At 52.2% G+C, this 57,671-nt stretch carries 51 protein-coding genes (2 of these 51 only partly in view); 32 read left to right on the top strand and 19 right to left on the bottom strand.

Annotated elements, in window-relative coordinates:
• The 4 genes in view from scpB to IPG22_14750 are tightly spaced (at most 45 nt apart) and all read left to right on the top strand, a layout consistent with a single transcriptional unit that may run on beyond the window.
• On the top strand, positions 1-330 hold the 3' portion of the coding sequence (gene scpB, locus IPG22_14765; GenBank protein ID MBK6589550.1) for an SMC-Scp complex subunit ScpB. The gene continues 234 nt to the left of window position 1, outside the view; 330 of the gene's 564 nt are visible here — the last part of the coding sequence; the start codon falls outside the window, past its left edge; it ends in the stop codon at positions 328-330.
• A gap of 5 nt (positions 331-335) precedes the next feature.
• Positions 336-884, top strand: a complete 549-nt coding sequence (locus IPG22_14760) for a hypothetical protein (GenBank protein MBK6589549.1) — start codon at positions 336-338, stop codon at positions 882-884.
• 13 nt (positions 885-897) lie between these two features.
• Entirely contained in the window at positions 898-1,500 is a 603-nt protein-coding gene (locus IPG22_14755; protein ID MBK6589548.1) for a hypothetical protein, read from the top strand.
• Between the two features lie 45 nt (positions 1,501-1,545).
• Positions 1,546-2,295 carry an rRNA pseudouridine synthase gene (locus IPG22_14750; GenBank protein ID MBK6589547.1) on the top strand — a complete coding sequence of 250 codons (750 nt, stop codon included), beginning with the start codon at positions 1,546-1,548 and terminating at the stop codon, positions 2,293-2,295.
• On the opposite strand, the gene IPG22_14745 is transcribed toward IPG22_14750, so the two are convergent.
• Together IPG22_14745 and IPG22_14740 are read right to left on the bottom strand one after the other, a co-directional pair.
• Positions 2,296-2,730 carry a CoA-binding protein gene (locus IPG22_14745; protein MBK6589546.1) on the bottom strand — a complete coding sequence of 145 codons (435 nt, stop codon included), beginning with the start codon at positions 2,728-2,730 and terminating at the stop codon, positions 2,296-2,298.
• Entirely contained in the window at positions 2,727-3,800 is a 1,074-nt protein-coding gene (locus tag IPG22_14740; protein ID MBK6589545.1) for a hypothetical protein, read from the bottom strand. The genes IPG22_14745 and IPG22_14740 overlap by 4 nt, the downstream gene beginning before the upstream one ends.
• 163 nt (positions 3,801-3,963) lie before the next feature.
• Here IPG22_14740 and IPG22_14735 point away from each other — a divergent pair, with 163 nt between their 5' ends.
• From IPG22_14735 to IPG22_14680, 12 genes are all read left to right on the top strand, one after another.
• Positions 3,964-5,109, top strand: a complete 1,146-nt coding sequence (locus IPG22_14735; protein ID MBK6589544.1) for an acyl-CoA dehydrogenase family protein — start codon at positions 3,964-3,966, stop codon at positions 5,107-5,109.
• A 262-nt stretch (positions 5,110-5,371) separates the two neighbouring features.
• Positions 5,372-5,899 carry a DUF664 domain-containing protein gene (locus IPG22_14730; protein MBK6589543.1) on the top strand — a complete coding sequence of 176 codons (528 nt, stop codon included), beginning with the start codon at positions 5,372-5,374 and terminating at the stop codon, positions 5,897-5,899.
• Between the two features lie 147 nt (positions 5,900-6,046).
• Positions 6,047-6,991 carry a methylmalonyl Co-A mutase-associated GTPase MeaB gene (meaB, locus tag IPG22_14725; GenBank protein MBK6589542.1) on the top strand — a complete coding sequence of 315 codons (945 nt, stop codon included), beginning with the start codon at positions 6,047-6,049 and terminating at the stop codon, positions 6,989-6,991.
• 220 nt (positions 6,992-7,211) lie between these two features.
• On the top strand, positions 7,212-7,610 hold the full coding sequence (gene mce, locus IPG22_14720; GenBank protein ID MBK6589541.1) for a methylmalonyl-CoA epimerase: 399 nt from the start codon (positions 7,212-7,214) through the stop codon (positions 7,608-7,610).
• 87 nt (positions 7,611-7,697) lie between these two features.
• Positions 7,698-9,119: a peptidylprolyl isomerase gene (locus IPG22_14715; GenBank protein MBK6589540.1), complete on the top strand. Its 1,422-nt coding sequence runs from the start codon at positions 7,698-7,700 to the stop codon at positions 9,117-9,119.
• A gap of 70 nt (positions 9,120-9,189) precedes the next feature.
• On the top strand, positions 9,190-10,062 hold the full coding sequence (locus tag IPG22_14710; GenBank protein MBK6589539.1) for an S-methyl-5'-thioadenosine phosphorylase: 873 nt from the start codon (positions 9,190-9,192) through the stop codon (positions 10,060-10,062).
• Between the two features lie 58 nt (positions 10,063-10,120).
• On the top strand, positions 10,121-10,585 hold the full coding sequence (bamD, locus tag IPG22_14705; GenBank protein MBK6589538.1) for an outer membrane protein assembly factor BamD: 465 nt from the start codon (positions 10,121-10,123) through the stop codon (positions 10,583-10,585).
• Positions 10,582-10,959: a VOC family protein gene (locus tag IPG22_14700; protein MBK6589537.1), complete on the top strand. Its 378-nt coding sequence runs from the start codon at positions 10,582-10,584 to the stop codon at positions 10,957-10,959. The genes bamD and IPG22_14700 overlap by 4 nt, the downstream gene beginning before the upstream one ends.
• Positions 10,960-10,997: 38 nt before the next feature.
• Positions 10,998-11,924: a bifunctional hydroxymethylpyrimidine kinase/phosphomethylpyrimidine kinase gene (locus IPG22_14695; GenBank protein MBK6589536.1), complete on the top strand. Its 927-nt coding sequence runs from the start codon at positions 10,998-11,000 to the stop codon at positions 11,922-11,924.
• Between the two features lie 26 nt (positions 11,925-11,950).
• Positions 11,951-12,709, top strand: coding sequence for a hypothetical protein (locus tag IPG22_14690; protein ID MBK6589535.1), 759 nt, complete (start codon positions 11,951-11,953; stop codon positions 12,707-12,709).
• A gap of 76 nt (positions 12,710-12,785) precedes the next feature.
• Positions 12,786-13,547 (top strand): enoyl-ACP reductase, encoded by a 762-nt coding sequence (locus tag IPG22_14685; protein MBK6589534.1) that lies wholly within the window; start codon positions 12,786-12,788, stop codon positions 13,545-13,547.
• On the top strand, positions 13,547-14,353 hold the full coding sequence (locus tag IPG22_14680) for a TIGR00730 family Rossman fold protein (GenBank protein MBK6589533.1): 807 nt from the start codon (positions 13,547-13,549) through the stop codon (positions 14,351-14,353). The genes IPG22_14685 and IPG22_14680 overlap by 1 nt, the downstream gene beginning before the upstream one ends.
• A gap of 64 nt (positions 14,354-14,417) precedes the next feature.
• Here the strand turns inward: IPG22_14680 and IPG22_14675 are convergent, their stop codons facing one another.
• The gene (locus IPG22_14675) at positions 14,418-14,723 is read right to left on the bottom strand and encodes a divalent-cation tolerance protein CutA (protein MBK6589532.1); all 306 of its coding nucleotides are present in this window, start codon (positions 14,721-14,723) and stop codon (positions 14,418-14,420) included.
• A gap of 44 nt (positions 14,724-14,767) precedes the next feature.
• A complete protein-coding gene (locus tag IPG22_14670; protein MBK6589531.1) occupies positions 14,768-16,648 on the bottom strand; it encodes a 4Fe-4S binding protein in 1,881 nt (626 codons plus the stop codon).
• 160 nt (positions 16,649-16,808) lie between these two features.
• Here IPG22_14670 and IPG22_14665 point away from each other — a divergent pair, with 160 nt between their 5' ends.
• Positions 16,809-19,028: a dockerin type I repeat-containing protein gene (locus IPG22_14665; GenBank protein ID MBK6589530.1), complete on the top strand. Its 2,220-nt coding sequence runs from the start codon at positions 16,809-16,811 to the stop codon at positions 19,026-19,028.
• Between the two features lie 72 nt (positions 19,029-19,100).
• On the opposite strand, the gene IPG22_14660 is transcribed toward IPG22_14665, so the two are convergent.
• The 5 genes from IPG22_14660 to IPG22_14640 form a co-directional block, all read right to left on the bottom strand.
• Positions 19,101-20,084, bottom strand: coding sequence for a M48 family metallopeptidase (locus IPG22_14660; GenBank protein MBK6589529.1), 984 nt, complete (start codon positions 20,082-20,084; stop codon positions 19,101-19,103).
• Between the two features lie 89 nt (positions 20,085-20,173).
• The gene (locus tag IPG22_14655) at positions 20,174-20,608 is read right to left on the bottom strand and encodes a hypothetical protein (GenBank protein ID MBK6589528.1); all 435 of its coding nucleotides are present in this window, start codon (positions 20,606-20,608) and stop codon (positions 20,174-20,176) included.
• 4 nt (positions 20,609-20,612) lie between these two features.
• Positions 20,613-21,800, bottom strand: a complete 1,188-nt coding sequence (locus IPG22_14650; GenBank protein MBK6589527.1) for a class I SAM-dependent RNA methyltransferase — start codon at positions 21,798-21,800, stop codon at positions 20,613-20,615.
• A gap of 262 nt (positions 21,801-22,062) precedes the next feature.
• On the bottom strand, positions 22,063-22,719 hold the full coding sequence (locus IPG22_14645; protein ID MBK6589526.1) for a hypothetical protein: 657 nt from the start codon (positions 22,717-22,719) through the stop codon (positions 22,063-22,065).
• A gap of 34 nt (positions 22,720-22,753) precedes the next feature.
• The gene (locus tag IPG22_14640; protein MBK6589525.1) at positions 22,754-23,431 is read right to left on the bottom strand and encodes a hypothetical protein; all 678 of its coding nucleotides are present in this window, start codon (positions 23,429-23,431) and stop codon (positions 22,754-22,756) included.
• Between the two features lie 195 nt (positions 23,432-23,626).
• Between IPG22_14640 and IPG22_14635 the strand changes: the two genes are divergently transcribed.
• From IPG22_14635 to IPG22_14610, 6 genes are all read left to right on the top strand, one after another.
• On the top strand, positions 23,627-23,866 hold the full coding sequence (locus IPG22_14635; GenBank protein MBK6589524.1) for a hypothetical protein: 240 nt from the start codon (positions 23,627-23,629) through the stop codon (positions 23,864-23,866).
• Positions 23,867-23,871: 5 nt separating this feature from the next.
• Positions 23,872-24,309 carry a PIN domain-containing protein gene (locus IPG22_14630; protein MBK6589523.1) on the top strand — a complete coding sequence of 146 codons (438 nt, stop codon included), beginning with the start codon at positions 23,872-23,874 and terminating at the stop codon, positions 24,307-24,309.
• A 54-nt stretch (positions 24,310-24,363) separates the two neighbouring features.
• Positions 24,364-25,956, top strand: coding sequence for a methylmalonyl-CoA mutase family protein (locus IPG22_14625; GenBank protein MBK6589522.1), 1,593 nt, complete (start codon positions 24,364-24,366; stop codon positions 25,954-25,956).
• A gap of 945 nt (positions 25,957-26,901) precedes the next feature.
• The gene (locus IPG22_14620) at positions 26,902-27,969 is read left to right on the top strand and encodes a type IV pilus twitching motility protein PilT (protein ID MBK6589521.1); all 1,068 of its coding nucleotides are present in this window, start codon (positions 26,902-26,904) and stop codon (positions 27,967-27,969) included.
• A 291-nt stretch (positions 27,970-28,260) separates the two neighbouring features.
• Entirely contained in the window at positions 28,261-28,410 is a 150-nt protein-coding gene (locus IPG22_14615; protein MBK6589520.1) for a lmo0937 family membrane protein, read from the top strand.
• Between the two features lie 199 nt (positions 28,411-28,609).
• The gene (locus tag IPG22_14610) at positions 28,610-30,937 is read left to right on the top strand and encodes a hypothetical protein (GenBank protein MBK6589519.1); all 2,328 of its coding nucleotides are present in this window, start codon (positions 28,610-28,612) and stop codon (positions 30,935-30,937) included.
• A 143-nt stretch (positions 30,938-31,080) separates the two neighbouring features.
• Here IPG22_14610 and IPG22_14605 read toward each other — a convergent pair whose 3' ends face one another.
• Positions 31,081-32,475 (bottom strand): insulinase family protein, encoded by a 1,395-nt coding sequence (locus IPG22_14605; protein ID MBK6589518.1) that lies wholly within the window; start codon positions 32,473-32,475, stop codon positions 31,081-31,083.
• A 20-nt stretch (positions 32,476-32,495) separates the two neighbouring features.
• Positions 32,496-33,905: an insulinase family protein gene (locus IPG22_14600; protein MBK6589517.1), complete on the bottom strand. Its 1,410-nt coding sequence runs from the start codon at positions 33,903-33,905 to the stop codon at positions 32,496-32,498.
• Between the two features lie 227 nt (positions 33,906-34,132).
• Here IPG22_14600 and IPG22_14595 point away from each other — a divergent pair, with 227 nt between their 5' ends.
• Complete coding sequence (locus tag IPG22_14595) at positions 34,133-34,864, top strand: Crp/Fnr family transcriptional regulator (protein MBK6589516.1); 732 nt, start codon at positions 34,133-34,135, stop codon at positions 34,862-34,864.
• 88 nt (positions 34,865-34,952) lie between these two features.
• The gene (locus tag IPG22_14590) at positions 34,953-35,387 is read left to right on the top strand and encodes a YtxH domain-containing protein (protein MBK6589515.1); all 435 of its coding nucleotides are present in this window, start codon (positions 34,953-34,955) and stop codon (positions 35,385-35,387) included.
• A gap of 83 nt (positions 35,388-35,470) precedes the next feature.
• Here the strand turns inward: IPG22_14590 and IPG22_14585 are convergent, their stop codons facing one another.
• The 3 genes from IPG22_14585 to IPG22_14575 are packed head-to-tail and all read right to left on the bottom strand — an operon-like array spanning position 35,471 to position 41,767.
• Positions 35,471-37,186 carry a TolC family protein gene (locus IPG22_14585; protein ID MBK6589514.1) on the bottom strand — a complete coding sequence of 572 codons (1,716 nt, stop codon included), beginning with the start codon at positions 37,184-37,186 and terminating at the stop codon, positions 35,471-35,473.
• A 5-nt stretch (positions 37,187-37,191) separates the two neighbouring features.
• Positions 37,192-40,437, bottom strand: coding sequence for an efflux RND transporter permease subunit (locus IPG22_14580; protein MBK6589513.1), 3,246 nt, complete (start codon positions 40,435-40,437; stop codon positions 37,192-37,194).
• 34 nt (positions 40,438-40,471) lie between these two features.
• The gene (locus tag IPG22_14575) at positions 40,472-41,767 is read right to left on the bottom strand and encodes an efflux RND transporter periplasmic adaptor subunit (protein MBK6589512.1); all 1,296 of its coding nucleotides are present in this window, start codon (positions 41,765-41,767) and stop codon (positions 40,472-40,474) included.
• 193 nt (positions 41,768-41,960) lie between these two features.
• Here IPG22_14575 and IPG22_14570 point away from each other — a divergent pair, with 193 nt between their 5' ends.
• Positions 41,961-42,281, top strand: a complete 321-nt coding sequence (locus IPG22_14570; protein MBK6589511.1) for a rhodanese — start codon at positions 41,961-41,963, stop codon at positions 42,279-42,281.
• A gap of 1 nt (position 42,282) precedes the next feature.
• Here the strand turns inward: IPG22_14570 and IPG22_14565 are convergent, their stop codons facing one another.
• The 3 genes from IPG22_14565 to IPG22_14555 are packed head-to-tail and all read right to left on the bottom strand — an operon-like array spanning position 42,283 to position 49,347.
• Positions 42,283-44,094: a hypothetical protein gene (locus IPG22_14565; GenBank protein MBK6589510.1), complete on the bottom strand. Its 1,812-nt coding sequence runs from the start codon at positions 44,092-44,094 to the stop codon at positions 42,283-42,285.
• A gap of 58 nt (positions 44,095-44,152) precedes the next feature.
• Positions 44,153-47,965 carry a TonB-dependent receptor gene (locus tag IPG22_14560; GenBank protein ID MBK6589509.1) on the bottom strand — a complete coding sequence of 1,271 codons (3,813 nt, stop codon included), beginning with the start codon at positions 47,963-47,965 and terminating at the stop codon, positions 44,153-44,155.
• A 29-nt stretch (positions 47,966-47,994) separates the two neighbouring features.
• Entirely contained in the window at positions 47,995-49,347 is a 1,353-nt protein-coding gene (locus IPG22_14555) for a dicarboxylate/amino acid:cation symporter (protein ID MBK6589508.1), read from the bottom strand.
• 245 nt (positions 49,348-49,592) lie between these two features.
• Between IPG22_14555 and IPG22_14550 the strand changes: the two genes are divergently transcribed.
• Together IPG22_14550 and IPG22_14545 are read left to right on the top strand one after the other, a co-directional pair.
• The gene (locus IPG22_14550) at positions 49,593-51,344 is read left to right on the top strand and encodes a HAMP domain-containing histidine kinase (protein ID MBK6589507.1); all 1,752 of its coding nucleotides are present in this window, start codon (positions 49,593-49,595) and stop codon (positions 51,342-51,344) included.
• Positions 51,310-51,999 carry a response regulator transcription factor gene (locus tag IPG22_14545; GenBank protein ID MBK6589506.1) on the top strand — a complete coding sequence of 230 codons (690 nt, stop codon included), beginning with the start codon at positions 51,310-51,312 and terminating at the stop codon, positions 51,997-51,999. Before IPG22_14550 ends, IPG22_14545 begins: the two co-directional genes overlap by 35 nt.
• A 3-nt stretch (positions 52,000-52,002) precedes the next feature.
• On the opposite strand, the gene IPG22_14540 is transcribed toward IPG22_14545, so the two are convergent.
• On the bottom strand, positions 52,003-52,299 hold the full coding sequence (locus tag IPG22_14540; protein ID MBK6589505.1) for a (2Fe-2S)-binding protein: 297 nt from the start codon (positions 52,297-52,299) through the stop codon (positions 52,003-52,005).
• A gap of 6 nt (positions 52,300-52,305) precedes the next feature.
• Complete coding sequence (locus IPG22_14535) at positions 52,306-53,217, bottom strand: LysR family transcriptional regulator (GenBank protein ID MBK6589504.1); 912 nt, start codon at positions 53,215-53,217, stop codon at positions 52,306-52,308.
• 146 nt (positions 53,218-53,363) lie between these two features.
• Here IPG22_14535 and IPG22_14530 point away from each other — a divergent pair, with 146 nt between their 5' ends.
• The 4 genes from IPG22_14530 to IPG22_14515 all read left to right on the top strand — a co-directional run.
• A complete protein-coding gene (locus IPG22_14530) occupies positions 53,364-53,699 on the top strand; it encodes a hypothetical protein (GenBank protein MBK6589503.1) in 336 nt (111 codons plus the stop codon).
• Positions 53,700-54,217: 518 nt separating this feature from the next.
• Complete coding sequence (locus IPG22_14525; protein MBK6589502.1) at positions 54,218-54,439, top strand: NrdH-redoxin; 222 nt, start codon at positions 54,218-54,220, stop codon at positions 54,437-54,439.
• Positions 54,440-54,614: 175 nt separating this feature from the next.
• The gene (locus IPG22_14520; protein MBK6589501.1) at positions 54,615-57,050 is read left to right on the top strand and encodes a protein kinase; all 2,436 of its coding nucleotides are present in this window, start codon (positions 54,615-54,617) and stop codon (positions 57,048-57,050) included.
• 104 nt (positions 57,051-57,154) lie between these two features.
• A protein-coding gene (locus IPG22_14515) for a DUF418 domain-containing protein (GenBank protein ID MBK6589500.1) crosses the window boundary here: on the top strand, positions 57,155-57,671 show its start. The gene runs 713 nt beyond the window's last position; only the first 517 of its 1,230 coding nucleotides appear in the window; it begins with the start codon at positions 57,155-57,157; its stop codon lies beyond the right edge, outside the window.

Raw genomic sequence — 57,671 nt, 5'->3', positions numbered from 1 at the left:
GCGACACGGACGGAATTTCACGAGGAAGTTCGCCAATTCCTGCGCACCCGTCCTTCGGCAAAACTCTCGCTCGCCTCGCTCGAAACGCTCGCCGTCATCGCCTACAAACAGCCCGTGACAGTTCCCGAGATCCTCGAGATCCGCGGCGTCCAGTCAGCATCGGCAATAAAAACCCTCCTCGACAAACGCCTCATCATCGCCAAAGGCCGCAAAGAAGCCGTCGGCCGCCCAATGATGTACGGAACTTCGAAAGAGTTTCTGATGCAGTTCGGATTGAAAGATCTGTCGGAATTGCCGAGCATCGAGGATTTTGAGGATTTGGTGCAATAGGCATAATGTCAGCATCTGAAGCTAGCGAGCAAATTCATTTACGCCAGATTCCGGTGCGGAAGTGGATACTTGGTGGTTTAGTTATAGTGGTAAACTTACTCAATACTACTCTGCTCGTTACGAACCTTTTGCAAACCGGCGCTAATCCAGAGGATCTTAAAAGCATATTTCACTTTATAGTTCTAATGGTTCTGATCTGTGCGTCTATTTGGTTCCATGACAGTATCAAGGCTGTTATCTATCCGGACGTTAACGAAGTGATCATCAACCCTAATGCCCGATTCGTTGACCTTACGCGCTACCAAATCTATGGGAGAAGAACGGATCGATACTTCTTTCACCAAATCGAAAAAATCAAATCTCAGAAGCCTAAACGACGGTTCAAGACGAAATATTTTGCCGAGGTAATCTTGATTAACAGAACAAAGATCTATGTAGCGATACCGATCGGCGACGACAAGCTTGAGGTCACAAGGCTCATTAAGAAACTGAACAAGATCATTCGGTCACCTTCTTCCGTTGCGGGGCCTATGCAAGACTGGAATCTAGGCTAATATTAAATTAACCATGAAACTTCAAATAATAGGCGAAGGCTCCTTCGGAACTTTTCTTCACGAACTGCTCGGCCCGATCTTCGAGATCGACAAATCGGCGGACAGCGTTATTCTCGCTGTTCCTATTTCGGCCTATGACAGCCTCGCGTCCGGCCATCGCGACCGGCATTTGATCAATGTTTGCAGTGTTCAGAAGCCGAGCACCGAGGCAGTTCTGCGATACACGCCGAACGTTACGTCGATCCATCCGCTTTTCGGAGCGAGGACTCCGGCGGAGAAGCGAAATTCAATCCTTACATATGGGGTAGCGAAAGACAGTGCGTTTGCCGACGCAGAACGCGAATTTCTCGATACATTTTCGCAAGTCTCGACCATCAAACGCACCGATCCTAGCGGGGCGGCGTTCACGCCTGATTCACACGATCAACTGATGGCAAAAACGCACGTCGCCGCCGTCGTCGCGGCTCGTCAGATGAAGGTTTTCGTCGACCGTGCTAGCGACATCCCTGACGAGTACATCCCGAACAGCTTTCGCCTGATGCGCGATTTTGTAAACACGCTCGACGACATGCCGCACGGGACGATGGAAAGCATTCTCGCGAACCCGTATTTTTAGACGATTCGCTGAATCACTGCAAATGCTGTACAATCGCAGGTTCGCATGCAGGAAAGATTACAAAAATTAATAGCTCAGGCCGGTATCGCGTCGCGGCGGGCTTCTGAAGAACTTATAAAAGCGGGTGATGTGTCGGTCAATGGCGAGATCGTGACCGAGCTAGGAACCAAAGCCGACCCGGAAAAAGACCACATCAAGGTCCGCGGCAAGCTCATCAACTCCAAGCTCCAAAACCGCGAGAACGTTTACATTCTCGTCAACAAACCCAAAGGCTATCTCTCAAGCGCCGCTGACCCCGAAGGCCGCAAGCTCGTCGTCGACCTCGTCAAAGGCTACGGCCGCCTGCATCCCGTTGGCCGCCTCGATTACAACACGGACGGCCTGATCATCCTGACAAATGACGGCGAATTCACCAATCATGTCGCGAATTCGAAGACGATCCCAAAGGTTTACGAGGTTAAGGTCAAAGGTCTGCCCACGCCCGTCGCTATCAACAAACTCCGCCGCGGCGTGCTGTTAGAGGACGGTTTCAAAACCGCTCCCGCCGAGATCAAAGATCTAAAACCAACCGAAAAAAACGGATGGTACGAGGTCATCCTTTACGAAGGCCACAATCAGCAGATCCGCAAAATGTTCGACTCCGTCGGCCACTCAGTAGTAAAACTTAAACGCGTCGCCATCGGAACCGTTCGCGATCCATACTTAAAACCAGGCATGAGCCGATCTTTGACCAAGGAAGAATACGATATCCTGATGGGCAAGGTAGCTCCGAAGAAGCCCGCGTTTCGTAGATAATCACCGCATCAACGCCCGATGCTCCACCATCAAGCATAGATCTTGCACGACCTTGATCCCGGCTTCAGCAAACCGCTCCGCGACCTCGTCGTTGCGAATGCCGAGCTGGAACCACACTGATTTGGGTTTCTTCGCAAGGATCTCCATTGTGTGTTTCGAGATATCCTCCGACCGACGAAAAACGTTCAGCATATCGATATCGCCCGGCACCTGCGTCAGGTCGCGGTAAACCGTTTTGCCGAGGATCTCGGTCACATCCGGATAATAGACCGGCACCGGAATGATCTCGTAACCCGCGTCAGCCATGTATTTTGCGACATAATGAGCGGGCTGCCCGGCGTGCGACTCGGGCTTGATGCCGAGCACGGCAATAGTTTTTGTTTTCCGAAGGAGATCCGTTATCTCCCCATCGGACGTCAGAATATTGGAATTCATCGTTTAGCCCGCCTCAGCCGCTCCAACCATTGTTGATAATCCGCAGCCAGTTCGGCTACATACTGTAGTACCGTCGCCGATTCTGAAGACTCAATTTTTCGAAAATGGACACCGGTCTCTCGCACCAGATTATTGTAGGAGCTCATAACGCTAACATTTTCGTTCGTTAGCTTCTCAAGCATACCGTCAATCTTGGCAACTGTGGCCAGGATGTCGATAGAGTCCAGCTCTTCTAGCCCGCGTAAAATCGGAAGCAACCGCTCAAGAGCCATTCGTTCCCCTTCCTGCTGGAATCCGAGCAACGCAGATGGCCCCGCGTTTCCCTCGTGCGTTCCATCGGCAAAAATCACCGTACGGACCACTAAAGTCACCCCACCATACATACCATCGAGAGATTCCAGAGCTATTTCAAAATCGTGCGCGCCATTGGGCTCCAAGAGAACCCTGCCTTGTTTGCCAAGTGGAAAGGGATAAAGTAACGCATATCCAGCCTGATGAACGTAACACGAGACTGCAATAACCGGCTTTTTGGACACATTTGTGAGGTGAATCGAAATTTCTCCAAATTTTGGAATCGTTGAGTCAACCGTTGTACGGATTGCATTGGTCCAATTTTCAACGGACAGAGATCCAGCGGGGAGCAGTCCCACTTTGCGGACTCTCGCCGTAATCGGCTCATAACCGTAATCCCTCAGCTCTTTAACCTCGATAGTTTCACCAATCGCCAAGACGTGATCGCATATCTCTTGTTCGTCGGTCTCTGAAGTTTTCGGCTTCATAAGTACCTTGAAATGGATTTTTTCGCCTACTAGGATTGCACGAAAACTAACAGCTTCAGCCATGGGCTTTCCTGGTGAAGGCTGCCATCCCTGAATTCGAGTAACTCTCGGAGACCAGAACCCTGTCGGCTGATCCTTTCGAAGCGGAAATTTGATAATAGGATCTGAGTCTGCCACCTTGATTTCCATGATCAACCCGCTTACCGGTTCCGAACCTTGAGATCTTACGCCGAGGAAAGTCGCTGCCATCAGAATCAGAAAAACGATGGATCTGAACAAAACTGTGGGCATTTTACTCTCCTATAATCTGAAATTTCTGCCGTAAGGTTACGCCGATTTGGATTTCTTATCAAGCTTTTGATGCCGCCCGTTTCAAAGACGTTTCAAACCGCATCAAAAATTTGCGTCCAAATCCCCGATTATGCGAACATAATTGATTGTTATACACACATTTATGAACTTTGAATTATCCGAAGAGCAATTACAAATAAAATACAGCATCCGCGAATTTGCCGAGAGTGAGATAAAGCCGCATGTGATGGAATGGGACGAGGCTCAGCACTTTCCTGAGGAATTGCGGCCGAAGCTGGCTGAGCTTGGGCTGATGGGGATTCTTTTTCCTGAAGAATACGGCGGTGCCGGGATGGGATATGTCGAATACGCGACGATCATCGAGGAACTCGGCCGCGTCTGCGGCAGCGTTGGGTTATCGGTCGCTGCTCATAATTCGCTTTGCTCGAATCACATCTACATGTTCGCGAACGAAGCTCAGAAACAGAAATACCTCGTCCCGCTTGTCACCGGCGAGAGCTTTGGAGCTTGGGGTTTGACGGAATCTCAGGCGGGCTCGGACGCGTCGGGAACGCGAACCTATGCCGTCAAGCAGGACAGTGGCTGGAAGGTCAACGGCTCGAAGAATTTCATCACCCACGCCCTCGCCTGCAACACGCTTGTTGCCGTCGCGGTGACCGACAAAGAGAAAGGAAATCGCGGCATTTCGGCGTTCATATTTGATAAATCGATGGACGGTTTCAAGGGCGATAAGAAGGAGAACAAGGTCGGAATGCGTGCTTCTGAGACGGCGTCGGTCGTGTTTGAGGATTGCTTCGTACCCGAAGAAAACCTGCTCGGCGTCGAGGGCGAGGGGTTTCTGCAGGCGATGCAGATCCTTGACGGCGGCCGCATTTCGATCGCGGCTCTGTCGGTCGGCATCGCTCAGGGTGCGTACGAGGCGGCGGTCAAATACGCCAAGGAACGCCAGCAGTTCGGCAAACCGATCGCGGATTTTCAGGCGATCCAGTTCAAACTCGCGGATATGGCAACCCAGATCGAATGTGCACGTCTGCTGACGCTGCAAGCCGCCGCGACCAAAGACGCGAAAAAGCCGGTCACGCAAAAGTCCGCAATGGCAAAGCTTTACGCCTCAGAAACCGCCGTCCGCGTCGCCGAAGAAGGCGTCCAGATCCACGGCGGCTACGGCTACACAAAAGATTACCCAGCAGAAAAATTCTGGCGCGACTCAAAACTCTGCACCATCGGCGAAGGCACCAGCGAGATCCAGCGGATCGTGATCGCAAAAAATCTCTTGAGATCGCTTTGATTATTCAGACAGGGATGAAGAGGGTAAACAGGATTCAGAAAGTTGCAAACCCTGTCTATCTTCTTCATCTGTTTAACTGTGACACCAACTTATTCAATTATGGAATATTCAGGATGAATAGGATTTAGAACATCTCCTATCCTGTTTATCCTGTCCATCCCTGTTAAAAATAAAACGATTTTTACATGTTTCATGTTGCATTTATGACACAACCTGCTATCATGTCTATCTACATCAAATTCAATTAAGGAGATCTATAACTATGAGTTCAAGTGCAGCAGCGGGTCCGGGACGTCTGGCGACCGCTTTTTTGGCAGAGTTGGATAATGAGGCAAAAACGACACGGGCGTGTCTCGAGCGGGTGCCGCTCGACAAATATCACTGGCAGCCGCATGAAAAATCGATGTCAATGGGCCGCCTGGCCGTCCATTGTGCCGAGATGTTCGGCTGGACCAAGGAAACATTGACGCAGGACGAACTGGATTTTGCGACCGCCGATATGACGCCGTTCGAACCCAAAACTACAGAGGAACTTCTCGCATTCTTCGACAAACACATCGAAAAAGCGAAAGAGATCCTCGGCAGCACGTCCGACGAAACGATGTTCACCGACTGGACCATGCGAAACGGAGAACAGGTCTACATGACCATGCCAAAGGTCGCGGTCATGCGAACCTTCGTCCTCAACCACATCATCCACCACCGCGGCCAACTCTCGGTCTATCTGCGGCTCAACGACATCCCCGTGCCGTCGATCTACGGGCCTTCGGCGGATGAAGGTGCGATGTAAGATCAAGGCAGAGGTTAAAAAAGGGGCGGGCCGTTCAACGGGCTCGTCTTTTTATTTTTGCCGAAAAAGTGCGAAGATTTAGCTCTATTGCGAATGGAAAAATGACCGCCTGCGGCTCATTAAATTTGTCGAAAAGAAGAACGATTAATGCCGGATACAGAATTTCTTGAACGCTTATTTGCCGGTCACCCGCGAACCGTCGCCCGTGCGATCACCAAGGTCGAGGGCGGTACGGACGACGCTGCCGAATTGATGAAAGCCGTCTTTCCACACACCGGAAAGGCGACGGTCATTGGCATTACGGGCTCGCCTGGAGCGGGCAAGTCTTCGCTTGTCGATAAACTGGCTCAGCATTACAAAGACGCGGGAAACCGCGTTGGTATCATCTGCGTCGATCCGTCGAGTCCGTTTTCGGGCGGTGCGATCCTCGGCGACCGTATTCGGATGGCTACGTTGGGCATGCAGGAAGGCGTTTTTATTCGGTCGATGGCAACACGTGGGAATCTTGGCGGACTTTCACGTGCAACGGTCGATGCCGTGGCAATTCTAGATGCAGCGGGTTTTGATAAGGTCATTGTCGAAACCGTCGGCGTCGGCCAGGACGAGGTCGAAATCGTGAAAACGGCTGACGTTTCAGTTGTCGTGCTCGTGCCCGGAATGGGCGATGACATCCAGGCGATCAAGGCAGGGATAATGGAGATCGGCGACGTTTTCGTTATCAACAAAGCCGACCGCGAAGGCGTCCTCCGCACCCAAAAAGAACTCGATGCCCTCCTTTCCCTCGCCCATCGCCCGGATATGTGGATGCCGCCGATCATAAAGACCGTCGCGACCGAAAACAAAGGCCTCGAAGATCTGAGTGCTGCGATCCAGATTTATTTCGAGTTCCAATCCACGAACGAACACGCCGCCGAACGCCGCACCGCTATCGCCAAATGGCGACTGAACGAACTCGTCCGCGAACGTCTGCTGTTCGACTTAATGTCTCAAACAGGCGCCCGCGAGATGATCGATGACCTCGCTAAACAGGTCGCCTCGAAAGAGACCGATCCGTATTCGGCCGTGAACAAGATCCTTGACAAATCCAAATAATTGTGCCACACTTGCAACGTTTTTGCGTTGCCGCAATTTGGTATTTGACATGTGAAATTATTTTTCTAAAAACTTGCGGCAATACTGTTTAGTGCGGCCGTAAGTATCATTCTTATCAATATTTACCTGTCCACAGATGTTTGTGGACAAGCCGCGGACAGCTCGCGGACAGCTCGCGGACATGTAGTGGACAACAAAAAGAAGTTATAGGTGTAAATAAATGAAAATCAATCACTTAGGCATCGCAACAAAAGGAATCGACGAAGCTCTCAGGTTTTGGAGCGACGCTCTCGGACTCGAAAACGTGCACACGGAGATCGTCGAGGATCAAAAGGTGAGGGTTGCGATGCTGCCGATCGGCGAGAGCCGCATCGAGTTGCTTGAACCGACATCCGAGGATTCGCCGATCAGCAAGTTTTTGGAGAAACGGGGCGGCGGCATTCACCACATCGCGGTCGAGGTCGATGACATCGAAGTTTCTCTGGCGAAACTGAGATCGGAGGGCATGCGGCTGATCGACGAAACTCCTCGGATCGGAGCAGAGGGCTGCCTCGTGGCATTCGTTCACCCTTCGTCGGCAAATGGAGTTCTGCTAGAACTGGTTCAAACGATCGAATAATACCTTGTTAATTAGTGAATATCGCGTTTAGTTTGTTATCATAGCCGTTTGCTATTTAGAGATTTCGTGTAAGTGAGGACTTGGGCATTGAGCAATTTAACTAAAGGAATTATTTTGATCGTCGCAATTTTGGCGGTCGGTGCGGGGCTAGTCGTTTGGAAGAACAAGGTTGGCGGCCATGTGTCGGCCGGATCTTTTAATTCGATCACCAAAGCTGAGATCGAGATGCTGCTCGCTGACGTAGCGAAAAGTAATCCGGCGATCCTTAAGCGTCTGAACGAAGATCCCGAGATGAAGAAAACTCAGCTCGAGAATCTCAAGCAATTGCTCGCTTTCGCCAGTCAGGCAAAGAAAGAAGGCCTTGCCGAGGACGCAAACAGCAAACAGGAGCTCGACAACATCAGATCTGAGATCCTTGCGGTGAATTACGACCGTGAGGTCAACAAGGACAAAGGCCCGATGCCCGCATTCGGATTTATCTCCGAAGATCAGGTCAAGGCATATTGGGACGATCAGGCTCCCGTTGCCGGCCGCACGCACGAACAGGAATTTAACGATTTTCTCAATGCAAAGATCGAGGTTCTGAAAAAGGGCAATCCTGAAATGAACCGCGAGATCACCGAGGAAGAAAAGACCCAGGCTCGTGATGTATTCGCTAAAATGCGTATCTACAAGGCCGAGTATGAAAAGAAAGCTGAAGCGGGTGAACTTCCGAAGGAATTCGTCGATAAGGCAAATCTTCAGGTTAAATTACAGCAGGCTCAATTCCTGGCTCGTCTCTACTCCGAAAAGATCGCTGACCAGATGAAGGTCACTGATGAAGAAATAGCGAAATACATTACCGATCATCCAGAGATCGACCCTGTCCAAAAACGAGCTAAGGCTCAGGGCCTTTTGGATCGGGCAAAAGCGGGCGAAGACTTTGCCTCTCTTGCAAATGAATTTACCGAAGATCCAGGCAATAAAGGCCCCGACGGCAAAGGCCAGGGCGGAATTTACAAAGACACGCCGAAAGGTCGCATGGTCGCTCCTTTTGAAGCCGCCGCTTTAGCACTCGAGGCAGGACAGGTTTCCCCGGAACTCGTCGAGACCGATTTCGGATTTCACATCATCAAGCTGGAGCGTAAGCTCGGAAAATCCGGCGATTCGAAAGAAGAAACCTACGACGTACGTCACATCCTGATCTCGACCGCAGTGAAAGACCCGACAAATCCAATGGGACGTGACACTCCGGTCAAGGAATTCGCGAAAGCGAAGCTTGAGGAAGAAAAAGAAAAGAAATTGCTCGAAGAGATCGTAGCGTCGAACAACATTCAGGTGCCGGCCGATTTTGACGTTCCGCAACCGACGGCTGAACAGCTTCAGCAAATGCAGCAGCAGCGTCAGCAGCAAATGCAAATGCCGCCAGGAGCAGACGGACCGGAAGGCGGCCCGGCAGGCGGACCTCCGAAACCAGGCAAACCGGAACCGAAAAAACCGGAGCCAAAGCCGGAGCCGAAGAACAAATAATGCAGAATAAGAGGGGCGATTTTAACGATCGTCCTTCTTAATTTGAGAGAACTGTAAACTGGAAACATAAATGGAAAACGTAAACATTGGAATTATCGGCGGCAGCGGACTGTACCAGATGCCGGAGCTTGAGAATGTACGTGAGATCGAGATGGACACGCCGTTTGGTAAACCGTCTGACGCGTTCATAGTAGGCGAATTGGACGGCGTGACCGTCGCGTTCCTTCCGCGTCATGCTCGCGGTCACAAATTTACGCCCAGCGAACTGCCGTATCGAGCGAACATCTACGCGATGAAGATGCTCGGGGTTGATTACATCCTTTCCGTTTCGGCAGTCGGCAGCCTGCAGGAACAGTACGCTCCGACTGACTTTGTGATCCCCGACCAGTTTTTTGATCGCACGCGGGCACGTGCTCACGAATCGACTTTCTTTGGCGAAGGCATCGTTGGCCACGTCACGTTCGCTCATCCGGTTTGTAACGAGCTTGGCGATATTCTCGAAGCCTCGTGCAACAGCGTTGGCGTCAAAACGCACCGCGGCGGAACATACATCTGTATGGAAGGCCCCGCGTTCTCGACCAAGGCCGAATCCAACGTCTATCGCCAGTGGGGAATGGACGTCATAGGAATGACCAACCTGCAGGAGGCGAAGCTCGCCCGCGAAGCTGAGATCGCTTACGCCACCATGGCTCTCGTCACCGATTACGACTGCTGGTATGACGGTCACGACGACGTTACGGTCGACATGGTCATCGCATACTTAAACAAGAATGTGCGAAACGCCCAGCTAGTACTCAAAGATGCCGTGAAACGTGTCGCCACTAAAACGACCCCGAATCAGTACGAAGGAGCAACTAAGAACGCCATCTTCACCGCCCCGGAACACTGGCCGGCTGAAACAGCGAAAAAGCTCGAGGCGATCATTGGTAAATACGGAAAATAAGTGGTGTTGCCGCCGCGGAGGGAAACTATTAGGCCGCTGCGAACATCTGTATTTAGTTATGAAAGAAAAGTTTTTAGCACTTATTTTCACTTTTACCGCCCTTGCGGCTTTTACTGTCTCGGCCTCTGCACAACGTAATGTAACGCCCGCGATCGACCGTGATCCGCTACTCGAGGCTGACGCCAAACACAATCTGGACGTCGCCCGTCAGGCCTTCACACCGCTCAAGAAAGCATACAAACAGGTTCTGCTGCGGTTTGAGGAAACTTACGCTGCTTATCCCGAGTTCTCACAGATAGACGAATTCCTCTACATCGCCGGCATGAGCAGTTACTATCTGTCGCAGAACAAAGGTAAACAAAAGATCGATCCAAAGTCGGAGAAAGAAAAAGAGAAATTTGCCTCGGAAAAACTTATCGCCGACGCCAGAGCCTATCTCGGAACGGTTGTCGAAAAATATCCGCAGAGCAAATTTGCTGAGGATGCTAAAAAGACGCTGGCATCGCTCCCCGAAGCAAAATGAACCTTAACCAGGTCACCATATATTCTAAGTTCCCTGTCGAGACGGTCGAGTTTTTTGAAAAGCTCGGCCTTCGTCGCATTGTGGATTCACTCCCTCGATATGCCCGGCTCGAATGCCCGGATGGTGAATCGACTCTTTCAGTTCACATCGGTGAGAATATCTCATCGAATAATGGAATAACGCTCTATTTCGAATGTGAGGAGCTCGATGAGAAGGTCGCGGAATTACGGGCTCTCGGGCTCAGTTTTGACGAAGAACCGACCGATCGCGAGTGGTTTGGGCGCGAGGCATATCTCAGCGATCCGAATAACAACAAGATCTGCCTGTTTTATGCTGGGGAAAATCGCAAAAATCCGCCATGGCGTGTAAAATAAAAGTTTTCGTATTTCAAACTCGGAGATTCTTTTAACAAATGTCTTTAACAGTAGTAGGTTCGGTTGCATTCGATGCCCTGGAAACACCCTTTGGTAAACGGGATAAGATCCTGGGTGGTGCAGCAACGCATTTTGGTTTGTCGGCGAGCTTTTTTACTGAAGTGAAAGCAGTTGGCGTCGTCGGTGGTGATTTTGGAGACGAGGAATGGGCGGTCTTTGATCGGCATCATATCAACACGGACGACATAGAGATCGTACCCGATGGGAAAACGTTCTTCTGGAGCGGTCGATACGATTACGACATGAACACGGCTCACACGCTCGATACGCAGCTGAACGTCTTCGAGACCTTCGAACCGAAGCTTTCTGAACACTCTAAGAACTCGAAATTACTATTCTTAGCGAACATTTTGCCTATGCTGCAGAAGAGCGTTCGTGAGCAATGCCCGAACGCTGAATTTGTTGCAATGGACACTATGAACTTCTGGATAACCAGCATGAAAGATGCCCTCATAGAGACCATCAAGGTAGTTGATTGCATCATCATCAATGATGCTGAAGCTCGTCAGTTGACCGATGAACCGAACATTCACAAGGCAGCTAAGGCCATTATGGATCTCGGGCTGAAGGCGGTTGTGATCAAGCGCGGTGAATACGGCGCAACCCTTTTCACTAAGGACAATTACTTTGCCGCTCCCGCATATCCGCTCGAAAGTGTTTTCGACCCTACTGGAGCTGGTGACACTTTTGCGGGCGGGTTTATGGGCTATCTCGCGGCTCACAAAGAGATCACTGAAGAAACACTGCGGCGGGCGATGATCTATGGTTCGGTAATGGCGTCGTTCAATGTTGAAAAATTCGGCACCGAACGCGTTGATGCTCTCGATTATCCGGAGATCAATCAGCGTTTTAAGGCGTTCAAGCAGATGACGCATTTTGACGATATCCCGTTTGAAAAAGCCTAGTCGGCAGCATAAAGGCCGGTCGGCACATGGACAAGAAACCTGAAAATTCGCTTCGACGGTTCGATCGGGAGCAGACCAACTATCCGCTGATAATTTTGACCGTGCTATTGTTTACGGTCTTGATTGCCGGCATCGTATTGTCGGTGCGTGCTGCGAATATGCCCCTGCTCGCGGTGTTCCTTGGAGCAATAGCTCTCCTGGGGCTGGTGGTGATTCTCGATGTCGCGAACAGACGTAGGATCGCGGCTGTTGACGACCGGAAATTCATTCGCTGGGATGCGGCAATGCCTGAGATCCAGCGGCAGAATGTGAACGTCGAGGTTCGCGAGTTATCACGACTTTTAGGAGTCGGTGACGACAACTTGGCAGACCTTCTTTCGGCATACATCGTCGCCGAAGATCTCGCACTGCGGCAGATACAACAGGAAGAGAATCTACCTTTAATGCGTCACGTTAGCATCGGCGGAACTCCTTTTGATGCAATACTTGTAGAACATGACTTAATAACCTGCATTGAGGTTTCTTTCCTCGTAGTTCCGGATGTAAGGCAGGAAAAAATCGAGTCGATGCTCAAAAAGATCACCCAAGCCAAGAAGAATCTTGCAGAGCTTAAAAGCCGCTTACGGCTTCGCCTGATGGTCGTTCTGGTGACCCAACTGACTTCCGACGAAGAAGAACGGCTTCGCGGAATGCTGATCACCAGACGCTTCACGGACACGCCCGTCGACATCGACATCAGGCTTCTCGATTTTGAGATGTTGCAGAAGGTGTATGTTTCAGAGTGATCTCTGATCCTTGAACTTGGATCTTTGCTGACGCAATGGTCAAAGTTCTAAGATCAAAGGTCGAAGATCAAAAATCATGCTAAAAAACAAAATAGGAATGATATTCGGCGTGGCGAACAAGCGTTCGATCGCGTGGGCGTGTGCTTCGGCTTGCAGCGAGCACGGTGCGAAAATGGCGTTCACTTATCAGGGTGAACGGCTGAAAGAAAATGTTGAAAAGCTAGCGGGCGAGCTTCCCGATTCGCTGGTTGTGCCGTGTGATGTGACCAATCAGGCAGATGTCGATGCGGCATTTGAGGCCGTCGCTAAGAAGTTCGGAAAGCTTGATTTTGTTATCCACTCTATCGCGTTCGCACCCAAAGAAGCACTTGAAGGAGAGTTTGTAACTACGACAAGGGAAGCGTTTAGGACCGCACTCGAGATCAGCGCGTTCTCGCTGACACAGGTTGCCCTCGCGGCCTCACCGCTTATGGCCGAAGGCGGCAGTATCGTAACGATGAGCTACTACGGAGCCGAGAAAGTTGTGCCCAGTTATAACGTCATGGGCGTTGCGAAGGCGGCACTCGAATCGTCTGTTCGATATCTTGCCGCCGATCTTGGTAAGTACAACATTCGCGTCAACGCGATCAGTGCCGGCCCAATCAACACTCTCTCGGCACGCGGAGTAAAGAACATGGGCTCGCTTCTCGGCTATGTCGGCGAAAAAGCACCGCTCAAACGTAACGTCACTGTCCAGGAAGTTGGCAATACCGCACTATTCCTAGTCAGCGACCTCTCAACGGGAATTACAGGCGAAACCATCTACGTCGACTGTGGTTACAACATCATGGGAATCTAATGTCATCGATCAAATCCACAAAACCCAAAATAGAGGCCCCCGCCAAGAATGCGGAGGTGCCCAAGACTATTGCCGAAGCAAAAGAGCTCGAGACGGCTCAGGGATATTGGCACCTGACGGACGATGAGGTCCTGCTGCGTTCGCCCGAGCCTGAGGACCTTTATCGCACGTCTGATTCGTGGCGTGTTTTTCGTATCCTGGGTGAATTTGTCAACGGGTTTGACGAACTTGCGACGATCACGCGGGGTGTTTCGATCTTCGGTTCAGCGAGAACGCCTGAAGACGATCCGATGTACAAAGCCGCCCACGAGACCGGTCTTTTGCTCGGTGCGGCGGGATTCGAGATCATCACCGGCGGCGGCCCCGGAATAATGGAAGCCGCAAATCGAGGTGCTCACACCGCCGGAGCGAAATCCGTCGGGTGCAACATCGAGCTTCCCTTCGAACAGATACCAAATCCATATCTGACCAAGTCCCTGACGTTCAAATACTTCATGGTCCGCAAGACCATGTTCATCAAATACAGCAACGCTTACGTCATTTTCCCGGGCGGTTTTGGCACGATGGACGAGCTTTTTGAGGCACTCACGCTCATCCAGACAAAGAAGATCCGCAACTTCCCCGTCGTGCTTTTCGGCTCCCAATACTGGCGGGGCCTTCTGCAGTGGGTCACTTCAGTGATGCTTCACGAAAAGTACATCAATCCTGAAGACCTCGGCCTCATCCACCTGACAGATTCACCCAAGGATGCAGTCGATTTCATTATCCGGACTTGCTACGAGGGAATGGACAATAGCGAAAAGTAAAAGGTCAGGGACTAAGAACTGTTATACGATCGCGATCTATATGCTGCGTGTATCACATTAACGTTTAGCTGATAACTCGTTGCATCCATTTGAGATACGATGCTGAGATCTTTGCGGGCTCGACAGCAACTATCTCCGGCACGTCGTAACTGTGGTGATCGATAATAAAGCGTTCGAGCTCGTTAAATTTTTCCGGGAGAGTCTTGATCAGCAGCAAAACCTCAGCCTCTTTCTGCACTTTTCCTTCCCAAATATAGATCGACGTCATCGGCGGCAGTATCTGAACGCAGGCAGCGAGTCGTGCGTTCACTATTGCCTCAGCCAGAGCCTCGGCCTGCGAGCTATTTGGGACGGTGGTGAAAACGATCATAATGCAATTATAGCGGAAATTTTTTTGGTAAATTAAGAGCCCCGTCAACGTCTTCCCTTGAACGTCGGGTCGAGCTGTATGGCGGTTTGGAAGTGTTTTTCGGCGAGGTCTTTCATGCCGAGGTTGTTGAGCCGCAGGCCGAGCATCCAGTGGAAGTATGGATCATTCGGGGTTGAGCGGTCGGCTTGGGTCTCGTATTGGGAGGCGGCATCGGTGCGGCCGAGCGAAGCGTTAGCGGCGGCAAGGAAGTTGTTTACGACCGGCAAGCCCGGATTGCCGCGCACGGCATCTGCCCAGACGGCGATCGCTTCGGTTTTGCGACCGAGCATCCATAGGGATTCGCCTTTTTCTTCGCGGGCGAGCAGGACGTTTGAGGCCGACATTGCCTGATCGAGAGTTCGCAACGCTTCTTCGTAGCGGCCAAGACGGTTGAGGATCGTTCCTTGATAGTAAAGGCTGATCGCTTTCGCCTGGCCGTCCTGCAGACGCGCGGCTTTAGCTAGCAGGTCGAGCGAGCCGTCGATATTGCCGCCAAGGTATTCGAGCCATGCGAGTTTTGGGATCGCCTCGACGTTGGTAAACAACCCGCGAGCGCGAGCGGTGTCGAAATGACGCCGGCCCTCGGCGATGCTCGCTTTATCCGCCGGGTTCAGCCATTGGGATGGATCGCGTTGTGCTAAAGCGAGTTCGTCCGGTATCTGCAGGCTCTGGAATGCAAGAGCTCCGGCTCGTTCGTGATAGCGAATGTAGCCGCTGTGAGCGACAAGGCCGAGCCACGAAAGTGCGTACACAAGGAAAACAAAACCGAAAGCCTTTACCTTGCCGCCAGACTTTAAAGTAAAACGGTAAAACGAGAGATCTTTTGCAACGATCAACCGCCAGGCGCGCATTGCGAGAAAGGTCGTCACACCGGCAATGCCGAGAGCCATCAGCATCGGTACAAGCTGATAAACGTCCCAAACCGCGAGCATGCTAAGGGCAAAGATCAGTGCGGCGGCGATCTCCTCAGGCCATGAGAGCGAATAATTCTTCTTTGCCGCCTTGCCGATGGCCGCTGCCGGCTTGCCGAAGCCAAAATAGAGAGCGTCGTTCGGGCAGACGGAAACGCAGTCCATACATTTCATGCAGCCCTGATCGACGACCATTCCAAATTTCTTGACCTCAGCATGGACCAGCACATTCGATGTGCAAGTCGCCGTGCAATGCCCGCATTGATTACAGGCATCGGTGACGCGGATCTTGCCGGGGGCGATCTTGTCAGCAAGGCTGAAAAATCCACCGTACGGACAGCCGTAGGTGCAAAAACCTTTGGAGCCGAGAAAGTAGACGGTCATAAAACCGCAGATAAAAAGAAATGGAACGGCGACCCAGAACGGCGGAAACGTTGCCCAGAATTCGGTAGTGATCAGATGATTGGTAAATCCCGGGATCAAGGGCGTATCCGGTGTGCGTACGATGGCTCTCAGCACCGTCGGCCAGACGAACATATAAAGAGCCGCGATCAACGGTACAAAAACGAGCAGGCGAGACCTGAAGGGCCGTGGCGTGAGTCCTACTTTCTTTAGAAGCCATGCACAAAGATCCTGTAGGGCAAGAATGTGACAGCCCCAGCCGCAGACGAAGCGTCCAAAGATCAGCGTTGCTAAGATCGCTAAAACAAAGAAGATAAAGCCCGCGTTGATCGCGCCATTCTGGAGCGTGTACATCGATTCCGATGGCTCGATCGGCGATACCGTCTTGCCCATTATCCACCATTGGACAAAATGAGCGACCATCAGGAGGTTCAACGCTATGAGAGCGGCGGCACGCCAACGAGCTGTTCGCGAGACACGAACCTCCGCTTTTTCAGACGGAGAATTGCCAAGAACCGGCAGCTCGATAGACCTTTTTTTAACAGCATTTTGGCCGTCGCACCCAGTTTTCATATCCCGCCTTTTCGATCAACTGCAAAATTTGTTTGGTCTTATTGTAATATGACTTGATTATGTAGTCGAAAAGGGTGTAAAAGTATTGTTTATGCTCTCTAGAATCTCTGCAGTCAGAAGTTCATCAGTTCGCCACCAACAAGGGGTCTAAACTTAAATTATGCTAAAGGTATTTGTCGTCTCGTTGCTCTCATTATTCACATTTTTCGGCAGCGGGTCGGACGGTTTGTTTTCGGGTATAGTTTCCGGCGGGCAAAAAGCTCAGACCGGCACGCTCGAAAAAATGATCGTCTCGACCGGCAGCGTTTCGATGGATCTCGATCTGAACCGGCTCAGCGGCGGCGCCGAATCAAAGCGTACGACGCTGAATTTTGACGCGTCGGGCGATTCGTTCTTCACGATCATGGTTTTCAATGGCGAGCTTCGCGGGCCGATGCCCAGTTCGATGGAGATCGTTCCGCGAACATCGATGGAGCTGCCTGCTAAGCTGGCCGCGTCATACGGCGACCTCGTTGTTGAAACGCTCCCGTGGGGCGGACAATACGACCTCGTGGTGCGTGACGGTAAAACGGGCTTTATCTTCTTTAACGTCGATGGCTATCAGTTGGGTTACGACCCGTCTGAGAAACACTTTTCGGCAACGACTGGGCGGCTTTTGATCTCGCCTGAATTTGCGGCCGAACTCGGGCGTCCGTCCGATGTCGGAGCAATTGTTGGTGAAATAGCCGTCAGCACGACCATGAAGGCGATCGAGATCACAAATATTGTCGAGGGCGAAACCCAGTCGGCAGTTCTTCCTGCCGGAGCCGGAATGGGGCCAAATGCCGGCACCACTCCGGGCCCGGATGTCATCGTCGGTGATGTCAACGGACTGGCTCAGTTCGGCAGTGCGACGGGAACACAGGTCGGTCTTGCACTCGGAACCGATTCCTGCAACGCGGGCGTCGTTAACCTGAACTGGAACGCTCTGCCGAGCAACGATCACCCGGTGATCCCGCAGAACATTTACAGAATGAGCGGCGGTGCCACTAACGACCAGACATTTGAACACATCGGCCAGTCGAGCGTGAAGCACGGCTTCACAGCACTGACACAGAACATATGCGGTTTCGGATGTAATGGAACAGGCGGATCACAGCTCGGTTCGGGTTGCTCCGACCCCTATGTTGCGAGCCTGAATGCCGGACCGAGCCTCGGCTCGCGAGCCTGGATTAATCCTTTCACAGGTTTCTTCCCGGCATCTAGTTCCGTAAATACGCATACCGGTCACGTAGGCGATTCTAACGCCGGACACCGCATGAGGACCGAGATCAGCGACCTGAGCACGACCTTGAATCCTGGTGCGACATATTATGCCGAAGGCCAGTACGTAACACCGCACGAATATCAGTGGTGCCAGGCCAACCCGGGCCAGTGCAACATGAACAATAACGTTTCTTACCGCCGGTACAACGTGATCGGAACGGGCAGCCCGTTCACATTCTCACCGGTCGGTTCGACTGTGAGACAGAAGGCCGCGATCAATGCATGGACGGGTGCGACGTTTGAATCGATCGAACCGGATCCGACGCAGGATGGCATCGGGATCGTCGGTTATAAGGTCACGAATCCATCACCTGGTGTGTGGCATTACGAATATGCGGTCTATAACCAGAACCTGGATCGAGGCATTCAATCATTCAGCATTCCTGTTGGAGCTGGCGTAACCATTAGCAATGTTGGATTCCACGCTCCGCCGCAGCATCCGGGGACGACCTTTGACGGCACTGCGAACAACGCGGGATACAGTAATTCAGCCTGGGCCCAATCACAGGCGGGCGGCAGCCTTACCTGGAGCTCTGAAACGCTTGCTCAAAACGCCAATGCTAACGCTATTCGCTGGGGAACACTCTATAACTTCAGATTCGATGCAAACGTCGCCCCTCAGGCGGGTGGTGCCACGGTCGGATTCTACAAGACTGGCAGCCCGCTAACCGTTAGAGTGTCAGTTCCCGGGGCAGGTGTAACGCCAACGCCAACACCGACGCCGGCTCCAACAGCAACCCCAACACCGGCACCGACAGCAACGCCAACCCCGACGCCGACACCGGTCCCGGTCGTTTCGACGTTGGAAGGCGATGTGGTTGACGCTAACGGCGGAGCTAACGGTGATGGCATGGTACTGGCAAATGATGTTAACATTCTTCGCCAGTTTGCACTCGGGAACATGAATCCCGAAACTCAAAGCCAGAGGGATCGGGCCGATGTTAATGGAACCTGCGGTGACGGTGCGATCAACTCAGCGGACGTGACGTTAGTTCGGCTGTACAATCTTGGATCGATCACGCCGACTAACTGCAACCCAGCCAGAGGATTCTTTGGACTGTTTTTTGGCGAGTAGGCGAAAGCGAAAAAGACAAAAAGGGAGAGGACCTGGATCCTCTCCCTTTTTTCTTTCTACTTGTATTCAATATTACTTCTTCGCGATCAAGCCATTGTATTCGTCCGAATCTGCCCATTCGAGGATCTCGGCAACACGCCAGATCGGAAACGGATGCGATAAGCCGGCATTCATCGTGTCAGCCCAAAAACGGTCGAGAGCCTTTTCGTCGTAATTCTTCTTGAATTCACGGCCTTGCTCGAGAAACAAGTCGTAATCGATCTTCGACGCAAACGTACCGCCGGCGAGCTTCATCATCGTTCGTCCGATCACGTGAGGATCCTGGACGACGAGCAAGGCCGCTCGGTCACAGCTCAACTCGGCACGGCGTGCCCACGAGAGCAGGGCGCTGGAGATGCCCATCGAAACGATCAGTTTGAGGATCTCAGAGCCAGGCACCAGTCTCGCGACCGAAATGTTTGCGAGAACCTCCATCAAACGAGCCGCCGTCAGATAGAGAACGTGTTCGGCATGCATGTGGCCGACCTCATGAGCGATGACCGCGAGCGTTTCCTCGTCGTTAAGGCGTTCGATCAGGGCCGAGTGGAGGACGATGATCGGCTTTTCGACGCCGCCGGTGAAGGCGTTGACCATCGGGTTCTGCTGAACGAACATATCCGGCATCGCGACGCCTAGTGTCGTACACGCGATCTGGAGTTTTGCGTAAAGGTCGGGGCACTGCGTCGGAGTGACCTTGATCGCACTCGCCATGAACGAGACGCGGATCGCCGATTCGCCGGTCCATGCGAGCAGCTTCTTGAGGACCGAATCAACTCCCGGGATCGCTTTCAATGCGGCGAGAGCTTTTTTGTCGAGCGGGTGAACGTAATCGTTCTTATGCAGATCGGAAAATTTCTTGTGCGGGCCGTTCGAGAGCGGCAGCTTACATTTGCCGCAATTGGCGGCGTTGTTTTGATAATCTTCTTTTACATTATTCTTCTGGCCGCAATAACGACAGCGTACCGAGTGAATTTTGGCCAGATCTGAGCTTTCTGATTCAGGATTCTTTTTTGGCATATTTGAATTTTAGACCACAGTTTTTCTTTTCAACAAATCATTATCTCATTGAGATAAACGAAACGCGGCCGGGAAAGTTTTATTTTATCTCACGGCTCTCTCTGCCACGACCACCAGGTGTAATGATATTCACGCTCTTCGACCCGAAACCTCGCACCGCATAGCGAGCAAACACAATCGTAATGATCGACCCAATTACCTTCTGCTAGAACGGTCGCGATTATCTTGATATTCCCGTCCTTTTCCTCGCCCGTCGGATCGAACATGTCGTCAAGAGGGTAAAGTGAGCAGAAACAATCTTCGGAACTTCCGGCAAGTTCGAGCTTTCTTATTGCGAAATCTAGATGGCTCGAGTTCGGCCTCAGCATTCCACCCAGCTTTACACCTTTCGTTAACTTCTTTATTCGATCCAGATCCTGGACCAGATGCGCCAGTTCGGATCGATCGCGTAGCTTCCTCACCGCACACGAAGCTTCCCGGATGCGTTTAGGATCCCTGGACGTCAGATCTTCAAGCAAACCCATACATTTACGAGCGGACAAGACGGACAACCGCCTCGATGTGGTGAGTTTGAGGAAAAAGGTCGATCGCGGTCATTTTTTCGATACGATAGCCGCCGTCGAGCATCATTCGCAGATCGCGGGCAAGAATCGATGGCTCGCAGGAAACGTATGATATCTCTCTCGGCTTGAGCTTGACGATCAGCGGTATCGTCTGTTTTTCGGTTCCGCTTCGCGGCGGATCGATCAGGACGAGATCGATGTCGCGGCCCTGATTTCCGTTCAAGTACCTGCCGACAGCCGACTGGACCATCTCGATGTTCGTCAAGCGGGGGTGCTTTATGTTCTTTTTCGCAAAGCCGACCGAAATTGGATGTTCCTCGACCGCCACGACCTTTTCAAAATGCCTCGCAAGCGGCAAAGCAAACAACCCGACGCCGCTGTAAAGATCAAAGGCCGTCTTGCCCGACGCACCGCCGATCGCGGCTTCGATAAGGTCGCCGACCAGGAATTTGTTCGCCTGGAAAAACGCCTGGGCAGAAAAAATGTACGTGTCGTCCTTCGTCGCGAACGTCAGTTCGGCGGTCGGCTCGATCATGTCCGGAGAAAAAAGCGATACGCGGCCTTCTTCGCCCGTCGCAGCCTCAACCTGAGCTTCGTCAGCCCACAGGCCTTCCCAGTCCATGCTCTCGCGGGTGTATTCGAGAGATGACTGCAAGCCCGGCGTTAAGATGGGGCAATGCGTCACGTCGATAACGTCGTGCGAATCGCGTCGAAAATAGCCTAATTTTCGTGACCGGCGGTCAATGTGCCAGCGGGCCCGCGAGCGATAACCAAATTCGTTTGGGCTGCCGATGATCGGAATTTCGCCTTCGTGTTCGATCTTCCCAATTCTATGCAGGCAATCGCGAAGGATGCCGACCTTCGCGGCAAGCTGCTGCTCGTAGCTCATCTGCTGAAAGTCGCAGCCGCCGCATTTACCGAAATATTCGCAGGGCGGCTCGACGCGTTTAGGCCCAGGCTCCTTAACCTCAACAGCGACGGCAAACGCCATCCGCTTTTTCACCTCAACGATCCGCACACGCACCAGATCGCCAGGCGCCGTCAGCGGCGTCAGTACCGTCAGATCTTCGGCAAATCCAAGCCCAAAGCCGCGCGGAACGATCTTCTCGACGCGAACCTCAATAATGTCACCGGTTGTATAGTGTTTACTCAAAAAAATTACCGCCCGAACACCAGAGGTTCAGGAAAATACTATCCTTGCTTAAGAAACTGGACTTTTTCAATTAAACACAAAAATCGCTGGATAAGCTATTCGAGATCAGTCTTGTCGGGGTCAGAACCGCCTGCGTAAGCGGGCGGAAGGAAGATTAGTACTTAGGCACTTCGGTTTATTAGACTCGCTCTGGGTTCCGCTTTAATTATTTCAATGGCCAGGCCGTTCCGCCCGCTTACGCAGGCGGTTCTGACCCGGACTTCTATTTCAGGGCGAAGTTACCCTTTTCCAGAATTCGCCGCAGTGTCTGCAGATCGTCGTCACTGGTATAGGAGAGCGTGAACATGATCGCGTAACCGCTTTTTACGGTCGCGTACATTCGCTTCTTTCCGGCGGTCGATGACGTGTCGAGGTATGCGAACTGTCTCGCTCCGAGCCTTTCAGCCTTAGTCGCGGAATAGACAAAGTCAGGCGGCAGTTTTGCCGTTGCGTAGGCCGCAGTGATCGCGTCAAAATAGTCCACCGCGTCACGTATCTGGGGATTTGGTTTGAGATCCTCTGAGGTAACACGAAGGATCGCACCGCCGCTCGTCGCTTCAGAGCGAAAAGCCGTCATCAGAACCTGGATCGATCGGCTCGCCTTCGATGTTGCCAGATCAACGCCGATGTCGTGGCCGCTATCCTTCAAAACCCTTTCAAAATCAGCTCCGCCGATGAACCAATTTTGCGGAACGGTGATCTCAAAGCCAAATTTCTTGTTGCTGTAGGTCCGCTCCTCGACCTTCCCGCCCGTTGCCTCAACGCCCGTTTCCTTGACCGGAACTCCGGCGGGAAACTTTGTAACCTTCGGCTTAGTCTGCGAAAAGCCGTTAATAACCAGAAAAACACTTACTCCAACCACTAAAAAAACCTTTCTCATTCTTTCCTACTTCCTGTTCCGCTGCCCCGGCGACCTACAAATAAAATAATCCGAGACGCGGTACGCCCGCCTCTTCGCGAAGGCGTTTCGTGAGCATCAGGTCAAACGTATTTTTATAAGCTTCAGGATTCATATCTGCCTTGTAACCTCGCAGATGCCCGGCGACTTCTTTCTCTAGTACTTTTAGATGCACCGGATCCCAATTTGATCGCATGGCTCGTTCGAGAAGTTTTTCGATGTCAGCAAGCGTCGAATCGACCTTTTCCGGCGTGTTGGCAAGATTTGCGCAAAGCTCTTCGAGTCGGGTAACAGCTCGCGAAATTTCTTCCTGCATTCCGGGCATTGAGATCGCGTTAAGATCGTTGATCGCATTCTGAATGTGGTTTTTTATAGCGTCCGTTGAAAAGGCAGGTTCAGAAGGCGGGTCGCTATGCGTTTCCGAGCTTCCCGTTCGGGCAGTCATCCATTCCGCATACTGTACTTCGATCTCTTCGCGACAGTAGAAAAGGCTCTTGATGGTGCGTGTTCCGGCAGGCTGCTTGTCAAAAACATCAAAAACGGATTCGATCGAGCGAATGACTATATGAAGCGGAATTCCGCGATCCTGCCACGCCTCCATCAAGGCCCAATCAAGCGGGCTCAGGAACAGATTCTTGCCGCGGCGACGGATAAATGTGTCTTCGATCTCAGTAAAATAATTGTAGTAGTTCACGCGTCACTTCATGCTAGACGAGACGATTGGCAGTGTCAAAAAATCAGGTCAGAACCCGTGCGTGGGTTCGCGGAAAACAGTGATTTGTCCTCAACGCCGGTACCGTCCTCGTACGCAGTTGGTTCTTTAGATCTTAATAGAGGCCTAAAGGCTATTAATTGACATCTGATACATTGATGCAATAGCATCACTTTTATGAGAACAACACTCGATATTGATACTGATGTATTACAAGCAGCGAAAGAAATTGCACGAACTGAGAAGACAACCGCAGGACGAGTCATTTCCCGGATCTTTCGCAAAGGCTTTTCGAGCCGCAATGAACCAAGCATAGAAAGCCCTCGGTATAAAAATGGTATCCCGCAATTACCTTCTCGCGGAGAGATAATAACGATGGAACATATCCAGAAGATCATGGACGAAGAGGGGATTTAGTTAGAATGCGCTATCTACTAGACGTGAATGTTCTTGTCGCTTTGATCGACCCAGATCACGTCCACAGTGACTTTGCTCATGGCTGGTGGGTGACCGCAGATCATCAATTTGCTACGTGCCCGCTAACCGAGAACGGGGCAATTCGAATACTCTCAAATCCAAATTATAGTTCAACTGTGAAATTCACCACCAAACAGGTGATCGAAAGGCTTAGCGAGTTTGCCGAACTCTACGACCACGAATTCTGGCCCGACGATATTTCACTACGAGACAGTAAGTTGTTGGTCACGGATAGGATATTTGGGGCCCGCCAGATCACCGATATTTACTTGCTCGCACTCGCGATCAAGAATGGTGGCTGTTTAATAACTTTCGATACTGGAATACCCACTTCAGCCCTGGCAAACATGAAAGCAACCTCGCTGGTGGTTCTTGAAACATGACCAACTCGCTCGCGGTAATGTGAGCGGATCAAATCGTGTTAATCTAATCCTCAAATGGCAGAACGTCGCGAATCATTTAAGACATCGTCAGGCATCGAATTGCCGTCGGATTTCAATCCGGAAAACACACATCCGATCGATTACGAACGTGATCTGGGTGCACCTGGTGAGTTCCCGTACACGCGAGGCGTTCGAGCGAATCTTTATCGCGGGCGTTTTTGGACGATGCGGCAGTACGCAGGGTTCGCGACCGCTGAGGAATCGAACCAGCGATACAAATATCTGCTTTCGCAGGGCACGACCGGCCTGAGTGTTGCGTTTGATCTGCCGACACAGATCGGGCTTGATTCGGACGATCCGCTTGCAGCCGGCGAGGTTGGGAAGGTTGGTGTGGCGATCGACAGTCTCGATGATATGTTGATGCTGTTTGACGGCATTCCGCTGGATACAGTCTCAACGTCGATGACCATAAACTCAACGGCTTCGACGCTTTTGTGTTTGTATTTGGCGGTCGCCCGCAAGCGGAATGTCAGCTTCGACAAGGTAAACGGCACGATCCAGAACGACATCCTAAAGGAATACATCGCTCGCGGCACATACATTTATCCGCCTCATCCGTCGCTGCGGTTGATAACCGATACTTTCGCTTATTGCGCTGCCGAAGTTCCCAACTGGAACACGATCTCGATATCGGGCTACCATATTCGCGAGGCTGGTTCGACTGCAGCGCAGGAGATCGCGTTCACGCTAGCGGACGGTATCTGCTACGTTGATGCGGCGATAAGCGTTGGGCTCAAGGTTGACGATTTTGCCCCGCGGCTCTCGTTTTTCTTCAATTCTCATAACAATCTCCTCGAAGAGATCGCTAAATTCCGCGCCGCCCGGCGTCTTTGGGCTCGCATAATGAAAGAGCGCTTCGGTGCGAAAGACGCGAGATCGCTTACGCTAAGATTCCACACTCAAACGGCCGGCTCGACGTTGACGGCGCAACAGCCGGAGGTAAATGTCGTCCGCACGACGATCCAGGCGCTCGCGGCCGTACTCGGCGGGACCCAAAGCCTGCATACCAATTCCCTCGACGAAGCTCTCGGCCTGCCGACCGAAAATGCCGCGCGAATTGCTCTGCGTACCCAGCAAGTCATCGCTCACGAATCCGGCGCCGCTGACACGGTCGATCCATTTGCAGGAAGCTACGCGATCGAGGAACTCACAACTCAGCTCGAAAAAATGGCCGTAGATTACATAGAAAAGATCGACGCCATGGGAGGAATGCTGCGAGCCATTGAAGTCGGCTACGTACAGAATGAGATACAAGAGGCGGCTTACGACTATCAGCGTGCGGTCGAAACCGGCGATGCCGTGGTTGTCGGCGTGAACAAATTTCAGGCTGAGGAAACACCCATTCCTGTGCTCCGCGTTGACGAACGCATTGAACGCGAACAGGTCGCACGTCTTCAGGCAGTCCGGGCAAAGCGCGACCCGCAAAATGCCGCCGCGGCTCTCAAGTCTATAGAAGAAGCAGCGAACGGCACCGAGAATCTCCTTCCCCGCATCCTCACGGCCGTCGAGGCCCACGTCACCGTCGGCGAGATCAGCAATACGCTCCGCAAGGTCTGGGGCGAATATCGCGAATCGATCACAATTTAGCCCCACAAAAAGTTGCTGACAACATTGTTTAACTGTGTTATCCTCATTTTTGGATAGCCGCACTGGCTCATCCTTTCCTTCGCCTCCAACCAGCCAGCATATATGGAAAAGTTAAACGATTATCTCCAGCGTCTTCTATCGTCGTGCTCTGATGAACTGCGTCTCGAGCCCGATAAGAACCCATATCTTGTCTCTGAAAATAGTACGACCGACGTCGCAAATGTACCACTGATGGGTACGCAGATCAGTACGATGGTATTTCCGTTGATACCGCCAGGGGTCAAAACTACACTGCCGCACCGGTCTGAAGTCGAGTTTGTGCTCCCTCACAGCCTGGGAAATTTTAACTTTAACGTTCAAAAATCGAGTTCCGGATTTGTCGTCACGATACGCCCCGTCCTGACAGATTCTAACGGCTCCATCGACGTGCCGAGGCCCCCTTCGGAGATACCGCCTTCGATCGAACGAGAAGATTTCGTACCGCCGACAACGCCCGCTCCGACAGAAGAATTTACATTTTCGGCCGAGCCGGTTTCTGCACTGTCGTATGATCTTGAGAGCTCGTCGTTCGGTCTGGACGAGACCGCTTCGACCGAGGTAGAAACTGCGTCTTTTTCAGACGTGATCTTTGAGGACGAAAAACCGGCCGAAGAGTATGTTCCAAGTTCCGGGCCGGAGCTTGAGATCGTTTCGTTCAATGATCCGGCATATCAGACAATATTCTCAGATACCGCGACGTACGAGCCACCGGGCAGACGCGATGATTTTATTACCACGGATTATGTGCCGTCGGTAGAGACATCCTTTCCCGTCGAAGAATATAGCCCCGAACCAACTGGCTCACCATCGAGTTCCGCAGGAATTAGCACCCCGCTCGGATGGGACGAGACACCAGCCGAAGCTGCCTTTGTTCCCACACTGCCAAATGCGTCGGAAGCTTTGAAAATGGATGACCTGTTTCGCAAGATGGCGGAACTTGGAGCCTCTGACCTGCATCTTTCCGTAAGCATGCCGCCTATGGTCCGAAAAGACGGTAAGATCCAGGAACTCGAGCCGGGATCCGCAAAATTCACACCCGAAACAATGCGCGAACTCCTGACCTCGATCATGCCGCCCAATAATCAGGAAGAATTTGCCCGCCGTAACGACACTGATTTCGCATACGAGGTTCCCGGCCTGGCCCGTTTCCGCTGCAATATCTTTATGGACCGCAAGGGAATGGGGGCAGTTTTCCGCATCATCCCATCCAAGATCCTCACGGCAGAGCAGCTCGGGTTATCGAAGGCCATTATGGATCTTTGCAACCTCTCGAAAGGCCTCGTGGTCGTGACCGGACCGACCGGCTCGGGTAAATCAACGACACTCTGTGCGATGGTCGATTCGATCAATAAGAATCGCGAAGATCACATCATTACGATCGAGGATCCGATCGAATTCACTCACGAGAATCACCGCTGCCTTGTCAATCAGCGTGAGGTTCACAATCACACGGATTCATTTAAGGACGCTCTCAGAGCCGCACTTCGCGAGGATCCGGATATCCTGCTGGTCGGCGAGATGCGTGATCTCGAAACTATCTCGATCGCGATCGAAACGGCTGAAACAGGCCACTTGGTCTTTGGGACACTTCACACCACGACCGCTATGTCGACGATCGACCGTATCATCGATCAATTCCCTGCCGACCGCCAGGAACAGATCCGTGTGATGCTTTCCGAATCACTGAAAGGCGTCATCGCCCAAACGCTGCTTCCCAAAATAGGCGGCGGCCGTGTAGCGGCCCTTGAGATCCTGATCATTACGCCAGCCATCAGCAACTTGATCCGCGAGGGCAAAACCTTCCAGATCGCGTCAGCCATGCAGACCGGTAAAAATCACGGAATGGTGATGCTCAACGACGCCCTCTTTGAACACGTCAAGAACGGCCTCGTCACCCCTATGGACGCATACGTCAAGGCGGTTGATAAATCGGGCTTCGAAGCTCTCTTAACACGGAACGGCTTCAAACTTTGACCTCTTTATAATTGAACAGTAAGAATGGCGACGGAACTCAGAAAGTCCGTCGCTTTTTTTGTTTGAGACATCTTCCGGCGAATGGGCGGCAGTTCACCCGTAGATCACGGACGCTTTTGGCCCGGAGGATCCCTTTCGGTTTCGAGCAAAAGACTGGGTGTGTACGCCAGCGCACATACACTCGCGGTTCAAAGTGTTTTTCTATAACCGGTGAGGTCGAGGGTCTTAGAGATCAGGGCCACCCGCACCGTTTGGATTCAAACTGTGTCGGGTTCATCAAGGAGACATATTATGCTTTGGACCATCATTGTAATTTTATTAGTACTTTGGCTATTGGGATTCAGCTTTGCCGGTGCGGCGACGGGTAATCTCATCCATGTTTTGCTGATCGTGGCGGTAGTCGTGCTTGTCCTCCAATTAGTAAGAGGACGTCGTTCGTAACTGTGGCACGGAGACTCAAACTCGTTCTATCCGGTTAGCGATCACCTAAATCACAACTATTCTTCGTCGCCGCGCAGGATCGATCTCGCGGCGACTTTCAATTTGGAGCCCATTTACAAAGAAGACCCGAAGAATCGAAAGGCATAGATTCACCGGCCAGGTTCCTAACGCTCTCCTTTTATATGCCATAAGGATTCATATGAAAAGATATATCAGACACATTACATTTTTTTCGCTGATCGCTACGTTGGCGATCGTAAATACAGCCCAGGCGCAAGTTCGGCCTTACCGAGTTTCGGATCGACAGGTCCAGACACTGCTGACGCGGATCGAGAACCGTACCAATACGTTTAAGGATCAGATCGACCGTGCCTTGGACAATAGCAATATTGACGGCACCGGACAAGAAGATTCGATAAATACGACCATTTCGAATTTTGAAAATACGACCGACAGGCTGCGAAACAACCTTTCGTCAAATCGCTCGTCAGCGAATGATGTTCAGGATGTACTTCAGCGTGCAGCGTTTATCAACAGCTTCATGCGTAGCAATCGCTTGTCTACGACCGTACAGAGCAGTTGGACCGCGATCCGTACGGATCTGAACACGCTCGCCCGGTATTATCGAGTCAGTACAAACTGGAACGCACCCGTAATAACGCGGCAGAACGTCTATATCGGCACCGATACGCAGGTCAGAAACCTTATCACCCAGATCGCGAACCGTACCAAGAATTTCAAAAGCCAGATAAGCCGTAATCTAAACAACAGCAATATCGACGGCACAAATCGCGAAGATTCGATCAACACGATGGTCTCGAACTTTGAATCCGCGACAAACCGCCTGAAGAATAACTTCTCGTCAAGGCGTTCGACGACGAACGACGTGCAGGAAGTTCTTAACCGAGCGGTTGCGATCAATGCCTTTATAGCAAACAACCGCCTTTCGAACCCGGCGGAAAACTCATGGAACCAGATCCGAAACGATCTGAACACACTCGCGGGCTACTATCGCGTCAGTGCAAACTGGAACGCACCTGTCGGTGGATCGCAGAACGTCTACATTGGCAGCGATTCGCAGATCAGAAATCTCTTTAACACGATCGAGACCCGTACCAATACATTCAAGCAGCAGATCAGCCGGAATTTAAATAACAGCAACATCGACGACACGAATCGCGAAGATTCGATCAACACGATGGTCGCTAACTTTGAATTGGCTACAAACCGTTTGAGGAACAATTTCTCGTCGAGGATCTCAACGACGGACGATGTTCAGGACGTTCTGAACCGCGCTGTCCCGATCAATAGCTTTGTTGCGAACAATCGGCTGTCAAACGCGGCTGAGACATCGTGGAACCAGATCCGAACCGATCTGAACACGCTTGCGGGATATTATCGTGTGAGTTCGAATTGGAACAACACGGTAGTCACACCCGGCGGCGGGCAGTGGGGCAACGGCGGCAATTTCGATTCGCGTCTTACCGGAACCTACCGCTTAAACGTCACCCAGAGCGACAATGTCGCGACAATGATCGATCGTGCGATGACCAGTGCCCAGTACCAGACGAACACTCGCGACCGTATGAGAACCAATCTCGAACGCCGCCTGCGTTCGCCTGAGACACTGACGTTCGAAAAACGCGGCCAGTCGATAATGATGTCATCGTCCAATGCTCAGAGCGTTACGCTCAACGCAGACGGCGTGGGTCGTACCGAAACTTCGCCGAACGGCCGCACGGTAACGACTACCGTAATATCGAATAACCGCGAGGTCACTATCAACTATGATGGAGACCGTTCGAATGACTTTTATCTGACATTCACACCAACTAATAATAACCAGCTGCGTGTGACGCGTCGCGTTTATCTCGAGAACACCGATCAGACGATCACCGTTTCGAGCGTTTACGACAAGACCAGCCAGACGGCCGAATGGAACAACAACGGCGGCCAGCCGAATTACAACGACGGCGGTGCTACGGGTGGATTCATCATCCCTAATAACACCGGCATCACTGCAACGCTTGATACACCGCTCTCGACAAGATCAGTGAAAGACGGCGACCGCTTCTCAATGACCGTAAATTCACCGTCGCAATATAACGGAGTGATCATCGAAGGCACGGTTGACGGACAAAAGTCGGGCGTCGTTTCGGGTCGTGCGACGATGTCGCTTAATTTCCAAACGATCCGTATGCGTGACGGCAGAACCTATACCTTTTCCGGCATCGTCGAACAGGTCCGCGAGACCAACGGTAATGTCATCAACGTCAATAACGAGGGTGCCATTCGCGACCGCAGCCAGACGACGACAACGGCTACACGTGCCGGCGTCGGGGCAATACTTGGTGCGATCATCGGTGCGATTGCCGGCGGCGGCAGCGGAGCAGCGATCGGCGCCGGTGTCGGAGCCGGAGCGGGTGCCGGAACCGTGGTTCTGCAAGGAAGAGACAACCTCGAACTGGCTGCAGGTTCGCTGTTCACGATCACCGCAACCGCACCAGCGAATCAAGCCACTCGTTAAGATTCCCATTCCCACGGGAAAAAGACCGGCCGGCCGCATTAAACAAGCGGCCGGCCGGTCTTTTCTATATCTGCTTCGAAGACTCGTCGGGACGGTCACCATCTAGGTGATCTTAGCTGTCGAAAACCCGGCAATATCTTAAGCTACTTGGCCTCGTACGGCTCCAATTGCTTAGCGATCTTGGCCTTATCGCCGACGACGACGATAGTCATCTTCTCCGTGGACAGATATTTCCGGGCCATCTCCGAGACGTCGTTAGCAGTAACGGCGGTGAGTTTAGAAACGAACGTGTCAAGATAGTCAACGCCCAGCTCATTGTAAAAACCATTTTCAAGCTGGCCGATAACTCCGGCCCGGGAAGAGTTGTTAAGAACGTAGATGCCGACGAGGTAGTTCTTTATGCCCTGAAGCTCAGCGGAGCTCGGCGGCTCTTTTTTGAGCCGCTCGATCTCGAAAAGTATTTCTTTGATCGACGCCCCGGTCGCCTCGGTCGTTACATCGGCATTCTCGATCCAATAACCGGTTTTGTAGCGATTCCAGATGAAGCTGTTCGGCGAATAGGTGTAGCCTTTATTCTCACGAATGTTAGATGTAATGCGAGATCCGAACGAACTGCCGAGCAGCGAATCCATGACCGTAAACTTTATAAAGTCAGCGTCCGATGGCGACATTGCCGGCATCCCGAGATATATCGTCGATTGTGGGGCTCCCGGACGATCGATCACGTCCAAACTGCGCCTGGCGTTGATCCTTGGCACGTCGCGGATCGGTTCCGAGCCTTTTTTCCAATTGCCGAACGCCTTCTCGATCCCGGCTTTTACCTTCGCCGTGTCGAACTGACCAACAACAAAGAGATGCGTCCTTGCCGCTCCGAATTGATTGTAATAGAAGGTCTTAACATCCTGGAGCGTGTAAGCCTTCAACCCGGCTTCGGTCGGATAGATGGTGCTGTAGGCATGCCCGGCAAAGATCACCTGACGAAATTTCTCCCACGCGAGCGATCCCGGAGCGGCCCGATTTATCGTGAGTTCCCTAAGCTTATTTTCTCGCACCTTTTCCAGGTCTTCTGCCGCAAACTTTGGATTCATCAAGACATCCGCCATCAGTGACAGAAATCGAGTGTCAAATTCCGAAAGCACCTCGCCGCCGATCGTTGTCTTATCAGTTGCCGCCGAAGTGAAAATGCTGCCGCCCATGTCGGCCGTTTCGATGGCGATCTGCTCTGCTGAACGTGCGGCGGTTCCCTCTTTCAGCAACGTAGCGACCATGTCGGATATCCAGCGCTGGTCAGATCGCTCATTCAACGAACCGGCCCGAACGATCGCTTGCATCGCAACTTTCGGCACAGCTCCGTATTGAACGAGAGTAACTTTCATCCCGTTCTTGAGCGCGTATGTTTCCTGTGCCGGAAAAACGAACGGCTTCGGCTGCCCACCTACGGGCGGCGTTTCTTTTTGCGCAAAAGAGGCGACGGCTAGAAACGCTAAGATCAGCGCCGAAACACACATGCGAAGAGAAGGAGAGGACAAATTTTTCATTTTGGCTGTTGACGTTTGCATTACTGAACACCTCCCGTACTCGCCGGCGTTTTCTCGACATTGAGAATAACGACGGTTCGATTGGTTTTGCGTAGGTATTCCTTTGCCGTTTTTTGGATCAAGGCGGGCGTTACCTTCCTGAAATTTGCTTCGATCTGATTGATGTTGTCCGGCTTATCGTCGAACAAGGCAAAACTTGCAAGCAGATCCGCTCTGCCAAAACCGCCAAACTGTGTCATCGTGTCATACAATCCTGAACGAAGCTTCACGATCGCCCTGTCTATCACAGCCTGATCGACCGGCTTGTCCTGGATCTTGGCAATAACGTCGTCCGCGGATGCGAGTATTTGCGGAGCAGACACTTTTTCGTCGTGGATAAGATCGACCGAGAAAAGCATCGGGCCGTTGTAGTTGAACATGTTGCCGAGGTAGCCATTGATGCCGCCGCTAAGACCGCTGGTGTAATTCTTGTTCTTCACCAGCTCCTGATAAAGCATGCTGTCTTCGCCTTGGAGCAGGATCTGATCGATGAGGCCCATCGCGTAGTATTCTTCGCTGCCGCGTTTCGGCATCTTGTAGCCGAATCCAACCGCCGGTTTTTTCGCAAGTTTGTCCGTGCGAGAGACCGTTTTTTCCGCCTCCTGTCGAGGTTCGGACAGATCTGGGATCGCTTCTGCGGGCTGAGACGGGATATTTCCAAAATACTTATCGACCCAGCCTTTCGCTGACGCTTCATTAAAATCACCGGTAACGACGAGGACTGCGTTATTCGGCTGATAGAATTTTTGAGCGAATGTTTTGGCGTCGACGAGAGTCGCGGCTTCGATATCTTTGAGATCGCCATAGAAGTTGTGCGAATTGTACCAGTTAGTGAAAGCCGCCATTGGCAGGTCGATCCATGGGAACGTTCCATACGGCTGGTTGAGGACGTTTACCTTGACCTCGTTCCCGACAACGCCCTGCTGATTCTTGAGATTGTCCTGGGTGATATCAAGCCCGCGCATGCGATCTGCTTCGGCCCAGAGGAGCGTTTCGGTTTTGTGAGCAGGAACTACGGCGAAGTAATTAGTGAAATCAAACCGCGTCGAGCCATTCAAAACACCGCCGTTACTCTCGACGAGTTTGATGTATTCCATCTTGCCAAGGTTCTTCGAGCCCTGAAACATCAGGTGCTCAAACAAGTGTGCAAAACCAGTGCGATCACGAGGCTCTATTCTGAAACCAATATTGTAATAGACCGCCACGGTTACGAGCGGTGCTGAGTGTTCGGGTGACAGTACCACCTTCAATCCGTTGGATAACTTGTAGTACGTGACCGGAACCCTTATTCCGGATGCCTTCGCCGACTGTGCATTAGTTGAAGCGGTCGTCGAAAGAACCATCGCCGAAAGGATCGCGGCTGCGACAAAATCTCGCAAAATATTTCTCATGTTAGCTCCTGAGTTAAGAAGTAATAGATCGTTTAGAGTAGTATTCGAATTTCTGTCTAAAAAGTTTCAATGAAACGGGATTTTGAGAGATCGACCGCGGCGGATTTTGACTCAATACCCGTTAGTTATACACTTACGATACTCTGCCGCTAATCGTTAATGGAGCATCCGCTTGCGGCCAGATCAAGGCTGTGACGAAGTCAACCACCGTGATATAAAGGAGTATTATGCCGCCCAAAAACATCGATGATGCCTTGCGAAATCAGCTGCTTGCGGCTCTTCCGGAATCCGAATTCAATAAGATCCGCCCGTCGCTTGAATATGTAGAGCTCCAGATCGGCGATGTGCTCTGGGAAGCCGAAAGCAAGGAGAATTATATCTACTTTCCCACGACCGCTCTCATTTGCCTTTTATATGATTCGGACACCGGCGTTTCGGTCGAGGTGGGAATTACGGGACGACAAGGCCTCGTCGGTGTCTCAACGTTCATGACGGGAGCGACGATGGCAACCCGTGCCGTCGCCTACCGCGAAGGCGGTGCATATAGGATGAAAGCGAACGCTGTGAAAGACGAGTTTAGCGAATGCGGGGATTTTCAGGCTATCTGTATGAGTTTCACTCAAACTCTCATCTCTCAGGTCTCGCAAACCGCTATTTGCAATCGGCTCCATTCGGTCGAACAGCAGCTCTGCCGCTTCCTGTTATATGTTCACGATCATGACCAGAGCGATGTCCTGCACCTGACGCATGAGCAGATCGCTCAGGCATTAGGTGTTCGCCGCGAGACGGTTTCAGTGGCAGCGGCAAGCCTTCAGGAAAACAAGGTCATCAAATACGCTCGCGGCCGTATCCGGGTACCCAATAGGACACGGCTCGAGGACTTTGCCTGTGAGTGTTACGGCGTCGAAACTGCCCACTACAAAAAGGTTCTATGTAAGTACATTGCTAAGCACAAATAACCTGTCTTATTGTGTGCTGGAATACAGTGCTCGATCGCGGAAACTGGCATACTCATCGTTGTCCGAAATAGATATTTAGGAGAACGAGATGATAAATACCAATAAATACGAAAGCAACACTCCAGAGCAGATCTCCACGCGGTTTAGTGCCCGCGATGGAATTACATACCTTCTCATAGGCGGCGGGATCGGTGCGGTTCTGGCACTCCTTTTCGCGCCAAAATCAGGACGAGAGATGAGGACAGAGATCGCCGACGTTTCAAAACGAGGCTATGACCTGACGCTCGAAAAAGCTACTGAATTGAAGGGCCAATCAGCCGAAGCTATTAAGGCAGTTAAGGAGAAAGCAGCGGCAGTCTACGACTTCGCAGCCTCGAAGCTAAACGCGGACATAGAGGCTGCAGGAGAAACCGTCTCTGCCGCTTCAACAGCTATCGCGGATGGTATTGAAGACTTGAAGGAAGATGTTAATGCACGAGCCAAGAATTCGTCTATCGGACGTAAATCAGCGAGTATTTTCTAACCTTTCGCGGCATGTCCGCCTGGCCCAATATATTAGGGTGATCTTTTTTTATGGCCGGCTGCTCAATAAGCAGTCGGCTTTTTTTATTTAGAAACAGTTACGTTGTTTGAGGTTAGGGTTGCTCCGATGGCTTTTTGGAAGTCAGATATTGCCCGATTTAGAGCGGTTCGGGCCTGAAGTTCCTGGTTGCGAGCCCTCGCGAGATCGGTCTGTCGCTGGGTGACGACGTAAAACGTGCTCGTTCCCGCCCGGAATAGTCGCTGTTCGCTCTCGTAAAGATCCTCAGCCGCTACTCGGGCATCGACGGCCGAAGCAAGACGCGATTCGATCGAGCGCATCGACTGCAATGCGTTCCGAACTTCGGCCTCGATCGCCTGTTCGGTCTGAAGTCGAAGGTTTTGAATTCGTTCCGCCTCGACGAGTTTTGATCCTAAATTCGCCTTCGCAATTCGGTTGCCCCACGGGAGCGAGATCGTTACGCCGACACGATAGGTCGGATAATCCTGCTGCAGAAGATTAAGCAGAGAATTCGGGTAGCTGCCAACCAGGTTTCCGGGAACACGGCTGAGGCCGGTTGCGGGATTGATGGCCGCAGCTGTCTCGATACCTGCCAGCCCTTGAGTGGTGTAAGTGCCGACGAGGTCGATCTGCGGCTTCATTAGGTTGCGATAGTAACGCTGATCGATCTCATTTATCTCAGCACCTTTCTGTAGTTCGGTTATCTCAAACCGATTCTTTAGAGCCTCAGCAACCGCAACCTCCAGTGAGATCCTCGGCGTCGGCAATTCCACCGGCGAGACCGGCATTAGCGGACGCGACCATTCGGGAGCGGACCGATCCGGGAGTACCTGCGTCTTGAGATTATTTTCCGCCCGCGTAACGGCGTCCTGAGCGACAAACAGCGATTGTTCAAAGTTAGCGATCTGCGAATTTGCTGCAACCAACTCGATCGGAGCAAGCACGCCTCTTGCTACCAGCCGTTTGTTACTCTCAAGCTGATCCTTCGCCTGCTTCAGCGATTCCTGTTCGACCTGCAGAACGCGTAAGGCGAAAACAAGGTTCCAGTATGCCTGTTCGACATTGGATATCACATCGATCGCCTTTAGCTGGAGCTGCACGTCGCTCAGTTCCTGATTCTTTTTCGCGATCTCGATCTGGCGGCGATTGTTATCAAATTTACGATTTCGAAGAAGCGGCTGCACGTAAGTCGCCGTGAACGAGGACGGGAACTGCGGATTGAGCAGCGAGTTGGTATTGCTCGTGGTGGTTCGGGAAGAATTAAACAGCGCCGAGTACGAACCGCCCTGATAGGGAGAAAACCCAGTGACGCCGACCGAGCCGAAGGTACGCGTCTGCGTAACCGCTCCATTTACGGCACCGCCGATCAATGACGCCGTTGGGATCGCCAGACTTTCATAATACCCCTCGGACGTTACAAGCGGATCGTAAAGGCCGCGGGCGGCGCGGATCCCGAATTCGGAGATACGATAATCATTCCGAGAGACCTCGATGTCCTTGTTATTCTTGAGAGCCATCTCGACCGCCTGTTCGACGGTCAGTGAAAGCTGCGTACTAGTCTCGACGCCGACTCTTTCGATGCTCGGCATCGGCTTAACTGGGGCAGTGAACGGTGGCTGAACGGGCATCGGGTCGGTCGACGGAACAACAGCCAGGTCTAGAACCGGCGTCGGTGAGGGTGTCTGGGCAAACGCAAACATCCCCATCACGCCGAAGAGAACTAGAATATAAAACGACTGAAACACCGGACTCCAGGTTGATCTGTGGAATTCAAAAAACATCAAAATTACTGTGTCGCCTCGTCTCCCTCGATACGAATATCACCCGAGCTTGGTTTTTGTCGGCGAAACACTGACAGCATTCGCCCGCCGATCCCCGACAATGTAAGCCAGAGTGTCGTCGTCTTGGCATCGTCAAACAGCGAATAGAATACAGGCACTGCAAGAAGCGTCAGGAGCAGGCACATCGATTGGCCGCCCACGACAAGAATACCGATCGAACGGTTCGTCGCCGCACCGGCGCCGCTGCCGAGCGTGAGCGGGATCATGCCGGCGACGAGGGCCATCGTCGTCATCAGAATTGGCCTTAACCGGTCGCGATTCGCTTGAATGATAGCATCGTAACGGCCCATTCCTTTCTCTCGCAGCGTGTTCGTGTGATCGATCTGCAGGATCGCGTTCTTTTTAACGATCCCGAACAGGAGCAAAATTCCGAGGGCCGAAAAAATATTGAGTGTCTGCCCCGCTATTGCCGTCGAGAGCAGTGCGAATGGAACCGATAGCGGCAGTGTGAGCAAGATCGTTACCGGATGAATGAAGGATTCGAACTGCGCCGCGAGGATCAGATACATGAACACAAACGACAGCAAAAACGCGTAAAGGAAAGCCTCGTACGCTTTCTGCAGTTCCTTCGATTGCCCGGTCACGCCCGTCAAATATTCGGCAGGCATTTTCAGGTCCGCGGCAAATTGTTGCATCCTCGCGACCGCGTCCGATTCCGACGCGTTTGGCGGCAGGCCCGCCGAGACAGTGACTTGGCGCTGCCGATTCAACCGGTTGATCGATGATGGCGAAGTGCCTTCGTCGATCTTTACGACGCGTGCGAGATCGACGGTTCCGCCGTTCGACGAACCGACCGTAAAGTATCGGAAATTACTGCGATCGCGGCGATATTGTTCCTCGGCACGTACGACCACGTCATATTGTTTTGAGTTCTCGCTAAATGTCGAAACGATCTGTCCGGCCGAGAGAATATTCAGAGCCTGCGCCACGTCGCCCGCCCGAACGCCAAGATCCGCCGCCCGAGTTCGGTCGATCGTGACGCGTATTTCAGGATTTCCAACCTCGATCGATGTATCAGGGTCGCGATAGATGGGATCTTGCTTCATTCGCTCGACCATCGCGTTCGCATATTCGGTCAACTTGGCCATGTCCGGCCCCGCGATATAAAAACCAACGCCCGAGCCGCCGCGGCCTAAGCCGATACTGTTTCCGATCGAAGAGGATGCCGAGACCGTGACCTGATACTCTTTCGACGAATACTTCTTAGCAATAGCTCGAGTCTGATTGATAAGTTCGGCTTGAGATTTCTTACGCTCCGAGACCGGCAGCAACGCGACATTAATGAATCCATTGTTCGACCCCGAACCACGCCCAAATCCCGCCAAAACCAGGGTATTCTTCACACCCGGAACTTCCGCTCGAATATCGCGCGCCACGCGGTCGAGTATCGACTGCGTGGCGGAAAGCGAAGTTCCCTGCGGGCCTTTGACGTTCACTTGGAAAAGCGATTCATCCTCATCCGGCAAAAACGCCATACCGACGAATTTGTAGAGAGGAACCGTCGAAGCAACGGTCAGGATGCAGATCAGGACCACAGCCCAGCGGTGTCGCATCGACAAACGCAGCAGCCATGTGTAAGAGCCGTCGATCTTGCTGTAAAGCCAGCCTGCCTTTGAGTCGTGCGCATGGGCCGCTTCCGCTGGCGTATCTATTACGTCGCCCGTTATTTCATCACGGGTCACAGCGGCGCTGTCAGTTCCCTTTGCCCCTTCCTTTCTCTTGATCCAACGGGCTGCGAGCATTGGGGTAAGAGTGAAAGAAACTACCAGCGAAACCGCAATTGCGGCGGCCGACGTCAGCCCGAAGGAAGACATAAAGCGGCCAACGATCCCGGTCATAAAACCAACCGGAATAAAGACCGCCAGCAGCGAAAGCGTCGTCGCAAGAACAGGCAGGCCGATCTCGCGTGTTCCTTCGACAGCGGCCTGGAACGGGTCCATTCCCTTTTCTTCGACAAAGCGGTAAATATTTTCAAGCACGACGATCGCGTCGTCGATCACGATGCCCACCATCAGCGTTAGAGCTAGCATCGTCATCTGGTTCAGCGAAAAGCCGAACGCCGCGATGGCGGCAAAAGCCGCAATGATCGAGACCGGGATCGCCAGGGCCGCGATGATGGTCGAGCGGAAGTTCCACAGGAAGATAAAAACAATGATCGCCGCAAAAAGGCCGCCGAGCACAAGATGCTCTTCGATCGCGGTCAGCGAATTCTGAATAAATTCAGACTGGTCGCGGATCGTTGCGATCTTCATATCCGACGGCAGATTTGGAATGATCGTCGCCATTCGCGACTTTACGTTATTGATGACAGCGATGGTATTCGACCCGGCTTGTTTGCGGATCCCGACCGATACTGACGTGACGCCGTCAAGCGAAGCCGCCATCATCGCCTCACCACCGGATTTCTCGACGTTGCCGATGTCCTTGATCTTTATCGGAAAGCCGTTTCGGGTTGCAATAACGATCTCGTTGAATTGCTCAACCTCGGTGAGCTTACTCATCGTGCGAACGCCTAACGTTCGCTGGCCTTCGACAATATTGCCGCCGGGCATTTCCTGATTTTGCGAGCGGATCGCTGCCGAGACCTCGGTTACCGCGAGATTGAATGCCCGGAGCCGGTCAGGATTCACGCTGACAAGGATCTGAGGCGTTCGCGAGCCCCACATAAATACCTCGGCTACGCCGTCGGCACTCTCGATCCTTTTTTGAATGAGAAGTTCGACCTGTTCGGTCAGTTCAACGACGTCGCGCGGAGCGCTGACCGTGTACATCAGGATCGGCTGTGAGTCAGGATCTGATTTCTGAGCCACCGGCGGGTCGGCACTCTCGGGAAGCCTATTGCTCACCGTGCTTAGTTTCTGCTGGATCTCCTGAAAAGCGACGTCCGGATCTTTTTCAAGATTGAAGGTCAGTGTTACGTTCGAACTGCCGCGGGACGAAGATGACCGCATCTCCTCGACGCCCGGAACTGTGTTTAGGGCACCTTCGATAACGTCGGTGATCTCAGTCTCGATCTCTTCCGGTGCCGCACCGGGATTTCCCGTTCGCACCGAGATCGTCGGCAGATCGATCTTTGGAAAACGATCAACGCCGAGCGTAAAAAAGCTGAATCCGCCTACGACCGTCATAAACAAGACAATGACAGTCGCAAAAACCGGACGGTGAACACAAATTTCAGCTAACCACTGCATATACTTCTAAGTCCAAGGTTCAAGATCCAGGCCGCTAGGCAGCCACTTTGGCTCCTTCGTAAAGTTGGTCGAGATTGCTCGTCGCGACGACTTCGTCGGCGTTCAGGCCGTTCATTATTTGCAGGCTGCTGCCTTCTTCAGGTCCAAGTTGGACAACCCGCAGCTTAGCGACGCCTTCAACAATTACAAAAACACGATAGGACTGCGTTGCCTGGTCATTATAAACCGCGGCTTTGGGAACGAAGATACCTTTGCCGCCGCCTTCTTTGTTGATCCTGACGGTCGCAAACATGCCGGGCCGCAGTGCGTTATCGCCGTTCTCGATGGAAGCTTCGACGATCGCCGAACGGGAAACAGGATCGACCGCCGGATTTACTGATGTTACCGTTCCGGCAAACTTGCGATCCTTGTAGGCATCGATCAAAACAGAAACGCCGCGTCCTAAAACAACGTACGGAAGGTCAGCTTCTGCGACTTGTATCTGAATTTTGATCGGGTTCGTCCGCAGAATGGTCGCGACGACCGAGGCTGATGAAACGTATTCCCCAACCGCGACCGGGCGATTGCTGACAAACCCCGAGAACGGAGCTCGTATCACCGTATCGACGATCGCCTGCTGAGCGTCAGCAACCTGTGTCATAGCCGATTCGACGTCGGCATTGGCGGCCGCAATCGCCTGATTGCTCTGCTTTGCGGTGTTGATCGTGACTTCAAGCTGCTGGCGAGCGGCGTTAGCTCGTGTTCTGGCCGTATCCCGCTGCGTGCGATAGGTTTCGTACGTCATCATGGCGACATCGCCTGATTCTGTTAGTTCGCGGTACCGTTTTTCATTGGCCTCCGCCTGTTTTAGCTCGGCCAGGGTCTGCTCGTAATTCGCATTCGCGGCACGCACCTCAGGGATATTCGACGCAGTGAACTTCCCGTTCGGCCCAAGCCCTAAACGAGCCTCCGCCTGGGCGACAGAAACCTTAGAACGCTTTAACGCTGCCTGAGCACTCGCGAGCTGCAGCTTTGCATCCCGGTCATCGACCCGGGCGATCACCGCACCGCCGGAAACGAACTGTCCGGCGTTAACCGAAAGATTTGCGATCTTTCCGGCCGTCTTCGGTGCAACGTCCGAGGTTTCGTCAGCCGTAACGCTGCCGGTTGCCTGGATGACTGCAGCAATATCTCGCGACTCGGTCTTCGCGGTCGTTACCGATATCACCGCAGCCTGCGGGTTCTCCGCATTCGAGTTGTTGCCGCGGCGATCATTCGACGAGGTTGACCCACATGAGGCCGACAGCAGTACGCCCGCGCAGACCAAGGATGTTAAGCTTTCTTTCCACATAGATAGTGTCTAAGCTTTGAGTTTACAATACTCTCTTCGTGCGTCCGACGTTTTTGTATGTAAATTTTTGTCAATAATAAATGAATGCGACCATACATTACGCTATTCGGATGGGTGCTTTTGGGTTGTGAAGAGTGCCCCCGGCGGTGATAAAATGGGAACGTAGTAAATATCCTAATAGCGATAAAATAATATGAACCAGATTACCGTTACAGAACTAAAAGCGCGGCTTGATGTGGGAGATGATATCCAATTGATCGATGTTCGTCAGCCGGATGAGTATGCATTTGCAAGTATCAAAGGAGCAAAACTGATCCCTCTCGGCGAGATACCATCGAGAAAAGGTGAGATCGACGAAACTCGCGAGACGGTCGTGCACTGCAAAATGGGCGGGCGAAGCGCCCGGGCGATCGAGTTTCTCGAGCAATCAGGATTTACCGGCAAGCTCTCGAATCTCGTCGGTGGTATCACGGCGTGGTCGAATGAGATCGATCCAACTGTACCGAAATACTAGGTCATTGATTCCGTTTCTCAAGCACCTTTTGAGCCGCCCGTGCCATCCCTAGTTGGTCGTGAGCGATTCCCGGAACTTCGAAGAGCTGCCACTTGGTTTTCGGATTGAGTGCCTTCACTTTAGCAAACATAAAACCTGCTCGCTCGAAACGGTTCTTGCCTTGAGAGTCTGCCTCCGGCGTTTGACGCAGACTCTCTGTCCGTTCGACATCCGCCGTTCCGCGCATTAGGACGAGGTCGGTATTCGTCCATTCAAGGATATTTTTATCACTTATAACAACCGGCGAATTCTTGGTTCCGTACGGAAACCTTACCCCTGAATCGGGAAGCGTGTAAAATCCGGGATTCCCTGCGATCGCGAGCCTCACATGGTTCTGCGGTAAGTAGAGCATGAACCGGTGAACGAACTGACCGCCGGCGGAATGTCCGAACAGGTCGTACTGCTTGGCGGTTACGCCAAATTTCGTTTTCGCCATCTCGAACAATTGCTCGATCACGGTAAAGGCCCATTTTGTCCTGGGATTGGGCGTGTTGTCTTGCTCTTTCCCGGTCGCGATATTGCCAAAATTATATCCGAGCGGCTCGGGCCAATTTTTCTCGTCAAATTGCGGCGACAGCACCAGATAGTCGTTCTTCGCGGCCCAATCGACCCACGAATCAAGATATTCATCGGCATTACGCTGCCGTCCTGCCATGACCATCAGAACCTTTGTCTTATCTGAGACCTTTGGTGGAACCGAGTAAAATACCTTTATCTCCGGATTATCCGGACTTTTGAACACGAACGATAGCCGGTCCGGAGCCGTAACGGCGGCGTTCGCTGGAAACGCACATTTTAACCCATCGACGACCTGCTGCCACGATCTCCGGTCTTTGCGGATCGCAGGTTCCTGTTCGATGTGGATGAAAGACCCTGGTTCGGGCGACGACTTCACGCCAGTTCCGCACGGATCGCTCGTCTCGCCATTTGAAAATCTGCCCTGTACGTTGCTCAGAGCATTGAGCGGACAAGTTGTGTTCCCGTCGTATATCTGAGCTTCAACACCGCTTTTAGTGAGACAAGAAAGCAAACGCTTAGAATTGGTTGTCACGGTCGCACTTCCCGTACTCACGAAAGCATTGGGACACGTTTCCCTCTCGGTCATACCGTGCAGCTGAACCGCAACCGTCGCCGGACGGGCCTTGATCAGAGCTTCATGAACTGCGTGAAACGGCGTAGCAACTGCATGGGCGACATCAGAAACGGGATAGTTTGCGTCCGGATCTGAAGATTTCGGCTGGGTGCAAGGCGTATCCTGTTTGTTCGCCCGGCGATGAGCTCCGGCAAGAATGTAGGCTCCGGCGTTGGTTTGAAGAAACGCATCGACCCCTTCGAACTCGGTCTTGCTGTCGAAAACCGGATGTGGGATCTCGATCGCCAGCGGATTCGCCGATCGCGGATCAAAAGCGAAAAGCCCCCAACCGGATTGAAGCGGCACCTTCTCCTCAAACAAGTAAAACTCACGCCCCGAGGATCTGTCGGTGAAAAGTGATAATTCGTACGGAAACGACAACTGCTTCAGCATCTGCTCTGCATCGGCAGGACGAGCCGAATAAATGCTCTCGACAATGAAACGCCACGCTTTCAGCTGTCCCGCAGTCGGAACCCGGAATGCGTCAGAATCACGCTTGATCTGATTAGCCGAGGCTCGCTCGACGATCTCCAGCAGGCTGCCCTCACGTTTCGGGATGCCTAAGGCAATTTGAGCGGAAGCGGCAAACAACGCTCCGGTAACTAAACAAACGAAGAACGTTATCGAGTTTGATCGAGACATGATTAATTGAGAAACGCCGCCGAATACTTCGGGCCATTCGGCGGCGATAAAGCTGCGGTTAAAAGTTCAAACGAAGAGCGAACTGCATCAGCCGCGGACGGCCAACGATGCCGGTGATCCGTCCGAAGTTCGTGCTGTTGATGTCCGTGACCGGGTTGTCATAATTCACCGTGTTAAAAACGTTGAAGATCTCACCACGAAACTCAAGGTTCATCCGTTCGTTGATCCTCGTTCGTTTGAGGACATTCAGGTCAAAATTGAAGAATGACGGCCCGAATATCGACGACAATCCAAGCGAACCGATCTTGCCGGCTTGCGGATTAAGAAAGATGACGCTCGCTGGATTGCTTGTGCTTCCCGGAGCAAGGTCAGGATTAATGTAAAAAACTCCTGTTCCGGTGTTTCTCACACCGAGAAGCTCTGAAAGAGCCTTACGATCTAACCCGCCAACTACGTCAATGGTGTTCGATGCAGAACGGTCATCGCGGTTAAAGGTTCCCCTTCCTGAGAGAAGGCTCAGCGGATCACCGGTCGTGTACTTAACGATTCCGCCAAGCTGCCAGCCACTGATCAATCCGCCAACGATCCCGCGTTCGCGACGAAGGAACTTTCTCCCTCGTCCGAATGGCAGTTGGTACAGTGTGTTCGCCAGAAACTGATGCGTCGCGTTGAACTGAGAGTATTCTCTGCCGGTATCTCTAAGGGTCAGGAATGAGTTAGTGTCGCCCGTAGATCCAATAAAATCCGACAGGCCTTTTGCCCACGTATAGCTTGCCTGAAATCTCAATCCGCCGGACAAACGCCTCGTGAGTTCGACCTGAAGCGAATCGTATGCCGACGTTGAGCCATTAGTAAAGAGCTGGGCACCGCGAACCGACGGATTTGCTCTGATAAAGTTGATCGGCAATTCGCCTCTGGCGACCGCATCATAAAATGGAGCTCCGCGCACGCCGCTTATCAGTCGAACACGTGAAACATAATCAGCAAAATCGCCCACACGGTTCTGGTCCAGCCGCGTGATGTAGTTTGCGTTCGCAAACTCTGTCGCTCGCCCGAAAAACAGTACTTCAAACAGCGGATTTTGAACGCTTCCCGTGAGAGCCGAGTTGTAGCGGAAGTTGTCAGCCGTACATACCGTTGGATTGGCCCGGCAAACCGTAAGGTTGTTCTGAGCGACTCTAAACGCGTCGAGGATCGTCTGTCCCGTTCGCGTGTCGCGGGCAAAGATGTTGACCTCGTTCACGTCATAGCCGCGATAGAGTTTGCGGCCGCGGTTGCCGACATAGCGAACCTCGAGTGACGTCCCTTTGAATATTTCGTGCTGAATCCCGAAATTGAAATCGTGAAGGAATGGAGTTTTCAAGTTCTCGTCGAAGGCCCTTATATCGACGGTCGAATTCGTCTGAATGCTCTGCGGAGCCGGGATCGTCACCGTCGGGGTTGGCGTCACACCGATGCCGTCACGCAGATAGCCGGTGTTGATCGCCCGCGTAGTCGTCAGGATCAGCCCCTCGTTATCGTCGAGCGTTCCGTCGATGGTGTTAAAACTCCCCTGGAAATAGCTGATCCGGTATCCGCCGCGAACCGATGTCTTGCCCTTGCTGAATGGATCCCATGCAAAGCCTGCAACGGGAGCAAAATTATTCTTATCAGTGTTGAATAACTTTCCGTTCGGAGCGAAATCGAGTACCGGATTGCTTCCGGTCAATGTTCCCGGCTGGAAGAGATTTCCGGGCCCTGAGATTCCATAAAGAGCCCCCGAACCGCCGACGGGCAGCAGGCCAAGGTTATTCAATTCGCGAACTGCGGTGTTGAGTTCATATCGAATACCCAAATTCAGATTCAGATTCTTGCTGAAACGCCACGAATCCTGGAAGTACAAATTCGTTTCCCAGGCAGTGTAGCCGCGGCGCTCAGGCTCACCGCGAACCGCTCCCGACGATTGGCTGACGGCATTGAATGTCTGAATAACCGACCCAAGTGCTCCGGTCAGCGTATTCGCCAGAATGCGGGCGTTCAGGTAATCGGTCGAAGTGCTGCCGCGAAATTGCGATGTCTGCGTGAATCCGGGCGAATTATCCGTACTGAAATCTACGATCGGGATCGTCCCGTCAAATGTATAACGCTTCACCCACGGGTTCCGGATCTCGACGCCCGTCTTGAAAGTATGATTCCCACGAAGCAGCGTCAGGTTATCGGTCCACTGAAGCACGCGGAGATTTCGGTTCGAACCAATGAAATCGTCTTCCGGATCGAAAACATTCGCCAGGTCGATCCGATACCCGCGAGAGAAATCCGCCGTATTGCCAAAGGTTAGCGTCGAGATCTGGGCTCCGAAACGAGCTTCATTTATCACCGTCGGACTGATCACCGAACGGAACGTCGCCGACAGGCCGCGGCCGATCGTGTTGCGTGTTCTGTATGTCGAATCCGGGTATGCCGGCTCGCCTTCGTTGATGTAGTCACCGTTGAAGTTGATATCGCCGTAGTTATATGTCGCCTCGAACGAATGCCGGTCGTTAAACCGGTGATCGATCCTCATTGAAACCTGGTCGGATGGCGAAAGGATCTTTGAGTTGAAACGAAAACCGCCTGTATTCAATCCGTCGCCGATCTGGAAATTGTTCGGCAACGGCATCACGGACATGAAGGCTCGCACCGTCGGGTCGATCGGCTGATTTAATCTCGCCGTTCCGGGAATGGTTAGAACATTTTGAACGCAGATCGCTCCATTCGCGATGATCGTTCCCGCAGTTGCCGCACAGGTTCCGCTTTGGGTCGTTGCAGTGCCGGCGGCAACAGTTACGGTCGCAGCGGCGGCGTTTGCCGGTGTGGTCGGAAGGCCTTTGACGTAGCGAAAGACGCCCGTCAGTGCCTGCGAAGTGTATACCAAGCGGTTACGCGAAAGGCCTCGCGATTCGCGTTTGCCTTCGTAGGAGACAAAGAAGAACATCTTGTCTTTGATGATCGGCCCGCCGAGTCTGCCGCCGAATTGATTGCGGATAAGCGGTTCGCGGGGAACGTTCTGGCCATCTTCGAGGATCGTCGAATTGTTAAAGAAGTTGTTCGCGTTGAACGCCGTGTTTCGATGGTAGTTAAACACCGAACCGCGAAATTGATTCGTTCCCGAAGCCGTTACGGCATTGATCTGTGCCGATCCGCGGCCGAATTCAGCCGATGGCAGCGATGTGGTCACGCGAAACTCACCGATGCTCTCAACGCTGACCGGAATGACGCCGAGGGTAATATTTGCCGGCGTTTTCAGAAAATTGTCCGACGCATTAACGCCGTCGACCGTCAGATTGTTCGCGACCGTACGGTTGCCGTTGATCGAGAAACTCGTCGTTTCGCCGTCGCCTCCTGTTTTTGTCTGAACACCTGCCTGCAATGCCGTCAGCTCAAATGGATTCCTGCCATCAAGCGGCAATTCCAGTATCTTTTGCCGGTCAACCACCTCGCCTACCTCTGCGTTTGCAGTGTTGATGGTCACCTGGGCGTCATCGGCAGAAACGGTGATCTCTTCGCTGATGGCACCGATCTCGAGTTGGATGATCACGCTCGAAACCGTTCCGACCTGGACGACGACACCTTCGACAAGCGATTTCTTGAAGCCTTTGAGTTCGGCGGTGATCGTGTAGGTTCCAGGCTTCACCTCCGAAACGGAGAAGGCTCCGTCATTATTTGATGAAGCGGTGAGAGATTCGCCGGTTAACGTATTCTTGACCGAGATCGCGGTGTTGGGTACGACTTGTCCCTGAGGATCCTTGATAGTTCCCTCGATGCGTCCACGCAGCGTCTGCCCCAAAACCATCGTGCCGGCAAGCGCGATCAGTATCATACAAAATGCGGTAAGAAATATCCTGTTCTTCATATTTTTGTTTCCCTTTCCGTTCAAAAAACTTAAGACTCAACAACTTCGATCCTTCGGATCAGGTTCTCATCTTCCTCGATCGGATTTTCAGCAAGCGGCAAGGTTCCATTCAGGACCATTCCGGCACGGACCGCGTCGAATTCGCCTTCCCATTTAGCGACCACCACGGTCGCGACGCCATTGCCGATCAGGTTTGTCAGAGCTCTCGCCTCGGACATAAAACGGTCTACGCCTAAAAGCAAAGCAATGCCTGTAACCGGGATCGTGCCGACAGTGGAAAGCGTTGCAGCCAAAGTGATAAATCCGCTGCCGGTCACGCCGGCAGCTCCTTTTGAAGTAAGCAGCAGTACCAATAAAATGCTTAATTCCTGGCCAAATGTCAACGGCGTATTTGTCGCCTGGGCGACGAAGATCGCGGCGATAGTTAGGTAGATCGCTGTTCCGTCGAGGTTGAACGAATAGCCCGACGGAATGACCAAACCGACAACCGACTTTGTGCAGCCGAGATGCTCGAGCTTTTCCATCATTCGCGGAAGAGCCGATTCAGAGCTGGAGGTTCCAACCACGATCAGGATCTCCTCCTTGATATAGCGAATGAACTTGATCAGCGAAAAACCGGCAAACCGGGCTATCAAGCCAAGCACGACAAAGATAAACAACGCACATGTGACATAAACGCAAAGCATCACCGTCGCCAGCGATTGCAGCGTTCCGATGCCGAACTTTCCGATCGTAAAAGCCATTGCTCCAAAGGCGCCGATCGGTGCAAAACGCATGATGACCGTAATGATGCCGAAAAAGACCTTTGAGATCAGATCGATCCCCTTCAAGATCGGCTTTCCTTTGTCCCCTAGCATCGTCAGAGCAATGCCGAACAAGATCGCAAAGAAAAGCACCTGCAGGATCTCGCCTTTTGCAAAGGCATCAAAGATCGTGTCCGGAATTATGTGGAGGAAAAAATCGACAGTGCTCTGGTCTTGAGCTACTTTTGTGAACTGCTCGATGCCCTTTGCATCGAGCGTGGCCGGGTCGGCATTGATCCCTACGCCCGGCCGAACTATTTTGACAACAATGAGGCCTATGAAAAGTGCGAAAGTGGTTACGACCTCAAAATAGATCAGTGCCTTAAGCCCGACTCGCCCGAACTTTTTCATGTCGCCGATGCCGCCGATCCCGCTCACGACCGTGAGGAAGATTATCGGAGCGATCACCATCTTTATCAATTTGATAAAGCCATCGCCCAAGGGTTTGAGCTTTTCGCCAAGCTGGGGAAAGAAAAACCCGACAAGTACGCCTAGGATAATGGCTGCGATGACCTGAAAGTACAGAACCTTATAGAAGGGCTGGCGTACTTTGACCGGTTCGTTTGTAATGATCTCCATAGGTCTCTTGCCCTTTCGATAGAGAGAGGAAAATTCCATCTATCCGGTCGCCCGGGCACCGAAACTGAAAAAAGTGATAAAAGGTACGGTTGAATCCAGGGTATTGTATTACGGAAGGCATTGGTATTCACCACACGTGCTGTAAAAAGATGTAACAAGTTGTAACAATTCTTCCGAAACTGTTTTTCGCGAGCCGTCGTGAAGTAATATATGAGGGTCAATAACCTCGTTGAAGCTCGAATACTATGGATCGCTGGAGACAAATGCTACGGTATCGATATCTCCTGATCGCCTCGGCTGCGATCGTTATCGCGATCGTTGCTCTTCTCTTTATTCAATACCGTTCAGTCAAGCGGAATCAGGAATATGCTCAAAAAACGATGCGGGCAAATCTTGAGCTTCATCTGCTTGAGATCGCCGACGATGCAAAACGCGGCGTCCTCGATCACGCTAATCACATCCTTCACAGCATCAGGCAGCAGCGGATCAGGGAACGGAATATTCCAAGCATTGAAAGATCCTTCACAAAACTCGTCAAACGTTACCCCGAGGTCGAAGATTGCTTCGTGGTCTTTTTTGATAGCGGGCGGGAAAACGATACGTGGCGGGCTCTTAAGTTCGTAAGGCCAAATGCTGACGATCCGACTTTCAAGGGCGTCCCGATCGGGCGTCTGGTTGAGGACGCAGAGCTTTCGGCGTCGCTTCGTCGGGCGTGGCAGGCTGTTCCGCAGCAGGAACAAACAGCTCTCTACACAGCCTTTGACCCTGAGATAATTGACTATAAACCGCACCAGTATTTCTTTCACACAGTTTCCGAGCTTGATGTTTTGGCTAGAGATGCTCCCCTGGAAAATGTCGGGCTGCTGGTTTTCAGTGCAAGACCCGACCATTTCCCGGCTACCGATTATCTGAAAAATTTAGTAGCTAAGCACCAGGAACGAGACAAGGAGATCGACGGATCGATCGGCAAACTCGATTACCAGATCAGTCTCGACGACGGCCCCGGCCAACGCGTCCTCGCCTCTACGGGTGACGCAGCCCCCGTGATCACGCGGCGTTTTGACGATTCGGATAAGCTCTTTCGCGGGTTACAGTTCGGTATTTCGTCCCCGGAGTTGATCTCCAGGACCTCGACATACACTTATACCCAATCGACCCTGTTTTTGGCATTGCTCGCCGCCGCAACGGCTGTTCTCGGCCTGGTCCTGACCTGGCGGGCCACGCGGCGTGAGATGAAGGTTGCTCAGCTCAAGTCAGATTTTCTTGCAAACATCTCGCACGAGCTGAAAACACCGCTTACGGCGATCAGAGCGTTCGGCGATCTTCTCGATTCCGGCAGGGCCACCAAGCCTGAACGCATCCGCGAATATGGCGGCATTATCAAGATGGAAAGCGACAGGCTGACCGCGCTGATCAATAACATTCTCGAACTGTCGCGGATCGAACGCGGAGCACGCAAATATAGATTGGAGCGAGCCGACCTGCGTGACATGGTAATCGAAACTGTCGACATCTTTCGCCATTCGCCCGAGGCTGCCGAATTCGACATCAAGGTAACTTCCCCGATATCGCCGGTCACAACAGCGTTTGATAAAGGAGCGATCCGCCAGGCTCTGATAAATCTCTTGTCGAATGCGGCGAAATATTCCGGCAGCAATAACGATCGCCGGATCGTTGTAGACTTGCGAACCGAGAGCCACAACGCGGTCATTGAAGTGAGAGATTTCGGGATCGGCATCGCAGATGAGGACCAGCTGAGCATTTTCCTGCCGTTTCATCGCTCTATGAATGACGAGATCCAGGCGAAAGGCGGTACCGGCCTTGGGCTCGCGATCGTCCGCGAATTTGCCCGCGGCCATGGCGGCGAGATCACGCTCGAGAGCAAACTGGGCGAAGGCGCGGTCTTCAAACTGCATTTACCGCTGATCGAAGAAGAAACATTAGAGGAAATTGAGGTAGCAAATGGCGCATATCTTGGTCATCGAGGACGAGCCTAGCGTAGCGATCGCCCTGCAGGACAGCCTCGAATCCGACGGCCATTCCGTCATCGTTGCGCCTGAGGGAAAAACGGGATTTGAATTGGCCTCAGGTCAAACCGAAGCGTTTGACCTGATACTGCTCGATCTGATGCTGCCGAAGATGAGCGGCCTCGAGATATGCCAGCGTTTGCGATCCGATGGGGTCGAGACACCGATCATCATGCTGACCGCTCGCGGTGCTGCCTCGGATGCAGCCTTCGGGCTTAAGCTGGGTGCAGATGATTATATTCCAAAACCGTTCGATGTTGGCGAACTGCTCGCCCGTATCGAAGCAGTTCTGCGGCGAAGCCACCAGCAGATACCTGAACAGGACCTTGCGTCCGTCGGCGACGTCCGGCTTGATTTTCGCCGGCTAAAGGCAACCCGCAACGGCGAGCCGCTTGACCTCAGCCCGAGGGCTTTTGAGATCCTCCAGCTCCTTTTCGAGCACAAGGGGGAAACCGTCACCCGCGAGCAGCTCCTGCATCACATTTGGGGCGAACACGCTTCGCTCTACACCCGGACGATCGATGCTCACATAACCCGCTTGAGGCAAAAGATCGAACCGAATCCTGCGATTCCTGCGCACATTGTGACCGTCCATCGCGTCGGCTATCGTCTGATCGTTGACTAATGTCTATTCGTTAGTGAGATCTATGTATTCCGCCATTCGCAGAATATTCATCCCTTCTGCGACATTCGTGCGGCACGCGATCAACGCCTTTTCCTTTCCGCCGTTGTCGATCCAAACCTGGCAGTTCAGACATTCGCCGTTCCAGCAGAAATCGCCGTACGAGATGCTATCAACCGCGAGATATTGAAAGCACCGCAGCAGCGTATTATTCTCGGGTACTTCCCTTTTCTCTCCGCAGATCTCGATCTCGACCAAGCGGTCATAGGGCTGAAACACATCTTTTATATCGTTAATATCCATTTTGGGTTAGCGCTGAAGAGCGGACGATTGCAGACGGTCTTTGTGTGCAAGCATAAATTCAATGAACGCCCTTATCGGAGCGGACGTCGCTCCTTTGAGAGAGACCATCGCAACAGTCCGCTTCAATTCATGGCTTTTGAGCCTGATCTGAGCGAGCTTTCCGTCTTTCATTTCCTGCTTAACGGTCCACGACGGCATCAACGAGATCCCGAGGCCGCGTTCGATCATTAGTTTTACAAAATATGTATCGTTTGACTCAAGAGCCATTTCTGGTTCTACTTTGATCTTTTTGAAGAATGCATCCGTCGCCCGCCTGATTGATGCCCCGCGTTCGAATAATATCCACCGCTCGTGTTTAATATCCCTCGCCGAAACCTCGGTAAATGTTGCCAACCGGTGCTTTTTACCAACAACCAGCACCAGTTCGTCCTTGAATAATTCGGTCACCTGCAGCGTCGGTGAATAGACCGCGATCGAAGCAAATCCGACGTCGGCAACCCCGCTCAGAATATCGTCAACCGTTTGCTCTGTGGTCGCTGTCGTGCGAAAAACGAGTTCGACGAGTTCCTGCTGATCCATGAACTCTTCGAACAGGGGTGCGAAAAGATAGACCAGTGCCTGCGTAGCCGCTGCAACCCGTACGCGGCCGGCGATCGCCTTTTCACGATCGGCAACCGCCTCGAGCATCTCGTCCGCCTCGGCCAGGATGCGTTTTGCGTGTTCAAGCGCCACTTTCCCAGCATCGGTGAGCAAGACGCCGCGTTTCGCCCGGATGAAGAGCGGAACTCCAAGTTCCTCTTCGAGAGCTTTTATCTGATGGCTAACCGCCGATTGGGTCAGATGCAGTTTTTCTGACGCCTTCGTAAAGTTAAGCGTCTCGGCTATCTCGCAAAATGTTCGCAGCTGCCAAATCTCCATCCGGTTTATTTACAATAGTTTAGAGCCATTAGTCTGATTCATTACCGCAATGAAAAATAAGAGTTGGTAATCAAGTTTCTCGCACGATTATACTTATTTATATCAACCGGGAACAGTTTTATACCCGGCGTTTACAAGGGGATTATATGAATACTTATAATTTACATTACGCTATTGATAATTCGGTCGATCAGATACCAGGCATGGGCCGCTCACTATTGCAGGTTTACACGGGCAGCCGCATCTCGGAAACGGAAGCCGAAAAACTGCTTCGCCGCATCGCCGATCACAAATGGCACATCAGCGAAAAACTCGACCGCGATGTCGGCTTTCACGTGGCGGCGATCGATTACGTCGAGAATTTTTACGAGCCTCAGCCTCCTGAGAGCCCGGTCTCGGCATTCGTCTCCAAAACCGGCCGCGTGATCCGTTCCGCGATCAGGAAATACCTGATCGCCAAGGGCGAGACGCTGCCCGTTTGACCACAGGATGATCTCAAATGGAGAGAGGATTTCTGAAAAGTCAGAGTTAGTAGAAGGTAACCACGGAAGGACACAAACAAAACACTAAAAAAACTAAGACTTTTCAATTTCGTGTCCTTTTTGGTGTTATTTCGTGGTCGTCTCCTATTGTCCTGACCAATCAGACTTCCTCTCTTTCTTTTACAAAAACGAAATTTTTAGTCACGGTTCCGCGCGGAAAAAACGTTCGACCAATCCCGCAAACTCATTTGAACAAAGTGGCCTTTCAATCGCGACGATCTCGTCATAACCCACGACCAAAGTGGCAAGAAATCGCGAAAAATGCTCAAAAGTAGGCCTAAATTGGAAAAGTGTGAAACGATTCACACTTTTGAAGTGATCAATTTCGGTGCGCGAGTTTTTTCCGAAATAATTCTCCCCCAAAAATGAACCAAGGTGTCGATATTTGCCTCTGACATTTTAGGTTGTCGTTTGTGATTCAGAGGAGTAAAATCATCGCTATAGTAAAAAATAAACCTATGTCGCTTGTGATCTACACGAAACCCGATTGCCCTTATTGTCAGAAAGCTCGCGATCACTACAGCTCGAACGGCATCGCATTCATCGACTACGACGCTCAAAACGATAAGCAGCGTCAGAGAGAGATGCTCGAATATTCCGTCGGCGACCTAACGGTTCCCTGCATCGTAGAAAATGGGAACTATATCGCGTCGGGGTGGGGCAACCCGCCGCGTGGCTGAACGATCCACATTGATTGACCGGCAGTTGGCCGGTCGTGGAAACAACAACTTAATTTTTTGAAATTATAAGGCGAAACCCTCCGTTCGCCTTTACATGAAACGTGATTAACTTTACGATTACCGTTCGTGGAAAATTGAACTTCGGGTTCTAACTCCGGATATCCACGTATTCCTTATGGTTGGTTCGCAAATTAACCAATACAAGATCCTCGAAAAGATCGGTTCCGGAGGCCAGGGAACCGTTTACAAGGCTCTCGATACTAAGCTTAACCGCACCGTTGTCATCAAGGTCTTACCGCCGGAACTCACTCAAAAAACATCGAACTTCAGGCGTTTCGAACGAGAGGCTCAGCTTTGTTCGCAGCTCGACCACCCGAACATTTGTACGATCTACGATTTTCATAGTGCGGACGGCGTTTTTTATATCGCCATGCAGTACGTTGAGGGAAAGAACGTTCGGCAATTGGTCGCAGGCCGGCCACTGGAGCTGAAAAGTGCGATCTCTATAGCGATCCAGGTTACCGACGCCCTAGCTTACGCCCATTCAAAAAATATCATTCACCGTGACGTCAAGGCCGGAAATATCATGGTCTCAGATTCCGGCCAGGTAAAGATCCTCGATTTTGGCCTCGCAAAGCTCCTCGAGGACGAGCACGCCCAGAGCCACGAAGGACTTGACCGGCACGAAATAACAGAACTCGGAATTCCCTACGGCACCGCGACTTACGCTGCTCCGGAACAGGCGAAGGGCGAGCGGGCAGATCATCGTTCGGATATATTCTCGACGGGAGTTCTGATCTATGAAATGCTAACGGGCATTTGGGCTTTTCAAGGAAAGACCGTTATCGACGTTCGACATCAGGTATTGTATGGAACGCCAAAGCCGATCGCAGATCTGCGAAAGGAACCGATCCCACCGCAGATCCAGCAGATCGTTGACAAGGCTCTGCAAAAAGATCCGAAAGACCGATACCAGAAGATCGCTACGATGCGTGACGATCTGCGAACCGTTTTGCAGCAGATCGCGGGAGCCCAAATAATGCCTGGCGACACGTATGCACCGGGCCACGCCGATGGCAGTGCGGTCAAACGTATGCTCAATTGGTTTACGGGCAAATCAATTCCCGAAGCGACCTCGGTCGGCAGCCAGACGCCGTCGATCGCAGTCACACCATCGTACGCCCCGGACATTTCGATGACGGCAGCGGGATCCGAGAAAAAGAGCGTTGCCATACTGCCGTTTCAGAATCTTAGCCAGGATCCCGCGTCAAGCTTCTACGAATTTGCTTTAGCTGACGCCGTTATCACTGAACTTGCCCAGATCCGTTCGATCATCGTGCGCCCAAGTTCCGTGATAGCAAAATACCAGGGCAAACAGGTGGATCCGCGAGAAGCGGGCAAGGAACTTCGCGTTCACGCCGTGCTTTCAGCGGGCTTTTTACGTGCCGGTGAGAAACTTCGGGTGACCGCCCAGCTTCTTGATGTCACAACCGGGGATATCCTTTGGAGCGACCGGATCGACGCCGAAGGCAGCGACATTCTTGCTCTGCAAGACGGTATCGCCCAACGAATACTCGAAGGCCTCCGCCTTGAGCTTACCGACCTCGAAGCGGAAAAACTCGGGCGCCGAGCGACCGACAACGCCGAAGCTTGGGAAGAATACCTTCGTGGCCGAGACAATTTTGGCCGATTCATCTTCCGGACGATCGACGCGGAGGACTGCGATGCCGCAATGGCGAATTTCAAGCGTGCGATCGAGCTCGATCCGCATTTCGCCCTTGCCTACAGCGGCCTGGGTGCCTGCTATGCGAACCGGGTCTTTAAAGGACTCGGAGAACCAGAGGACTACACTTACGCCGAGGCTGCGTTCAGCAAAGCGTTCTTCTACGACCAAAACGTTGTCGAAGCTCGAGTTTTGATGGTCATGATCTATATGGCTCGTGGCGAGAAGAAAAAGGCACGATCTGAGATCGAACTGCTGCAGAAGCAGTTCCCGAATGACGCGGCCCTATATTTCGTTAAAGGGGTCATGCACCGTCTTGACGGCGAATACAGCGAAGCACTTAAGGCATACGAAAAACTTGCACGCCTCGATCCGGCAGCCCGCCCTGTGGCGGCTTACAACAGTGCCCGAATATATATTTACAAGCGCGAGTTCGATAAGGCGCTCGAGATACTCGATCAGGCAGCCCGGTCCGAACCAAACCATCCAATGATCAGGATATTCCGTTCAGCGGTGCTTTACTATCAAGGCAAGTCAGACGAAGCTATCGCTATGATGGACAAGGTACTAAGGGAAAATCCCAGAATGGATGGTATTCGCCCACTGTATGCGGAGATCCTGGCCGGCTCGGGCAGGCCGGATGAGGCACGAGCCCAGTTGACCGAAGACGCTCTTTCGCTTTCGCGGGCCGACCATGACATGGCATATTGGGTAGGTTCAACCTACGCAATGCTCGGCGAAAAAGACTTAGCCTTTAAGTGGATCAACAAAGCCGTTCGGCTTGGCAACCAGAACAAACCTTACTTCGAAACCGACAAAAACCTCGATTCCATCCGCAGCGATCCTCGCTGGGCGGAATTAATGGAAAAGATGAATGATGGTGACTGATCCTCGGTTAGCCTGATCGCTCCTACATAACGAAATTTGCCCAAACTTTCCTACCCCGCTCGCCGTAAAGCAAGGTCAGAATATTCCCTGTTCAGCTGGACGCTATGGCCGAAGATAAACTCGCCCCAATTTCTATAACCGAACGGATCGAGATCGTGGACGTCCTGCGCGGGCTCGCGATCGGGGGGATCTTTGTCGGGAATATGCAGTGGTTTTCGGGTTACGGCTTCATGCCCGATGCGATAGCCGCTCAGTCACCGTTTGCGGATCAGGCTGCCCGATTTCTGGTGCATGTTTTTATCGAGGGTAAATTTTATTCGATATTCTCGTTCCTGTTTGGATTCGGCTTCGCTCTTCAGATCTCAAGGGCTGCGGATCGCGGTGACACGCAAGCGACCGTCTTCAAACGGCGGCTCTTTTGGCTGCTGATCATCGGTGTCATCCATGCGTTTCTATTGTGGTCGGGCGATATTCTGAGCGTTTATGCGTTGATGGGATTTGTCCTGTTGCTCTTCAGAAAAAAAGCTACCGAGTCGCTGCCGAAATGGATATTTGGCCTGATCATTGCTCCGATCGCGGTTTACGTGATCTTCCTCGTGCTCTTCCTCGTCTTCGCCCCGC

The sequence above is a fragment of the Acidobacteriota bacterium genome (genome assembly GCA_016703965.1).
In the GTDB taxonomy this organism is placed as follows: domain Bacteria; phylum Acidobacteriota; class Blastocatellia; order Pyrinomonadales; family Pyrinomonadaceae; genus OLB17.
Note: the sequence above shows the minus strand (reverse complement) of the source record. Positions and strands in the feature narration are given on the sequence as shown.

What these genes read in the sequence shown, in the direction of transcription:
- IPG22_14760 (MBK6589549.1), top strand. Translation starts at nt 336, where the DNA reads ATGTCAGCATCTGAAGCTAGCGAGCAAATTCATTTACGCCAGATTCCG.
- IPG22_14755 (MBK6589548.1), top strand. Translation starts at nt 898, where the DNA reads ATGAAACTTCAAATAATAGGCGAAGGCTCCTTCGGAACTTTTCTTCAC.
- IPG22_14750 (MBK6589547.1), top strand. Translation starts at nt 1,546, where the DNA reads ATGCAGGAAAGATTACAAAAATTAATAGCTCAGGCCGGTATCGCGTCG.
- IPG22_14745 (MBK6589546.1), bottom strand. Translation starts at nt 2,730, where the DNA reads ATGAATTCCAATATTCTGACGTCCGATGGGGAGATAACGGATCTCCTT.
- IPG22_14740 (MBK6589545.1), bottom strand. Translation starts at nt 3,800, where the DNA reads ATGCCCACAGTTTTGTTCAGATCCATCGTTTTTCTGATTCTGATGGCA.
- IPG22_14735 (MBK6589544.1), top strand. Translation starts at nt 3,964, where the DNA reads ATGAACTTTGAATTATCCGAAGAGCAATTACAAATAAAATACAGCATC.
- IPG22_14730 (MBK6589543.1), top strand. Translation starts at nt 5,372, where the DNA reads ATGAGTTCAAGTGCAGCAGCGGGTCCGGGACGTCTGGCGACCGCTTTT.
- meaB (MBK6589542.1), top strand. Translation starts at nt 6,047, where the DNA reads ATGCCGGATACAGAATTTCTTGAACGCTTATTTGCCGGTCACCCGCGA.
- mce (MBK6589541.1), top strand. Translation starts at nt 7,212, where the DNA reads ATGAAAATCAATCACTTAGGCATCGCAACAAAAGGAATCGACGAAGCT.
- IPG22_14710 (MBK6589539.1), top strand. Translation starts at nt 9,190, where the DNA reads ATGGAAAACGTAAACATTGGAATTATCGGCGGCAGCGGACTGTACCAG.
- bamD (MBK6589538.1), top strand. Translation starts at nt 10,121, where the DNA reads ATGAAAGAAAAGTTTTTAGCACTTATTTTCACTTTTACCGCCCTTGCG.
- IPG22_14700 (MBK6589537.1), top strand. Translation starts at nt 10,582, where the DNA reads ATGAACCTTAACCAGGTCACCATATATTCTAAGTTCCCTGTCGAGACG.
- IPG22_14695 (MBK6589536.1), top strand. Translation starts at nt 10,998, where the DNA reads ATGTCTTTAACAGTAGTAGGTTCGGTTGCATTCGATGCCCTGGAAACA.
- IPG22_14690 (MBK6589535.1), top strand. Translation starts at nt 11,951, where the DNA reads ATGGACAAGAAACCTGAAAATTCGCTTCGACGGTTCGATCGGGAGCAG.
- IPG22_14685 (MBK6589534.1), top strand. Translation starts at nt 12,786, where the DNA reads ATGCTAAAAAACAAAATAGGAATGATATTCGGCGTGGCGAACAAGCGT.
- IPG22_14680 (MBK6589533.1), top strand. Translation starts at nt 13,547, where the DNA reads ATGTCATCGATCAAATCCACAAAACCCAAAATAGAGGCCCCCGCCAAG.
- IPG22_14675 (MBK6589532.1), bottom strand. Translation starts at nt 14,723, where the DNA reads ATGATCGTTTTCACCACCGTCCCAAATAGCTCGCAGGCCGAGGCTCTG.
- IPG22_14670 (MBK6589531.1), bottom strand. Translation starts at nt 16,648, where the DNA reads ATGAAAACTGGGTGCGACGGCCAAAATGCTGTTAAAAAAAGGTCTATC.
- IPG22_14665 (MBK6589530.1), top strand. Translation starts at nt 16,809, where the DNA reads ATGCTAAAGGTATTTGTCGTCTCGTTGCTCTCATTATTCACATTTTTC.
- IPG22_14660 (MBK6589529.1), bottom strand. Translation starts at nt 20,084, where the DNA reads ATGCCAAAAAAGAATCCTGAATCAGAAAGCTCAGATCTGGCCAAAATT.
- IPG22_14655 (MBK6589528.1), bottom strand. Translation starts at nt 20,608, where the DNA reads ATGGGTTTGCTTGAAGATCTGACGTCCAGGGATCCTAAACGCATCCGG.
- IPG22_14645 (MBK6589526.1), bottom strand. Translation starts at nt 22,719, where the DNA reads ATGAGAAAGGTTTTTTTAGTGGTTGGAGTAAGTGTTTTTCTGGTTATT.
- IPG22_14635 (MBK6589524.1), top strand. Translation starts at nt 23,627, where the DNA reads ATGAGAACAACACTCGATATTGATACTGATGTATTACAAGCAGCGAAA.
- IPG22_14630 (MBK6589523.1), top strand. Translation starts at nt 23,872, where the DNA reads ATGCGCTATCTACTAGACGTGAATGTTCTTGTCGCTTTGATCGACCCA.
- IPG22_14625 (MBK6589522.1), top strand. Translation starts at nt 24,364, where the DNA reads ATGGCAGAACGTCGCGAATCATTTAAGACATCGTCAGGCATCGAATTG.
- IPG22_14620 (MBK6589521.1), top strand. Translation starts at nt 26,902, where the DNA reads ATGGATGACCTGTTTCGCAAGATGGCGGAACTTGGAGCCTCTGACCTG.
- IPG22_14615 (MBK6589520.1), top strand. Translation starts at nt 28,261, where the DNA reads ATGCTTTGGACCATCATTGTAATTTTATTAGTACTTTGGCTATTGGGA.
- IPG22_14610 (MBK6589519.1), top strand. Translation starts at nt 28,610, where the DNA reads ATGAAAAGATATATCAGACACATTACATTTTTTTCGCTGATCGCTACG.
- IPG22_14605 (MBK6589518.1), bottom strand. Translation starts at nt 32,475, where the DNA reads ATGAAAAATTTGTCCTCTCCTTCTCTTCGCATGTGTGTTTCGGCGCTG.
- IPG22_14600 (MBK6589517.1), bottom strand. Translation starts at nt 33,905, where the DNA reads ATGAGAAATATTTTGCGAGATTTTGTCGCAGCCGCGATCCTTTCGGCG.
- IPG22_14595 (MBK6589516.1), top strand. Translation starts at nt 34,133, where the DNA reads ATGCCGCCCAAAAACATCGATGATGCCTTGCGAAATCAGCTGCTTGCG.
- IPG22_14590 (MBK6589515.1), top strand. Translation starts at nt 34,953, where the DNA reads ATGATAAATACCAATAAATACGAAAGCAACACTCCAGAGCAGATCTCC.
- IPG22_14585 (MBK6589514.1), bottom strand. Translation starts at nt 37,186, where the DNA reads ATGTTTTTTGAATTCCACAGATCAACCTGGAGTCCGGTGTTTCAGTCG.
- IPG22_14580 (MBK6589513.1), bottom strand. Translation starts at nt 40,437, where the DNA reads ATGCAGTGGTTAGCTGAAATTTGTGTTCACCGTCCGGTTTTTGCGACT.
- IPG22_14575 (MBK6589512.1), bottom strand. Translation starts at nt 41,767, where the DNA reads ATGTGGAAAGAAAGCTTAACATCCTTGGTCTGCGCGGGCGTACTGCTG.
- IPG22_14570 (MBK6589511.1), top strand. Translation starts at nt 41,961, where the DNA reads ATGAACCAGATTACCGTTACAGAACTAAAAGCGCGGCTTGATGTGGGA.
- IPG22_14565 (MBK6589510.1), bottom strand. Translation starts at nt 44,094, where the DNA reads ATGTCTCGATCAAACTCGATAACGTTCTTCGTTTGTTTAGTTACCGGA.
- IPG22_14560 (MBK6589509.1), bottom strand. Translation starts at nt 47,965, where the DNA reads ATGAAGAACAGGATATTTCTTACCGCATTTTGTATGATACTGATCGCG.
- IPG22_14555 (MBK6589508.1), bottom strand. Translation starts at nt 49,347, where the DNA reads ATGGAGATCATTACAAACGAACCGGTCAAAGTACGCCAGCCCTTCTAT.
- IPG22_14550 (MBK6589507.1), top strand. Translation starts at nt 49,593, where the DNA reads ATGGATCGCTGGAGACAAATGCTACGGTATCGATATCTCCTGATCGCC.
- IPG22_14545 (MBK6589506.1), top strand. Translation starts at nt 51,310, where the DNA reads ATGGCGCATATCTTGGTCATCGAGGACGAGCCTAGCGTAGCGATCGCC.
- IPG22_14540 (MBK6589505.1), bottom strand. Translation starts at nt 52,299, where the DNA reads ATGGATATTAACGATATAAAAGATGTGTTTCAGCCCTATGACCGCTTG.
- IPG22_14535 (MBK6589504.1), bottom strand. Translation starts at nt 53,217, where the DNA reads ATGGAGATTTGGCAGCTGCGAACATTTTGCGAGATAGCCGAGACGCTT.
- IPG22_14530 (MBK6589503.1), top strand. Translation starts at nt 53,364, where the DNA reads ATGAATACTTATAATTTACATTACGCTATTGATAATTCGGTCGATCAG.
- IPG22_14525 (MBK6589502.1), top strand. Translation starts at nt 54,218, where the DNA reads ATGTCGCTTGTGATCTACACGAAACCCGATTGCCCTTATTGTCAGAAA.
- IPG22_14520 (MBK6589501.1), top strand. Translation starts at nt 54,615, where the DNA reads ATGGTTGGTTCGCAAATTAACCAATACAAGATCCTCGAAAAGATCGGT.